The 57,671-nt window shown below is 40.9% G+C and carries 52 protein-coding genes (2 of these 52 cut by a window edge); 28 read left to right on the top strand and 24 right to left on the bottom strand.

Features of this window, described 5'->3' with window-relative positions; genetic code table 11:
- From WC743_RS16215 to WC743_RS16205, 3 genes are all read left to right on the top strand, one after another.
- A protein-coding gene (locus tag WC743_RS16215; RefSeq protein ID WP_373013492.1) for a sugar transferase crosses the window boundary here: on the top strand, nt 1-396 show its 3' portion. The gene continues 354 nt to the left of window position 1, outside the view; 396 of the gene's 750 nt are visible here — the last part of the coding sequence; its start codon lies beyond the left edge, outside the window; its stop codon occupies nt 394-396.
- 69 nt (nt 397-465) lie between these two features.
- Nucleotides 466-1,338 carry a glycoside hydrolase family 25 protein gene (locus WC743_RS16210; protein ID WP_373013490.1) on the top strand — a complete coding sequence of 291 codons (873 nt, stop codon included), beginning with the start codon at nt 466-468 and terminating at the stop codon, nt 1,336-1,338.
- Between the two features lie 240 nt (nt 1,339-1,578).
- Entirely contained in the window at nt 1,579-2,436 is an 858-nt protein-coding gene (locus tag WC743_RS16205) for an RNA polymerase sigma factor RpoD/SigA (RefSeq protein WP_373013488.1), read from the top strand.
- 84 nt (nt 2,437-2,520) lie between these two features.
- Here WC743_RS16205 and WC743_RS16200 read toward each other — a convergent pair whose 3' ends face one another.
- The 3 genes from WC743_RS16200 to WC743_RS16190 form a co-directional block, all read right to left on the bottom strand.
- On the bottom strand, nt 2,521-2,847 hold the full coding sequence (locus WC743_RS16200) for a phosphoribosylpyrophosphate synthetase (RefSeq protein WP_373013487.1): 327 nt from the start codon (nt 2,845-2,847) through the stop codon (nt 2,521-2,523).
- A 35-nt stretch (nt 2,848-2,882) separates the two neighbouring features.
- Nucleotides 2,883-3,140 carry a hypothetical protein gene (locus WC743_RS16195; RefSeq protein ID WP_373013485.1) on the bottom strand — a complete coding sequence of 86 codons (258 nt, stop codon included), beginning with the start codon at nt 3,138-3,140 and terminating at the stop codon, nt 2,883-2,885.
- Nucleotides 3,141-3,208: 68 nt separating this feature from the next.
- A complete protein-coding gene (locus WC743_RS16190) occupies nt 3,209-4,009 on the bottom strand; it encodes an NIPSNAP family protein (protein ID WP_373013483.1) in 801 nt (266 codons plus the stop codon).
- A gap of 91 nt (nt 4,010-4,100) precedes the next feature.
- Between WC743_RS16190 and WC743_RS16185 the strand changes: the two genes are divergently transcribed.
- From WC743_RS16185 to WC743_RS16165, 5 genes are all read left to right on the top strand, one after another.
- A complete protein-coding gene (locus WC743_RS16185; protein ID WP_373013481.1) occupies nt 4,101-4,682 on the top strand; it encodes a Crp/Fnr family transcriptional regulator in 582 nt (193 codons plus the stop codon).
- Nucleotides 4,683-4,787: 105 nt separating this feature from the next.
- The gene (locus tag WC743_RS16180; protein WP_373013479.1) at nt 4,788-5,642 is read left to right on the top strand and encodes a pirin family protein; all 855 of its coding nucleotides are present in this window, start codon (nt 4,788-4,790) and stop codon (nt 5,640-5,642) included.
- 32 nt (nt 5,643-5,674) lie between these two features.
- Nucleotides 5,675-6,610: a ring-cleaving dioxygenase gene (locus WC743_RS16175; protein WP_373013477.1), complete on the top strand. Its 936-nt coding sequence runs from the start codon at nt 5,675-5,677 to the stop codon at nt 6,608-6,610.
- 4 nt (nt 6,611-6,614) lie between these two features.
- Nucleotides 6,615-7,238, top strand: a complete 624-nt coding sequence (locus tag WC743_RS16170; protein ID WP_373013475.1) for an alpha/beta hydrolase — start codon at nt 6,615-6,617, stop codon at nt 7,236-7,238.
- A 61-nt stretch (nt 7,239-7,299) separates the two neighbouring features.
- Nucleotides 7,300-7,584 (top strand): GNAT family N-acetyltransferase, encoded by a 285-nt coding sequence (locus WC743_RS16165; protein ID WP_373013473.1) that lies wholly within the window; start codon nt 7,300-7,302, stop codon nt 7,582-7,584.
- A 133-nt stretch (nt 7,585-7,717) separates the two neighbouring features.
- On the opposite strand, the gene WC743_RS16160 is transcribed toward WC743_RS16165, so the two are convergent.
- From WC743_RS16160 to WC743_RS16150, 3 genes are all read right to left on the bottom strand, one after another.
- Entirely contained in the window at nt 7,718-10,099 is a 2,382-nt protein-coding gene (locus tag WC743_RS16160) for a GAF domain-containing protein (protein WP_373013471.1), read from the bottom strand.
- Between the two features lie 38 nt (nt 10,100-10,137).
- The gene (locus tag WC743_RS16155; RefSeq protein WP_373013470.1) at nt 10,138-11,280 is read right to left on the bottom strand and encodes a putative sensor domain DACNV-containing protein; all 1,143 of its coding nucleotides are present in this window, start codon (nt 11,278-11,280) and stop codon (nt 10,138-10,140) included.
- Nucleotides 11,281-11,393: 113 nt separating this feature from the next.
- Nucleotides 11,394-12,008, bottom strand: coding sequence for a phosphatase PAP2 family protein (locus WC743_RS16150; protein WP_373013468.1), 615 nt, complete (start codon nt 12,006-12,008; stop codon nt 11,394-11,396).
- A 127-nt stretch (nt 12,009-12,135) separates the two neighbouring features.
- On the opposite strand from WC743_RS16150, the gene WC743_RS16145 reads away from it, so the two are divergent.
- Genes WC743_RS16145 through WC743_RS16135 form a run of 3 tightly spaced genes read left to right on the top strand, consistent with a single transcriptional unit; the run spans nt 12,136 to nt 16,310 of the window.
- Nucleotides 12,136-13,380, top strand: coding sequence for a Pycsar system effector family protein (locus WC743_RS16145; RefSeq protein ID WP_373013466.1), 1,245 nt, complete (start codon nt 12,136-12,138; stop codon nt 13,378-13,380).
- Nucleotides 13,381-13,393: 13 nt separating this feature from the next.
- Nucleotides 13,394-15,424 carry a polyphosphate kinase 1 gene (gene ppk1 / locus WC743_RS16140; RefSeq protein ID WP_373013464.1) on the top strand — a complete coding sequence of 677 codons (2,031 nt, stop codon included), beginning with the start codon at nt 13,394-13,396 and terminating at the stop codon, nt 15,422-15,424.
- A gap of 22 nt (nt 15,425-15,446) precedes the next feature.
- Nucleotides 15,447-16,310 (top strand): SdiA-regulated domain-containing protein, encoded by an 864-nt coding sequence (locus WC743_RS16135; RefSeq protein WP_373013462.1) that lies wholly within the window; start codon nt 15,447-15,449, stop codon nt 16,308-16,310.
- Nucleotides 16,311-16,338: 28 nt separating this feature from the next.
- On the opposite strand, the gene WC743_RS16130 is transcribed toward WC743_RS16135, so the two are convergent.
- Together WC743_RS16130 and WC743_RS16125 are read right to left on the bottom strand one after the other, a co-directional pair.
- The gene (locus WC743_RS16130; RefSeq protein ID WP_373013461.1) at nt 16,339-16,932 is read right to left on the bottom strand and encodes a sugar transferase; all 594 of its coding nucleotides are present in this window, start codon (nt 16,930-16,932) and stop codon (nt 16,339-16,341) included.
- A gap of 293 nt (nt 16,933-17,225) precedes the next feature.
- Entirely contained in the window at nt 17,226-17,765 is a 540-nt protein-coding gene (locus tag WC743_RS16125) for a DUF6702 family protein (RefSeq protein ID WP_373013459.1), read from the bottom strand.
- Between the two features lie 47 nt (nt 17,766-17,812).
- On the opposite strand from WC743_RS16125, the gene WC743_RS16120 reads away from it, so the two are divergent.
- Entirely contained in the window at nt 17,813-18,391 is a 579-nt protein-coding gene (locus WC743_RS16120; RefSeq protein ID WP_373013457.1) for a HupE/UreJ family protein, read from the top strand.
- Nucleotides 18,392-18,423: 32 nt separating this feature from the next.
- A complete protein-coding gene (locus tag WC743_RS16115; RefSeq protein WP_373013455.1) occupies nt 18,424-20,832 on the top strand; it encodes a M1 family metallopeptidase in 2,409 nt (802 codons plus the stop codon).
- A gap of 66 nt (nt 20,833-20,898) precedes the next feature.
- On the opposite strand, the gene WC743_RS16110 is transcribed toward WC743_RS16115, so the two are convergent.
- Nucleotides 20,899-23,658, bottom strand: coding sequence for a gliding motility-associated C-terminal domain-containing protein (locus WC743_RS16110; protein ID WP_373013453.1), 2,760 nt, complete (start codon nt 23,656-23,658; stop codon nt 20,899-20,901).
- Between the two features lie 131 nt (nt 23,659-23,789).
- On the opposite strand from WC743_RS16110, the gene WC743_RS16105 reads away from it, so the two are divergent.
- From WC743_RS16105 to WC743_RS16090, 4 genes are all read left to right on the top strand, one after another.
- Nucleotides 23,790-24,623, top strand: coding sequence for an MBL fold metallo-hydrolase (locus tag WC743_RS16105; RefSeq protein WP_373013451.1), 834 nt, complete (start codon nt 23,790-23,792; stop codon nt 24,621-24,623).
- Nucleotides 24,623-25,300: a pseudouridine synthase gene (locus WC743_RS16100; RefSeq protein ID WP_373013449.1), complete on the top strand. Its 678-nt coding sequence runs from the start codon at nt 24,623-24,625 to the stop codon at nt 25,298-25,300. The genes WC743_RS16105 and WC743_RS16100 overlap by 1 nt, the downstream gene beginning before the upstream one ends.
- A gap of 77 nt (nt 25,301-25,377) precedes the next feature.
- A complete protein-coding gene (gene fabF / locus WC743_RS16095) occupies nt 25,378-26,616 on the top strand; it encodes a beta-ketoacyl-ACP synthase II (protein ID WP_373013447.1) in 1,239 nt (412 codons plus the stop codon).
- A 10-nt stretch (nt 26,617-26,626) separates the two neighbouring features.
- The gene (locus tag WC743_RS16090) at nt 26,627-26,875 is read left to right on the top strand and encodes a DUF1456 family protein (RefSeq protein WP_373013445.1); all 249 of its coding nucleotides are present in this window, start codon (nt 26,627-26,629) and stop codon (nt 26,873-26,875) included.
- Here WC743_RS16090 and WC743_RS16085 read toward each other — a convergent pair.
- From WC743_RS16085 to WC743_RS16035, 11 genes are all read right to left on the bottom strand, one after another.
- A complete protein-coding gene (locus WC743_RS16085) occupies nt 26,872-27,444 on the bottom strand; it encodes a CAP domain-containing protein (RefSeq protein WP_373013443.1) in 573 nt (190 codons plus the stop codon). The two genes, WC743_RS16090 and WC743_RS16085, sit on opposite strands and share 4 nt — an antisense overlap.
- Nucleotides 27,445-27,563: 119 nt before the next feature.
- Nucleotides 27,564-28,334 (bottom strand): hypothetical protein, encoded by a 771-nt coding sequence (locus WC743_RS16080; RefSeq protein ID WP_373013441.1) that lies wholly within the window; start codon nt 28,332-28,334, stop codon nt 27,564-27,566.
- A gap of 226 nt (nt 28,335-28,560) precedes the next feature.
- Nucleotides 28,561-29,499 carry a phosphatase PAP2 family protein gene (locus tag WC743_RS16075; protein ID WP_373013439.1) on the bottom strand — a complete coding sequence of 313 codons (939 nt, stop codon included), beginning with the start codon at nt 29,497-29,499 and terminating at the stop codon, nt 28,561-28,563.
- Entirely contained in the window at nt 29,492-30,118 is a 627-nt protein-coding gene (locus WC743_RS16070; RefSeq protein WP_373013438.1) for a sterol desaturase family protein, read from the bottom strand. Before WC743_RS16070 ends, WC743_RS16075 begins: the two co-directional genes overlap by 8 nt.
- A gap of 6 nt (nt 30,119-30,124) precedes the next feature.
- A complete protein-coding gene (locus tag WC743_RS16065) occupies nt 30,125-30,739 on the bottom strand; it encodes a DUF4833 domain-containing protein (protein ID WP_373013436.1) in 615 nt (204 codons plus the stop codon).
- Nucleotides 30,732-31,448: a CDP-alcohol phosphatidyltransferase family protein gene (locus tag WC743_RS16060; protein WP_373013434.1), complete on the bottom strand. Its 717-nt coding sequence runs from the start codon at nt 31,446-31,448 to the stop codon at nt 30,732-30,734. The genes WC743_RS16065 and WC743_RS16060 overlap by 8 nt, the downstream gene beginning before the upstream one ends.
- 31 nt (nt 31,449-31,479) lie before the next feature.
- Nucleotides 31,480-34,026 carry a DUF5686 family protein gene (locus tag WC743_RS16055; RefSeq protein ID WP_373013432.1) on the bottom strand — a complete coding sequence of 849 codons (2,547 nt, stop codon included), beginning with the start codon at nt 34,024-34,026 and terminating at the stop codon, nt 31,480-31,482.
- A gap of 15 nt (nt 34,027-34,041) precedes the next feature.
- The gene (locus WC743_RS16050; RefSeq protein WP_373013430.1) at nt 34,042-34,413 is read right to left on the bottom strand and encodes a GtrA family protein; all 372 of its coding nucleotides are present in this window, start codon (nt 34,411-34,413) and stop codon (nt 34,042-34,044) included.
- Between the two features lie 250 nt (nt 34,414-34,663).
- On the bottom strand, nt 34,664-35,986 hold the full coding sequence (locus WC743_RS16045) for an inositol-3-phosphate synthase (RefSeq protein WP_373013428.1): 1,323 nt from the start codon (nt 35,984-35,986) through the stop codon (nt 34,664-34,666).
- Between the two features lie 268 nt (nt 35,987-36,254).
- A complete protein-coding gene (locus tag WC743_RS16040) occupies nt 36,255-37,373 on the bottom strand; it encodes a hypothetical protein (RefSeq protein ID WP_373013426.1) in 1,119 nt (372 codons plus the stop codon).
- Nucleotides 37,374-37,445: 72 nt separating this feature from the next.
- A complete protein-coding gene (locus tag WC743_RS16035; RefSeq protein ID WP_373013424.1) occupies nt 37,446-38,654 on the bottom strand; it encodes an aminotransferase class I/II-fold pyridoxal phosphate-dependent enzyme in 1,209 nt (402 codons plus the stop codon).
- 348 nt (nt 38,655-39,002) lie between these two features.
- Between WC743_RS16035 and WC743_RS16030 the strand changes: the two genes are divergently transcribed.
- The 8 genes from WC743_RS16030 to WC743_RS15995 all read left to right on the top strand — a co-directional run bounded on the left by WC743_RS16030 (nt 39,003) and on the right by WC743_RS15995 (nt 49,695).
- Nucleotides 39,003-40,352, top strand: a complete 1,350-nt coding sequence (locus WC743_RS16030) for a TolC family protein (protein WP_373013422.1) — start codon at nt 39,003-39,005, stop codon at nt 40,350-40,352.
- 32 nt (nt 40,353-40,384) lie between these two features.
- Entirely contained in the window at nt 40,385-41,539 is a 1,155-nt protein-coding gene (locus WC743_RS16025) for an efflux RND transporter periplasmic adaptor subunit (protein WP_373013421.1), read from the top strand.
- Nucleotides 41,540-41,610: 71 nt separating this feature from the next.
- Nucleotides 41,611-44,790 (top strand): efflux RND transporter permease subunit, encoded by a 3,180-nt coding sequence (locus WC743_RS16020; protein WP_373013419.1) that lies wholly within the window; start codon nt 41,611-41,613, stop codon nt 44,788-44,790.
- Between the two features lie 212 nt (nt 44,791-45,002).
- Nucleotides 45,003-46,412: a glucuronate isomerase gene (gene uxaC, locus WC743_RS16015; RefSeq protein WP_373013417.1), complete on the top strand. Its 1,410-nt coding sequence runs from the start codon at nt 45,003-45,005 to the stop codon at nt 46,410-46,412.
- Nucleotides 46,412-47,452: a PfkB family carbohydrate kinase gene (locus tag WC743_RS16010; RefSeq protein ID WP_373013416.1), complete on the top strand. Its 1,041-nt coding sequence runs from the start codon at nt 46,412-46,414 to the stop codon at nt 47,450-47,452. Before uxaC ends, WC743_RS16010 begins: the two co-directional genes overlap by 1 nt.
- Nucleotides 47,449-48,108, top strand: a complete 660-nt coding sequence (locus WC743_RS16005; protein ID WP_373013414.1) for a bifunctional 4-hydroxy-2-oxoglutarate aldolase/2-dehydro-3-deoxy-phosphogluconate aldolase — start codon at nt 47,449-47,451, stop codon at nt 48,106-48,108. The genes WC743_RS16010 and WC743_RS16005 overlap by 4 nt, the downstream gene beginning before the upstream one ends.
- A gap of 18 nt (nt 48,109-48,126) precedes the next feature.
- Nucleotides 48,127-49,422 carry an MFS transporter gene (locus WC743_RS16000; RefSeq protein ID WP_373013412.1) on the top strand — a complete coding sequence of 432 codons (1,296 nt, stop codon included), beginning with the start codon at nt 48,127-48,129 and terminating at the stop codon, nt 49,420-49,422.
- A 33-nt stretch (nt 49,423-49,455) separates the two neighbouring features.
- Nucleotides 49,456-49,695: a VF530 family DNA-binding protein gene (locus WC743_RS15995; RefSeq protein WP_373013411.1), complete on the top strand. Its 240-nt coding sequence runs from the start codon at nt 49,456-49,458 to the stop codon at nt 49,693-49,695.
- Here the strand turns inward: WC743_RS15995 and WC743_RS15990 are convergent.
- A complete protein-coding gene (locus WC743_RS15990; protein ID WP_373013409.1) occupies nt 49,692-51,002 on the bottom strand; it encodes a DEAD/DEAH box helicase in 1,311 nt (436 codons plus the stop codon). The two genes, WC743_RS15995 and WC743_RS15990, sit on opposite strands and share 4 nt — an antisense overlap.
- Nucleotides 51,003-51,156: 154 nt before the next feature.
- Between WC743_RS15990 and fucP the strand changes: the two genes are divergently transcribed.
- Both fucP and WC743_RS15980 read left to right on the top strand, forming a co-directional pair.
- Nucleotides 51,157-52,437: an L-fucose:H+ symporter permease gene (fucP, locus tag WC743_RS15985; RefSeq protein ID WP_373013407.1), complete on the top strand. Its 1,281-nt coding sequence runs from the start codon at nt 51,157-51,159 to the stop codon at nt 52,435-52,437.
- A 12-nt stretch (nt 52,438-52,449) separates the two neighbouring features.
- Nucleotides 52,450-53,169 (top strand): SDR family oxidoreductase, encoded by a 720-nt coding sequence (locus WC743_RS15980; RefSeq protein ID WP_373013405.1) that lies wholly within the window; start codon nt 52,450-52,452, stop codon nt 53,167-53,169.
- 234 nt (nt 53,170-53,403) lie between these two features.
- On the opposite strand, the gene WC743_RS15975 is transcribed toward WC743_RS15980, so the two are convergent.
- From WC743_RS15975 to WC743_RS15965, 3 genes are read right to left on the bottom strand one after another with little or no spacing between them, the layout of a single operon-like run.
- Nucleotides 53,404-54,078 carry an arylesterase gene (locus WC743_RS15975; protein WP_373013404.1) on the bottom strand — a complete coding sequence of 225 codons (675 nt, stop codon included), beginning with the start codon at nt 54,076-54,078 and terminating at the stop codon, nt 53,404-53,406.
- A gap of 7 nt (nt 54,079-54,085) precedes the next feature.
- Nucleotides 54,086-56,653 carry an ABC transporter permease gene (locus WC743_RS15970; protein ID WP_373013402.1) on the bottom strand — a complete coding sequence of 856 codons (2,568 nt, stop codon included), beginning with the start codon at nt 56,651-56,653 and terminating at the stop codon, nt 54,086-54,088.
- Nucleotides 56,646-57,335, bottom strand: a complete 690-nt coding sequence (locus tag WC743_RS15965; protein WP_373013400.1) for an ABC transporter ATP-binding protein — start codon at nt 57,333-57,335, stop codon at nt 56,646-56,648. The genes WC743_RS15970 and WC743_RS15965 overlap by 8 nt, the downstream gene beginning before the upstream one ends.
- A gap of 154 nt (nt 57,336-57,489) precedes the next feature.
- On the opposite strand from WC743_RS15965, the gene WC743_RS15960 reads away from it, so the two are divergent.
- Nucleotides 57,490-57,671, top strand: partial view of an NUDIX domain-containing protein gene (locus WC743_RS15960; protein WP_373013398.1) — the beginning only. It continues 526 nt past the right edge of the window; the window shows 182 of its 708 coding nt (coding positions 1-182); the start codon lies at nt 57,490-57,492; the stop codon falls past the right edge of the window.

The following is a 57,671-nucleotide window of genomic DNA, read 5'->3' as shown; positions in this document are numbered from 1 at the left end:
AATGACGATTCTGATAATTTAGCGGCAATTGTAAATGATGTAAGGGTTACAAAACTTGGAAAATTTTTACGCCTGAGCCATATTGATGAATTACCCCAGTTTTTTAATGTATTGATAGGCGATATGTCAATAGTTGGGCCAAGGCCACACATGCTTGTTGAAAATGTTAGGTATAACGAAATGTTCAGCTATTATAATGACAGGCATCATGTAAAACCAGGTATAACCGGGCTGGCACAATCTTACGGTTACCACGGAGCTATCATGGATGTAGATATCATTGACAAAAAAACCGAGTTCGATATTTACTACATAAAAAACTGGTCGGTTTTAATGGATATACAAATATTGTTCAGAACCCTTTTGAACACCCTGAAAAAGATGGTAGGCAGATAGGTTTTTAAATTCGTTTTAATAAAAGAAACTTTAAGTATACCCAATGCACCTGTTTTTTAACTTTGCACCGTGACCGCATTAAAGAAACCCAGGGTAACTGCAAAGAAGACCACCAAACCCAGATCTGTATCCCGAAAGAAAAAGCCCCAAAAAAGCAGTTTGTGGTGGAAGATTGTTTTAGCAGGTGTATTTTTAATAATATTATCGCCCTTTTATTACGGATACGTACTTAAAACATTTTCATCTACCTGGAGGTGGATAGCCGATATAGGGGAGAACCCGCATTTTCGTACTTACAAAAGCTTTAATATCCGTATCCCATCGGGCTACAAAAAGTATGGCATTGATGTATCATATGCACAGGGCAAAATAGATTGGCAAAAGGTAAGATCTATGCAGGAAGATAGCGTACGAATAAGCTTCGCTTTTATAAAAGCGACTGAGGGCCTTTTAACAGTTGACCCATATTTTAAACGTAACTGGCGCGAAGCACCAAAAGTGGGGATTGTTTGTGGCGCATATCATTTTCTTCGCCCCACAAAAAGCGGGGCCTGGCAGGCAAGGTTTTTCCTGCAAAATGTAAAAATGGAAAGTGGCGACTTACCGGCCGTTGCTGATATTGAACGGTTGGATGGTACAACGCCCGAAACAATGCGTAAAGAACTAAAAGCCTTTGTAAAACAAGTAGAGTTAAAAACAGGGGTAAAGCCAATTATTTACACCAATATTAGCTTTTATAATGATTATTTAGCCGGGTATTTTGACGATTATCCGTTGTGGATTGCGCATTATTACCAACCGAAATTGAAGATTGACCGTAATAAACAGTGGCGTTTTTGGCAACATTCAGATATGGCAAAGGTAAATGGCATTGGCCATGTGGTTGATTTTAACGTATTTAAGGGTGACAGCCTCGCTTTTCAAAACATTTTAGCACCTTAATAATAAATAGTATTTATTTACAAACCAACTACATTTCTTTTCTTATTTTTGTGCATTAATAAAAGCAACATATTACGCACAGTCAGTTTAGCTAACCAGTTAAATAATAAATTGTACAATATTCTTTCGCATAAAGCATCCTTTATTAATACGCAGTTTTTACAAGGTTTTATTTAAACTTATACCTGTTGGTCAATTGATCGTTTACAATTGGCTGCAAGACTATTATTTTTCATATACATGAGACAACTAAAAATTTCCCAATCCATTACCAACCGCGAATCGCAATCGTTAGATAAATATTTAACCGAGATAGGGAAGGTAGACCTGATCACAGCGCAGGAAGAAGTTATTCTTGCACAAAAAATTCGTGAGGGTGACCAGGCAGCATTGGAGCGCTTAACAAAAACAAATCTTCGTTTTGTGGTTTCTGTTGCCAAACAATATCAAAATCAAGGGCTTACATTAGGTGACCTGATCAACGAGGGCAACCTTGGCCTGATCAAGGCTGCTAAACGTTTTGACGAAACAAAGGGATTTAAATTTATCTCTTACGCCGTATGGTGGATCCGTCAGTCAATATTATCTGCTGTTGCCGAGCAATCAAGGATAGTACGTTTACCATTGAACCAGATAGGTTCATTAAGTAAAATACACAAGGCCGCATCTAAACTGGAGCAAATGTATGAGCGCCAGCCTACGCCCGAAGAATTAGCTGATGACCTGGAAACTACTACCGAGAAAATAGCCGATTCTTTATCGAACGCGGGCCGCCAGGTATCTGTTGACGCGCCGTTTATTACAGGTGAAGAAAATACCCTGCTTGATGTTTTACAAAGCAGCGATGCAGGTACGGATAACGACCTGATGATAGATTCACTTACCCAGGAAATTAAACGTTCATTAGGTATTTTAGCCGAACGCGATAGGGAAGTGATTGTATTATTCTTTGGCTTGAATAACAATGCCGCTCATTCTTTAGAAGAAATTGGTGAGAAATACAGCCTTACCCGCGAACGTGTTCGCCAGATAAAAGATAAGGCACTGATGCGCTTAAGACAAAACTCGAGAGCTAATCTGCTGCAATCATACTTATAAAATAGATACGGACCGGTGTTGAAAAGATACCGGTTTAGATCAAAAAAAGCCGCCTTTTCGTAAGAAAAAGGCGGCTTTTGCATTTTAGGCCTGGTCGCTTTGTTTCAGGTATTTGTAATGCAGTTGCTTTAACGTTTCTTCAGATTCTTTATCGGTTGAGTAGCCGTAGCCTGTAACCAAAATACCCTTTTGGCCGGATGGCGAAGCCAGCGCATAAACGGTAGCTTCATCCGCCGGGTCTGACGGGCCTTCGTAGCGGTACTGGTCAACTATTTCAAACTCATCAGCCGGGTAAGAATGTTCGCCGGCTTTAAGCTGGTTTTCTGCTAAATTAAAATCCAACGTAAAGCCTTGCTCTTTTAATTTATCAATGGCTTCGGTTACTGTGTCGTAGTGAAATTTTTGTTTCATGATAGTAGATGTTTTGGTTGATGATTATAATTCAGCTATTCAAACTCTTCTTCGTCCTCGTCTTCTTCTTCCGGTACATAGTTGCCTATTGCCTGGCCTATCTGGTCAACTTCGGCGTCATTGTCAAACATAGGCATCTCGGTTTCCGGGTTTAATTTTAACCAAACGTTTTCGGTGTCCTTTTCTATCTTTCCAAATTCGGCCCCGGCTTTAAATATGGTGTAAACGTTATCTTCTTCGGGGAAAACAGAATAAACTATTCCATTCACTAATACGTCAAATGGGTCTTGCATAATTTTATAGGTATTGTAAAACAGTGCAATTTACCAATTTTACAATACCTGTTTAAACGGTGCAAAAATTAAATCTGCGAATAAGCTGTCGGCACCAATAGGGTTGATGTTATCTTGCTCACCAGCAGGGCATCAGCATACTCAGGTACGCTGCTTATTTTTTTCCATTGCGGGTCGCCGCCAAAGGCTTTCCAATGGGTATTTTTAGCTTCAAGGTCATCAAAGGTAACCATGTAAGTAAGGTTTGGCCTTAAGGGGCCAATAACCGTTTCGCCCCAAAAAACAGGTTTAAAGCCCAGTCGTTTAAAAATATCTATCTCCCCCTGACCTGTAAACATTTCAATTTTCTTTTTGCCGGTTGCTTCGCTGGCGCTTTGATACTGGCGCAATTCAAAGATCCGCGCTTTCTTTTCGGGCGCGGCTATTTTCAAAGCATGGGTAAATGATTTTAAAAGCGAGCTCTCTATCCGCTCATAAGCAGGCTCTTTAGCAGTAGCATTCAGGTAAGCCGCTCCTTTGGTCATAAACTCTTTGTCTTTGCCAATAGTTTCGGCTATGGTATTGAAATGAGTTAGGTTGTTGTATTGGGTAATCACATATATTTTGGTTTGCCCAGCCGGGTTCAGTTCTGTAAATACGCCATTATGCTTAACACCTGCCCGGTTCAGCGCCGGAATAGCCGCATTTTGCAAATAATCTTCAACCAGCTTTTGTTGTGTTTCGTTTTTTAAAGTATAAACCCTTAACTCATAATATTCGGCGCCTGTAGCGGCTTTTGTATCTGTTGGCATGGCATTACTAACTGCAGGTATAATAGTAGCGGCAGCACCGCTTATAAGTGATGATTTTACAAATGAACGTCTTTTCATGATGGTTTTTAATTGGAAAGCTAATATAGGAATTGACCTGCACTTATTTTTACAGCATCTTTTTTAATATACTTGCATTAACATTTTACACATGGATCATAGCCTTCTACTCGCCGGTATTGCCAAATACGTTAATCTTGACGCCCAGGAGCAAGAATACCTGATCTCTGTTCTGCATTATAAAAAGGTTAAGCGCAAGCAGTTTTTACTGGAGGAAGGCGACGTTAACAGTAAAGTGATTTTTGTTACCAGCGGCTGCCTGCGCAGCTACGCGGTTGATAAGAATGGCACAGAGCACGTGCTGCAATTTGCTCCTCCCGGCTGGTGGATAACCGATATGCGCAGTTTAACTACAGGCCAGCCAGCCCGGCTAAACATTGATGCCATTGAAGATAGTGAATACATCTATATCACTAAAGCTGATTTTGAAGAGCTGAATACCCGTATCCCAAAAATTGAGCATTACAACAGGGTAATAGGCCAAAACGCCATTGCCACCTATCAGCACAGGCAAATAGATAATGTAACGTTATCTGCTATGGAGCGATATGCCAATTTTTGCCAGCTATATCCATCGTTAATTAAAACCCTTCCGCAAAAACAGGTGGCATCATACATAGGTGTTACCCCCGAGTTTTTAAGCAAGATGCTGAATACCATGATCGTTAAATAAACTACCTGGTATTCCTCTTAATCTACATTAAGTTTTCCTGTTAATCTACATTATTCGTACGCGTTGGCATACGGGGTATCTTTGTTATGTCAAAAGGAAAGCATTATGAAAAAGAAGATCCAACACATACTCACCGGCCGCGAAAAACAGATCACTAAAGAAGAAACTGTGAGGCAGCCGCTGCCGCATATGGATTTCAGGTTTGCTAACCCCTTCATTGTGGTACATCATATGGGCCCTAAGGACATTATGCCCAACCAGGAGTTAAGGATCCATCCGCATCCGCACCGCGGCTTTGCACCGGTTACTTTTCAGTTGCAGGGCGAAGGTTACCATAAAGATAGCGCGGGGCATGATGAGATCATTAAAGCAGGTGATGTACAATGGATGTTTGCAGGTAAAGGCATTTTGCACAGCGAAGGCCCAACCAAAAATATGTTGGAAAAAGGCGGCGCACAGGAGTTGATCCAACTATGGATAAACGTACCAAAGGTGCATAAATGGGATGAACCAAGCTATCAATCGGCTACTAAAGAGCAGCAGCCACAGGTTTTGCAGCAAGATGGTGTTAACCTGAGATTGGCAAGCGGCAATTATGATGGCAAAACGGGCCCTATAAAAAGCTTAACGCCGGTTATTTCAATTGTAGGCGAGGTTGAGCAGGGCAAGCAGGTACAGTTTATGGCAACTCCCGGCTACTGGACGTTGCTTTACATAGCCAAAGGCCGTGTAAACATTAACCAGGAAACTGTAGAACAATACAACCTGGTGGTTTTTGAAAAGGATAATGAAGAGATAATATTAACCGCCGAAGAAGATGCACAGATCCTGTTCCTTTCTGCCGAGCCAATTGATGAGCCTGTAGCCGCGAAAGACAACTTTGTAATGAACACAGCCGAAGAAACCAACCAGGCCATAGCAGATTATAAGAATGGTTTGTTCGGCACATTAAGCTTTTAATAATTAAACAAAACAAACTAAATAAATATATCATGGAAAATACAGTAAACGGAATACACCACATAACAGCCATTGCAGGCAACGCTAAACGTAATTATGATTTTTATACAAACGTACTGGGCCTTCGCCTGGTTAAAAAGACCGTCAACTTTGACGATCCCGAAACTTATCACTTGTATTATGGCGATAAACAGGGCACACCCGGCACTATCTTAACTTTCTTTCCGTGGCAAAACATTACCGCAGGCAGGAGAGGTGCAAGGCAAGCTACCGAAATAGGCTATTCGGTACCTGAAAATAGTTTTGATTTTTGGATCAACCGTTTTGAGAAACACAACGTAACCTATAACAAGGTGGCCGAAAAGTTTGGCGAAAAGTATCTTACTTTTTTAGATCCTGATGGTTTAAAACTGGAATTGATTGCCGGTAAAACAATTGACACCCGCTTACCATGGGAAACTGATGAGGTTAAAGCTGAAAACGCTACCAAAGGATTTTATAATGTTACTATCACCACCAATAAAATGCAGCCTACCGCGGATATCCTTACTAATGTGTTTGGTTACCGTTTATTGGAACAGCATGTTAATCGTTTCCGCTTTATAACTGACGCGGTAGAGGGCGCCAATATTATTGACCTTGTGGAAGTGGCCGGTGAGGTTGCAGGCCATGTAGCCGGCGGATCAGTTCACCACGTTGCTTTTAGGGTGAAGAACGAAGAAGTGTTAATGCAGTACCATGATAAAATAGCAGCTTTAGGCTTAAACATTACAGGTAAGATAGACCGTAACTACTTCTTCTCCTTATACTTTCGCGAACCGGGAGGTGTATTGTTTGAACTGGCTACTGATAACCCTGGCTTTAGTGTTGATGAGCCGGTAGAAGAATTGGGTACACATTTAAAACTACCTGCACAGTATGAACAACACCGTAGCAGTTTAGAAGCTACTTTACCAAAATTGAGTTAATAAAATGTATAAACACAGCAAACAAATAAGCATTGGCGGTATACCAGCCGCCAATGCAAAAGCTGCATTAATAATGATACATGGCAGGGGTGCCTCTGCTGATGGTATTATGCAGCTGGCAAGCCGATTAAATGTAAAGGACATGGCTTTGTATGCACCGCAGGCAACCAATAATAGTTGGTACCCGTACAGCTTTATGGCGCCTGTGCAAGAGAACGAACCGGCGTTAAGTTCGGCTTTGGATGTGATTGACCATGTGGTTGATCAGATTATTGCTGATGGCATTAGCGAGGATAAAATATATTTCCTTGGGTTTTCACAGGGCGCATGTTTAACTTTGGAATACCTTGCCCGCAACGCCAAACGTTTTGGTGGCGCAGTAGCATTTACCGGCGGATTAATAGGCGAGGAACTGGAATTGAAAAATTACACTGGTAATTTTGAAGGTACACCTGTATTGATCACAACCGGCGACCCGGATATGCACGTGCCGCTGAGCAGGGTTAATGAAAGTGTTGACGTATTAAAAGGCTTAAATGCTAATGTTACTTTAAAAGTATATAAAGGCAAGCCACATACTATTAGCTTTGAGGAATTAAGTTTGGCTAACGAATATGTATTTTTATGAAAAAACTGATAGATTACCTACTGGCATTCTGGACATCTCTTCAATTTAAGAAAGTAAAATAATGAATTTTGCAGATATCGAGTTAATAAACAACGAGGCCATACACAACTTTGAACTGTTTGTGAACGGGCATCGCGCTTTTATAGATTACAAAAAAAAGGATAACAAAATATACCTGATACATACCGAGGTGCCTGCCGAATTAAAAGGAATGGGTGTGGCCGAAGCTTTGGTAGAAAAAGCTTTTAATTACATTGAGGAACACCAGTTAAAACTTGTGCCTTTGTGCAGCTATGTACAATTGTTTTTAAAACGCCACCCCGAATGGGGCCGTTTGGTAGCTTAAGAATTTTTGAAATTTATATAACTGTAGAGGCGCAATATTTTGCGCCTCTTATGCATGCGCAGAGACACAATATTTTGTGTCTCTAATTATACAAACGGGAGACGCAAAATATTGCGTCTCTACATTCATTAATTTAAGACACTGTATAAACACCATTTTTGATATGTTCCAGCATTTCGTTATAGGTGTATAATTTCCTTTCTTCTAAGATCTCGTATGAGATCCTCACCCGCAATGCTTTTAAACCCGATATCCCTTGCAGGTCCTCTATATCCAGCATATCTATACCTTCTTCCAGCATTTTTTTGGATTGTAAGAAGTGGATGTAATTTCTGTATTCCTTCTCTTCTGCTTTATTAGAATAAACTATAGTTAGTTTACCGGTAGCTGTAATTCGTTCGGTAGTGTTTTTTATAAAGGCCTTATCTATACGTTTTTTAACAATTTCAAAACGGGCGTTGTAGGTTCCATCTACATCAAAACGTTTTTCATCCATCCTAAACCTGATGGATATTGGCAAACTAAACGCAAGTATCAACGAGGTAACATTAAGCGGATAAGGCAGTGTATGTTTAATACGGTTATGCTCATACTCCATTTGGCATTGTACCTGTATTTGCCATAAACGAAGGTTGTAAAGGTCTCTTATATCAAATATACGGTTAGGTGTAATTGCCTGCCCGATGTATAAATTATGCTCAACGCCATCGGTTTTAAAACGCTCATAATAATGCGGATATGATACCTGCGCTTTGGTTTGCCAGCGATCAAGCAACGTAGACATTTTTTCATTAATCATAGCCACCGTTGTTTCATACATTTTACGGTGCTCATGAAACTCGCCGGTTTGGCCCGTTTCCATCAAATAGTTATTTACCGCGGATGCTTCGGGAAGCTGCTGGTCAACAGCTTTTTTTAGTAAGGGGTCAATGTGAATATCCAGATAGTTCTGAATCAGCTGTTCGGTGTCAGCACGTAATGGCAACTGCAGGTCTCCGGCCATTGATCTCAGGTTTTCAATCCATTCTACCGGCAAAGCATCATTAAAATAAGGCTGTAATTTTTCAAGCAGCGGAATAAGGGCGTTTAGCTGGTCTTTCAGGTCAAGCTGTACACTTAGGTTGCGTGTGTCTGATGATCCCTTAATATCTATCTGCCCGTACAAAGCATACACCTCTTTAAAAGTGATCTCTTTAAGCGTATAATCTTTATCCTGCCTGTGAAACTCGATATATTTAAGCGCTTCCCTTTGAAATTTCCAGTAAACACTCGGGTGGATGGTTGTATATTCTTTTTGTATTACCGCCCGTACCTGGTTTATCATGTAAGTATACTGCCTGTCGATAGTATCTGTCATGAAAGGCATTACAATTTCCAGCTGGTTTGCGTTAATGCTGTTTAAATCGTGTTTGTTGTCAGATGCCAGCTCAATTATCCCCAGTAAATGATCATTTTTAACAACCGGGCCAAGTATAAAGCTTTGTATGCCCTCCTCATCAAAACGTTGTGCTAAAACATTATCAGGCTCGTTCTCCAAATATCTTTTAACATCAGATATCGCGAAGTACTTTTTCTTATCTACCAGGTCGGCAAATGATTGTACACACATCATGTTTGCGCATAATTCATCTTCCTGGCCAGATAACAGGTAGCTCTTCAACTTTGCATTGAAGGTAGCCAGGCCAAACTTATTCTCGTCGGGATTAAAGGTGGTAAAGCCAATCTTCAGATCGGGCAGGCGAAATATTGACCTGAACACAGACAGTATGCTTTCATACACATCATTATTATAGGATACGCTAAGCAAAGTGCCTTTTAATGCAGATACCGCGTTTTCAACGGTAGCATCAAACAGGTTTATTAAAGCAAAGCCTTTAAGCGTCCAGCTGCCAACCGGGAACAATCGTTTCCACAGGTCAAGGTCGTCAAAGTTATCTCTTAACAGGTCAATATCTTCAGGTGTAAGCTTTACTGCTTTTTCTGTAGGGATAATTTCCATGAAATCCGCATTGTATAATATGCGGTAATGTTTCATTATACCATTGGCAGTAGGGATATCATAAAAGAAAGGTTTAGAAAAGTCAAAATGCTGACCATAAAAGTCCTCTAATATCAAACAGCAGCTTTGTACATATAACTGATGATCGTTAAAATCCCGTATGCCGATATCAAATTTAGGACCGGCACCTTTTAATATTTTTTGAAAGCGTTTTGTTGGGTTAAAGAGAAAGTCCTGAAAAGGGACAGTGATCGCCTTTATTTCGTTTTCGGTTAAAGCCTGCGGGAAAATGTCTGATAAAAGGTGGGTTAAAACTTCGGCATTTTCCTGTAAATGCGCAAAGTCATCAATGCCGTCCCTTAATTCGGGATGGGGCTCAATTTCTTTTAATATAACTTTAGCCTGCTCCGCAACATACCCTGTTTGCGTAGCAGCCACATCTTCATAATGCTCAATCAACTTATGGAATGAGATACAAAGCTTAAAGGGTGTATTCGAAAATTGATCCAAATTCATAACCTCAATTTTGAAGACATAAAATTAGGGTTAATTAATTATAAAAGTAACACATCTATACGATGGGCATGCACCATTTTTAACTGTTCAGACCATGCAAAAACTGTAAACTGGCCATCCTGCGATGCTACCAGTGCTACCGCGTCATGCTGGTCGCTCACAAATTGGGCCGCAGCTAAATGCCGGGTGCCCCCGCTTTGTGCCGGATGTACTTTTACAGCCTTTCCTTCGGCAACAGGTTCAGTAAATATTATTTGCCCTACGGGGATACTGTTCTCGGGCCTGCCAACTTTTACACCAAATGCTAAAAGATCATACTTTTTAGTAATAATAGTGGCACCGTCAACAGCGGTAAAACCGCCTATCAGGTCAATAGCTTCCAGCAGGTCTTCCTGCCATTGCAGTATATTCTTTTCGCTGTCACTCAGTTCTAACAATTCAGATATAGCGCCGTAAGCAGGTGTTACCGGGTATTTAATTGGCTGTACAATTGATTGTTCCCAATCGCAGGTATCAGGCGGAACAATTAATACCAGCCCGCCACGCTTATGTACCCGCATAGAAGCCGCGAGTTGTACCAGCACGTTAAATGATTCGCCAATAAATGATGGTAAAGGCATATTCTCCAGCGACTCAAGGAGCGAAGGACAATCGGCAATGCCCATAGTTACTTCGTCAAGTACTTTTATCTGGTCGCCCTGTAATACGGCAATGTTTACAAACTTACCAAAGCCACCCACCCGGCGGTGTTTAATAACCAATAAACCTGGTTCTATCACTTCCAATACAAAACAAATTGCGGGTATGCTGTGCGTAGTGCCCCAAATAAAAAGATCGTCGCCCTCTGGCCAAACCCCTAAATGTATGCCGGGCTGTTCAACCGCGGGTGCCAGTTTAATAAGGTTTTGCGGTGTTAACCTCAGCTTTTGCCCAAACATAAGCGGCCTGTCTGATTGATGCGGCTGCAGCAGCGCTAATGATATAGCTGGTGAGCGTCCTTCTTCCCTTCGCAGGCTTGCCCAAAAAGCAATATCAATAACTGCTTCAATAATATCACTGTTAGGGGCAGTCGCTAATTTTTCGCCATTAAGCGTGCTGGCGGCTGATAAATGCTTTGTGAAATGAGCCTCAATTGTTGAAGCCACCATACGGGCCGGGAGGTAGGTAGGTTCAGATAACATTGCTCTTTCAAATTTATTATACAATAATACTTAATTTGTAGGCATTTGGACTATACAAATTGTTCTTATGACTTTATTAAGATGCACTGCAGGTGCAATTCTTTTATACTTAATTATCTTTTTATGGGCTGTAATAACAAAGCTGTTCCGCTGCCTAATATTGCACCGGCGGCTACATCAGTAGGGTAATGCACACCCAAATACATTCTTGAGTAACTTACCGACCCTGCCCATAACATGGCAGGCGCAATAACATACCATTTAGGGTACGCGCTTGACAGTGCCGTTGCTGTAGCAAATGTAGACGAGGCATGCCCCGATGGGAAAGATGTGCTGCCCGCCCTGTAAACAGGAATTATTTTAACATTTTGTACAAATGGCCTCGGGCGTTTAACTATATGTTTTATCAGCAGTGTTAACCCGTATGAAATTGCGGTACTGCTGGCTACATATAATGCGTTTTGGCGCATCTGGCTATCGTTGCGTATAATGCCTCCAACAAGTAAAGCGGCCGGTATCCCAACGTCTCCATAACGATAGGTGTTAGACAAAAAAAGCATCACGCCTGTCTCTTCCGGGGTGCGATGCGCCGCCAAATCAAGCATAATATTGTCATCAAAGCGTTGTAATTGCGATTGCCCAAACACTTTGGCAGCAAAAGGAGCAGCCATAAACAACTGTAAAACAATCAGTATGGATAAAAATCGCCTTTTTTGATGTGTTTTCATAAATGTCAGGCTAAAGATTTTAATTTTTATATTTATACGCAAAGTAAGCAGTATTTGAGTTTGCATAATATCTAAATACAATTTAAATGTTTACTTACTGTTTTTTTATCATCCATGAACTAAAAGCATGAACTATCAACATTTACTGAAGCAGGTTAATGAGTATGCATTGGGGTATTACAAATTGCATAATAACCCTATACTTTTTTACCATAGCAAACAGCATACAGAATATATGGCCGGTAAGGCAACGCAAATAGCCAATCATTACCAGCTAAACGATCGTGATTTTTTTGTTGTAATGGCAGCTGCCTGGTTCCATGACCTGGGCTATATGGTAGATATAAATAACCATGAAGAAGAAAGCGCTAAACTTGCCGATGCTTTTTTAAGAAAGCACAATACAGAAGAAAGCATTGTTGCAGATGTGAACGCCTGCATAATGGCTACAAAAATGCCGCAATCGCCAAAAGTGTTAATGGAGCAAATTGTTTGTGATGCGGATCTGTTTCACCTGGGTACTGATGACTTTTTTGATAAGGATAAGCTATTGCTTAAAGAGTTGAATGCTTTACATGATACGGAGGTAAGCAAGCAGGACTGGCGCCGTAAAAGCATTAAATTTTTACAGGATCATCATTACCATACCGATTACTGCCAGGTTTTGCTTAATGACAGTAAGCAAAAAAATATCGAAAAATTACAAAGCAAGGTAGCCGACGCGGAAGAAAAAGCAAGCAAAAAGGAATTGAAAGAAGCGAAGAAGGAACCCGGCCTATTGATGGACTATACCATTGTTGATACAGCAGAAAACGGGAAAGGCAAACGGGATAAGCTTGAAAAGCCGGATAAGGGTATTGAAACCATGTTCAGGATAAGCTCAAGCAATCATCAGCGATTGAGCGATATGGCCGATAATAAGGCGCATATCATGATCACGGTGAACTCCATCATACTATCGGCTATTATCAGTTTGCTGTTACGCAGGCTAAATGATTATGAGTATCTGATAATTCCCACCTTTATCCTGTTATCGGTTAGTTTGCTGGCCATGACTTTTTCCATATTGGCTACACGCCCGTCTATCCCTGAAGGTACTTTTTCAAAAGCCGATGTTGATGACAAAAAGGTAAACCTGCTGTTTTTTGGTAACTTCTATAAAATGGGCCTTGATGATTATAGTTACGGTATGATCAAAATGATGGAGGACAGGGACTTTTTATATGGCAGCCTGATAAAAGATGTATACGCACAGGGGGTGGTTTTAGGTAAAAAGTATCGCCTGCTGCGCATTGCTTATAACATATTTATGTTTGGCCTTATTGGTGCTGTTTTAGCGTTCATTATTGCTTCGGCAATGTTTACAAAGTAATCTGCCATAAAATATGCCTACAAAGTATTTTAACAGGGACCTTAGCTGGTTAACCTTTAATGAACGTGTGCTTGACGAAGCCGCCAATACTCAGGTGCCATTGGTGGAACGGATAAAATTCTTATCTATTTATTCTTCCAATTTAGATGAGTTCTACCGCGTACGGATGCCTGTATTACGTGCCTTAAAAAAGGTAGGCGAAAAAAACAGCAATGATATTGATGCCGATGAACAGGCAAGTATTTTAGAGCAGGCGGGTAATATGATACTGGGCCAGCAGCAAAAATTCGGGCAGATATTAACTACCCAATTACTGCCGTTGTTAAAAGCAGAAAAGATCCATTTATTATATAACGAGGCATTGCCGGCAAATCTGGAGGATAAAGTAACCAGCTATTTCCTGTCAGAAGTGTTGGCTTTTATGCAGCCTGTAGTGCTGGGAACGGATACCAGCTTTTTTCCTGAAAACAATAAGCTGTATTTTATAGTGCAATTGCATGAGGGCGATAAAGAGAAACTGATATTGCTTAATATCCCATCAGACGAATTGCCCAGATTTTTTACTGTTAAGGCAGATGGCGGGCAGTTCATTTGTTTTTTAGACGATATTATCAGGTTTAACTTAAATAAATTATTTAAGGATGCTGTTGTTGAGAATTGCTACAGCATAAAAATTACCCGGGATGCTGAGCTTGACCTTAAAGACGAATATGCAGGCGAACTATCAGACCAGCTGGAAACCCAGCTTAAAAAGCGCGATCTTGGCCTTGCCACGCGCTTTTTGTACCAGGCCGATATTCCGTTGCGCATACTGCAGTTAATTATTCAGCACCTGGATCTGCAAAACGCAACCACTGTTGAAGGCGGCCGTTACCATAATCTGAAGGATTTTTTCTCTTTCCCGGTAAATGACCCTGCTTTGCAGTATAAGCCCTGGCCGCCAATAAATTTAGGCGTGCCCACCACAGAGCCATTAACAGCTGTATTGGCTCAAAAAGATATGCTGGTAAATACGCCTTATCAATCATATGAAACTATACTGCGGTTTTTTAACGAGGCTGCTAATAACCCCGATGTAGAGGAGATAAACGTTTCTCTCTATCGTGTGGCCAGCAATTCAAGAATAGTGAATGCCTTGATCAGCGCGGCTAAAAACGGCAAGCAGGTGAGGGTAGTGGTGGAGCTAAAGGCCCGTTTTGATGAAGCTAACAATCTTAAATGGGCTAAAAAAATGAAAAGCGCGGGTGTGCATATTATTTACAGCGTTACCGCGCTTAAGGTACACGCCAAGATCGCCCTGGTTAAAACCCGTAAAAACGATCGTGTACATTATTCGGGCTTACTGGCTACGGGTAATTTTAATGAGGGCACTGCCAGGTTCTATACAGATCATATATTGCTAACCACCAACCCAGAATTACTGCGCGAGGTAGAGTTGCTGTTCATTTTTTTGGCAAAGCGCGAAAAACCATCTGCAGCTAATCAAATTATATTCAGGCATATATTAGTAGCCCAGTTTAATCTCCAAACCCGTTTCCTTGAATTAATAGACCGGGAGATAAGTAATGTTAAGCAAGGCTTGCCCGCAGGTATCACCATAAAAATGAACAATCTGGAGGAGCGCGTCCTTATTGATAAGTTGTATGAGGCATCGCAGGCAGGAGTGAAGATCTCCCTGATAGTTCGCAGTATTTGCTGCCTTGTGCCCGGAGTTGCCGGATTGAGCGAAAACATTACCATAAAACGGATAGTTGACCGCTACCTGGAACATGGCCGTGTATTTATATTTAACAATAATGGCGATCCGGATGTGTTTATGGGTTCGGCAGATTGGATGAACCGGAACGTTTATCATCGGATAGAAGTATGTTTCCCGGTTTATGACACGGCTATAAAAAAGCAATTGATGGACATGGTTGATCTGCAGTTAAATGATAATGTACAAGCTGTTTTAATAGACGGGCATTTAAACCAGATACGCCCCGGTATTACAGGGGAACAGATCCAATCGCAAAAAGAAATTTACCATTTGCTAAACAATTAGGCCCGGTAATAATTATATCATTATGAAAACAGCTACTCTACTTTCCTTATTGTTGATAGGTGTAATAGGTTCATCATGCAGTCAAACCAAAAATTCAAGTGTAAAAGGCCCTGCAGGTTATGATTTGAGCAAGCCTGTAAAATATTCTATGCCTGCGGAGTTACTGGAGATCTCAGGGATAGCATTCAATAACGGCGATAATAGCCGCATATATGCCGAACAGGATGAAGATGGAGAAATATTTTATTTCCGCCCTGGCGATAAAAAGGTAAGCTATACCAAATTTGGTAAACATGGCGATTACGAAGATGTTGCCATTATTGGTAGCAGGGCTGTAATGCTGCGTAGCGATGGTAAGCTTTACAGCCTGGCCTTAAACCAGGTTAACAGCGGTAAATTAACAGATATAAAAGAGTTTAATGGTTTGCTGCCAAAGGGCGAATATGAGGGCTTACATGCAGATCAGCCGGCCAATAAACTATATGCTTTATGCAAGCAATGCCCCGGCGATAAACACGATAAAGAATGCAGTGGTTTTATATTCAATGTATCTGCCGACGGTTCAATTTCAAAGGCAGGTAATTTTAAAGTTGATGTAAGGAGGATAAGTGAGCTGTCCGGTAAAAAGAAGCTCAAGTTCCATCCATCGGCACTGGCAAAAAATCCGCTAACCAAACAGTGGTATATATTATCGTCAGTAAACAAACTTTTGGTTGTGGCAGATGAGAGCTGGAACGTTCAGCAAGCCTATCCATTAGACCCCGGCCGGTTTTTACAGCCGGAGGGTATAGCATTTGATAAACAGGGAAACTTATATATATCAAACGAAGGCGATCCGCTAAGTAATGGGGATATACTGCTGTTTAAATACACCAAAGGCAAGTAAAAGAAGGGATTGTAAGTTGATGGCCTGATTAATAAGCGTTCTCGTCGCCTTTAATAACATTTACAAATGTGTTGATAATGATTTTAATATCACCTGTAATGGTCCAGTTTTCAATATACCATATATCGTGTTCAACCCGGCGCAATATCTGGTCATGATCTTTAATTTCGCCGCGATAACCATTGATCTGTGCCCAACCGGTAATGCCCGGCCTTAAAAAATGGCGGTCCATGTACTGGTCAATAACAAGGCTATACTCTTCGGTATGTTTAAGCATATGCGGCCTTGGGCCTACAATACTCATTTCTCCAAATAATACATTAAAAAACTGAGGTAGTTCATCCATGCTTGTCCTGCGCATAAACGCGCCGATCCTGGTTGTTCTTAAATCACCTTTAGTGGCTTGTGATTGAATATTATTTACCCGCATGCTACGGAACTTGTAACACCAAAATGGTTTATTATACCTGCCAGAACGTTCTTGTTTAAAAATACCGGGCCCCGGCGATTCTAATTTTATCAGAATAACAAGTATTGGTAAAAGCCATGATAAAATAAAAATGATAACTGCTAAACTGAGTAATATATCAAATAGTCGTTTTAAAGTACGGTTTTGGTTCATAAATGTAATTAAACATCTAGCATCAAATGTATAATGAATTACAAATATCGGCAAAGATTAATTTGATAATTTACACATACACGGAAAGCTAAAGCAACTCTTTCGGAACTAATAAGTTTTAATGCATTAAGGGGGTTTGCAAATATTGAAAATTTATAGCTAATAACGAAATTTATATATGCAAACGCTTGCATATATTACAATAGTTGTAAAATTGATATTTAATAATATTAAATAATGCAATTTTATAACTATTGGTTGTAAAATGTTTGCTTGTTAATTTTCTTAAATTATTAAAAAGTCTGGGATACTTTCTTTGCCGGGTAGTCTAATTTAGCGCTTTTACGGTTGCCGGCTACAGTCATATGTACAATGTTTAATTGATCGTCATAAACATTTTGCAGCAAGCTTACTTCGGCATCAATTTTTTTAGGTACAGCTATTTTGGCCGATTCCAGATAAACGTTTACAGCTTCGCGGTTAATTTCGTATCCAACGTAGTTGAGTACTAAAGGAGCAGCCCCTGTTTTTAGCTGCAGATGGCTGTTCACGTAGTTCTTTACAAACGCATCCATAGCGGCATGCATATCGGGCTTGGTTAAGTCGGCTTTCGCGTGGAACTGCTTTTCAAGCGCTACCTCAAAGTCGTCTGTAAAAATTGTACAGATCACCTCCAGCTGGTTATCCTGCGCGTTAAAACTAACATCGGTTGTGCTTACATGTAAAGGGTGGAAATTATCAGTTGTTCTGCTGATAAAAAAAGCACCGGATAAAATGTAACAATATAATAGTGATTTACCTAAAAAAGCGATCATAATGCAAGCAAGTTTCATTAATATTAAAAACGTGCTAAATTTACGCTTTCAAGGCCCATATTATTATGTCTGATTTTGTTTTTTATTTTGGGTTGGGATGGAAACACATTATCAGTACCGAAGCATTAGATCACCAGCTGTTTATTCTGGCATTAGCATCGGTATATACCTTTAAAAATATAAAACAGGTATTGATATTAGTTACCGCCTTTACCATAGGGCACTCGTTAACATTAGCTTTGAGCGTTCTTGATGTAATAAGGTTCCCCGGCAAGTGGGTTGAGTTTTTAATACCCTGTACCATTTTTATAACTGCCCTTAATAATATTTTGAGGATTGATAAAAAGGGCGGCAGCGCTAAAGTGAACTATTACCTTGCCCTTGGTTTTGGGCTTATACACGGAATGGGGTTTGCGAATGCCATCCGTATTATGCTTGCAAAAGATCAATCAATAGGAATGGGGCTGTTTGGTTTTAATATAGGGCTTGAGGCAGGGCAGATATGTGTAGTTGCTATTGTGTTGATGTTCGCGCTCTTATTTATTAATTTTTTAAAAGTATCCCGCCGCGATTGGGTGTTTTTCTTATCGGCAGGGGTATTTGCATTATCAGTACAAATGGCTCTTGAAAGATTGCCTTTTTAAATTAAATTTGATTTTTAAACTCAATAACAAATATGAAGCGGATTTTTACAAGCGTTTTATTTACGGTAAGTATTATCAGTGCTGCTTTTGCACAAGATATACAAAACAACCCCGGTAGTAACCATGGTAATAAGTTTGAGCAGTTGGGCACTATTTTAAATACCCCTAACGAGCAAAGAACGGCAAGCGGTGCACCCGGAGTGAAATACTGGCAGCAGCGTGCAGATTACAACATTAAATGCGAGCTGGACGAAAAAAACCTGAAGCTTACAGGCAGCGAAACGGTAACTTATTTTAATAACTCGCCAGACCCGCTTACTTACATCTGGCTGCAGTTAGATGAGAACCAGCATAACACGCTTAATAATGCCAATTACCAAAGCAGCTCTACTATGCCAAAGTTTTCAACCACACAAAATGTTGACCGCTCTGCAGGCCGTAACAGCGATGTTGATAATGGGCTTGGTGATATGATCACTAAACTGACAGATGCAACCGGTAAAAAATTGAGTTATACCATTAACAAAACCATGATGCGTATAGACCTGCCTACACCGTTAAAACCGGGTGCACAGTTTATATTTAATTTGGATTGGAACTATAAAATTACCGACCGTATGACAATAGGCGGCAGGGGAGGCTATGAGTTTTTCCCTGAGGATGGTAACTACCTGTTCACTATGACACAGTGGTACCCGCGCCTTTGCGTTTACAGCGATTTCCAGGGATGGCAGAACCACCAGTTTACCGGCCGCGGCGAATTCGCTTTAACGTTTGGTAACTTTAAAGTTCAAATAACCGTTCCGTCTGACCATGTGGTTGGCGGTACCGGTGAATGTCTCAACTACAGCGCTGTATTAAGCCCTGAAAGATTAGCCCGTTACAATCGTGCTAAAACGGCAACTGCTCCGGTAGAGATTGTTACCCTTGCCGAAGCTAAAAAAGCGGAGAAAGCACCTGCAGCAGGAAAAAAAACCTGGGTTTTCCAGGCAAATAACGTTCGCGACTTTGCATTCGGATCATCACGTAAATTTATTTGGGATGGTATGGGCCAAAAAGTAAGCGGCAAAAACGTAATGTGCATGAGCTTTTACGGTAAAGAAGCTTACAACCTGTACAACAAATATTCAACACGGTTAGTTGCGCATACTGTTAAAACATATTCTGATTTTACTTTCCCTTACCCATACCCGGTTGCACAAAGTGTTGAGGCATCAAACGGTATGGAGTACCCAATGATATGCTTTAACTATGGCCGTACCGAAAAAGACGGTACTTACAGTGAAAGCACCAAGAACGGTATGATAGGCGTAATTATCCACGAAGTTGGCCACAACTTTTTCCCAATGATAGTGAACAGCGATGAGCGCCAGTGGACATGGATGGACGAAGGCTTAAACTCATTTGTTGAGTACCTTACCGAAGAGCTTTGGGATAACAAGTTCCCAAGCAAAAAAGGAGCTGCTTATACCATTGTTGATTACATGAAACTACCTAAGAATGAACTGGAGCCGGTAATGACCAACTCCGAGAACATTGTGAGGTTTGGCCCTAATGCATACTCAAAACCGGCAACTGCCTTAAACATACTGCGCGAATCTATTATGGGCCGCAAATTGTTTGATTATGCCTTTAAAGAATACTCACGCCGCTGGGCATTTAAACACCCTACACCTGCCGATCTTTTCCGTACGATGGAAGATGCAAGCGGTGAGGATCTGGATTGGTTTTGGAGAGGCTGGTTCTACGGAACCGACCCGGTAGATATTTCATTAGATTCTGTTAAATATGCCAAGGCTGATCTGGATGGTAAATTACCAAACATGCGCAGGCCGGGTGGTGGTGCACCAAAAGTTGCCCCGCCTGCTGTAAACAGCTTTGAAGATATTTCTAAGATCAGGAACAAAAACGATAAGAATATCAGATTCCAAACAGACAAGGATACTGCTACGCAGGATTTCTATTGGAAATACGATAGGGGAATGATAGGTGTTGATAGCAATAAATTTGCATCAATTATGAAAGGCCAGCCGGCAGGGCAGCCAATGAGCACTGAAGCCGCTACTGACCAAGACAAGGCTAAATATGCCAACAAGTACTTCTATGAGTTAACCTTTAGCAATAAAGGCGGTTTGGTTATGCCTATCATTGTTGAATTTACCTATAAAGATGGTACTAAACAGGTTGACCGGATCCCGGCACAGGTTTGGCGTTTAAACGAGCGTTCGGTAAGTAAATTCTACATACAGGATAAAGAAGTTGCTTCAATTAAACTTGACCCAATGCGTGAAACCGCAGATATTGATGAAAGCAATAACTACTGGGGTAAACTACCGGAGCCTTCAAAGTTCCAGCTGTTTAAACAACGTATAGCAGGTGCAGGCCCGGCGCGCGGCCAGTCTGTTGGAGTTAGCCCGATGCAGGTTTCTTCATCAAAATAAGAGTTTAAAAATACTTCATATTAAAAAGGACCGGCTTTACTAGCCGGTCCTTTTTTGTTTAATGTATTACCTTATTATTGTAACACTGCCTGATAATTTAGCCTTTCCATCCCGTGTATCAATAACATAATAATAAACACCCGGGGGAAGTTGTTTTCCATTATAGGTGCCATCCCATGGCTTGTTATATCCGGTTGATTGCATGAGCAAGGTACCGTTACGGTTAAATATATTTACCTGGCAATCGGGATAAAACACAAGCGACGGAATTTTCCACGTATCATTAATGCCATCATCATTTGGTGTAAAGGTATTGGCAGGTATAACAACAGCTTCGGGTAAAATGGTTATTGTTAACTCGTTGCTTGTAACGGGCGCTACACAGGTATTATCATTAAATGTTACGATACAGGTAACTTTGTCGCCATTTGCTAATGTTGAACTTGAAAAGCTTTCACTGTTTGTTCCGGTGCTTTGACCGTTTACCTGCCATTGGTATGATTTAACATCTGCTTGATTTGCAGTTGTAGCAGTAAAAGTAACGTTAGTACCGGTACTAATATTAACAGCCGTTGCTGATATAGTAACTACAGGTAAATTACCAGGTGATGAGTTTGTGATTGTTAACACCCGTGATACAGGGGTAGCAGTATTATAAAGTGCCGACCCGGCTTGTGAGGCAGTGATAGTTGTTGTGCCCGGCCCAATAATATGGACAACAGCATCTTCTGCAGATACTATGGCCACAGTGGGGTTACTGCTTACATAAGTTATTGGAATATTAATATTTGTGCTTGTTGCCCCTGCAAAAAAATCAACATCACAGCTTGTTTTGGCTGTAAAGGGAGGGAATGTGATAACCTGATCATCTTTACCTATAACTAAGCTTTGTGATACGGGAGTTGCATCGCTGTAATTTGCATTGCCAATTTGTGTGGCGGTAATTGTAGTTTGGCCTATGCCAACTATGTGTAAAGTGCCGTCTGGGTTAACGGTTACCACAGCCGTGTTGCTGCTGGTAATTATAATGGGCGTTTCGGTGTTGTTGCTGGTTATTTTAGGGTCAACGTTGTAATTGTTGTCCCATGTTTCACCATAAGGCAGTGTAGGGAATGTTATAACAGATGGCAGGAGCGTACCAGGTACCTTAACCTGTATATTAACCACTGTTGTGCTGGTACCGCCGGTATTATTAGCTGTTATGGTATAATTGGTAGGGGGCGATAAGGCTGTGGGGGTACCGCTGATAATACCAGTGTAAATGTCAAAGCTCATGCCTGGGGGCAGCGGTTTATCAATGGTATACTTGTCAAATGACACGGTTTGTATATAATTGTTATTACCTGTTATGTATAGCAGACCGTTTTTGTCAAAAATGAGCCCTGCCGGTTGAGATAAGAATGTTTGGGCGCCGCCGGGTTGCACTATATCTACCGTTGATACTACGCCGTTTGTATTAAGTAATCTTAAAATATCACTTCCCTCGTTAAGAACATCATTCCCTATATCTAATATATAGATATCACCCAAAGGACTAATGGCGATACCCGCAGCATTGCCAAAGCTGGCTGATAATGCAGGCCCGTCGGCCACTTGCTGTTCGCCGCTCCCTGCAATAGTGGTTACTAAACCGGCAGGGGTTATTTTCCTGATAGTAAGATAATCGGCTACATATAAATTTCCGGATGCATCAATGGTTATACTGGCCGGCCCATCAAAAGTGGCCGAATTGCCCTGGCCATCCACATGCCCGCGAGACCTGTTTCCTGCAAGTGTGGTAACAACGCCTGCCGGGGTTATCTTTCTTATCAAAAGATTATTCTGATCGGCAACATATAAATTATCTGATTGATCTATCGCCAAACTTATGGCACCATCAAAACCAGCTTGTGACCCGGTACCATCTGCAAAGCCACTAACAGGGCTTCCTGCAAATGTAGATACGACACCCTCCGGGGTTATTTTCCTGATGGCATATAAATCGGCCACGAATATATTACCATGGCTATCTACAGCAATGCCACGTGGCGCCCTGAATTGTGATACGTTTGCCTGCCCGTTGGCATTTCCTGTTCCGTTTGCACCAGCATAAGTGCTTACTATGCCTGCGGCGGTCATTTTTCTGATGGCGAAATTATTGAGATCGGCAATGTAAAAATTACCCGCGCCATCTAAAACCATTTGAAATGGAGAATTAAACTTAGCGGAGTTTTTTGGGCCATCTATCCGTCCGGGCTCCCCTGTACCGGCATAATTTGTAATTAATCCGGATGAATACCTTTTTACTTCACCACCGGTATTTGTTGGTGCAAGTGGTGCTATAGCCACATTTGGGGCGTAGGTTTTAGGAGTTTCATAAGTAATAACCGGGGCTGTTACAACAGGCGGGGCAATAGGTTTTACCTTGATATTGATGGTGGCATTACTTGGCCCGGCCGCATTTGTAGCTGTTACTGTATAAATAGTTGCTGCGAATGGAGCCGTAGGCGTACCGCTTATAGTGCCGGTATTAGCATCAAGTGTTAGGCCGGGCGGTAATGCCGCGCTTATGGTATAACCATTAGCAGGCACATCCCCACCATTGTTGGTAACGAGTAAGTTTACAGCCGTGCCAACTGTAAAAATTTGTGGTGTTACGTAGCTAATAACCGGCGGGTCAATAGCAAAAGTATTATTAGTATTCGTGGCAGGGATGTCTGCTTCGGTATTAAGTATTGTAAAAGTATCAACGCTGTTAATGATCTTTGTAGCAAGGGCAAAAGTACCTGTGCAAATGATCAGCGTTGCAGCAAATAATAAAGCCTTAAACGTAAATTGTTTAGTCATTAACTGGCGGCTTAATACTGTATTTATATTTGGCAGTACCAAAATAGGCAATTTTAAGGGCTTCGTTTCAATTAAAATTAATACCCGTTTATGCTTCTTCTATTAGCGTAAAATGTTTTACTTTGTAAGCTATGCCGGTGTTTATTGCATCATTAAATTCTGGAAGTAACGGCAATTGCTATTACATTGGTAATGAGCGGGAAGCGGTGCTGGTTGATGCCGGCATATCCTGCCGTGAAACCGAAAAAAGGATGACCCGCCTGGGTTTATCCATGCAAAGGGTAAAAGCCATTTTTATATCACACGAACATTCTGATCATATTCGCGGCTTAGCCGTGTTAGCTAAAAAATACCGCCTGCCGGTTTACGTTACCGATGGTACTGTACATCATTGCGGCGCCGTACCAAAAGAACTTTGTTTAACACTTAAATCGTACCTGCCGGTTCAGATAGGTAACCTGGAAATTATTGCTTTCCCTAAACATCATGATGCTGTTGAGCCGCATAGCTTTATGATCACCAATGGTGATACACGTATAGGTGTATTTACTGATATTGGCGCACCATGCGAACATTTGATCCGCCATTTCTCGCAATGCCACGCAGCGTTCCTTGAAGCTAATTATGATGAGGATATGCTGGAGCAGGGCAGGTACCCGTTCTATTTAAAACGTCGTATCCGTGGTGGAAAAGGCCACTTATCAAATAAGCAGGCGCTTGAAATGTTCATTAACCATAAACCCGATTATATGAGCCATGTGCTGCTGGCGCATTTATCAAAAGATAATAATGACCCCGAAAAGGCACAGCAGCTATTTGCAGAGCATGCAGGTAATATTCATATTAGCGTTGCATCACGGTACGTGGAAAGCCCCGTTTATTGCATTAACCCGGCACAGGTTGTAGTGGCCGAGTTTAATTCGCTTGATCAAATTACCGGGCAGTTTCAGTTTGTTTTAAGTTGATGCTGGAAATTCTTTATCAGGACGATCATTTAATAGCTATTAATAAACCGCACGGTTTGTTGGTGCACCGTTCATCCATAGCTGCGGATGCGGAAGAGTTTGCCCTGCAGATGCTTAGGGATCAGATAGAAAAAAAGGTTAATCCCGCGCATCGTATTGACCGTAAAACAGGTGGCGTATTGCTTTTTGCTTTTGATAAACCTACAGAAATTGCCATGCAGCAACAGTTTATGGAAAACCAGGTAAAGAAAAAGTATTTGGCCATTTTGCGTGGTTACACCCCTGATAGTGAAGAAATAGATTACCCGCTGCGTAAAGAGAACGGCACTTTACAGGAAGCTTTTACCCGTTACATTACTTTAAAGCGTGCTGAGCTGGATGTAGCTTTAGGGAAGCATACCACATCGAGGTATTCACTGGTTGAGGCCGCGCCCGAAACCGGGCGGATGCACCAGCTGCGCAAACATTTCGCCCATATATTCCACCCCATTATAGGCGACCGTACACACGGCTGCAATAAGCAAAACAAACTGTTTAAAGAAACCTGGGAGCTGGATACCATGATGCTTCATGCATCACAATTAATGTTTACACACCCCGTTACAGGTGTGGAGATAACCATAAACGCCCCCTTACAACCCGAATTTGTACGCACAATGGGTATAATGGGCTGGTGAAATATTTTTAAATAATAAAGTTTCCTGTAGTACTTTTGCAGCACGCAGGAAAATTAAATAGCTTGTATAATTAATTGATGAAAAGAGTTGTAGTTACCGGCATGGGAGTTGTTTCCGCTTCAGGAAATGATGTTGCCAGTTTTTGGAATAATATTGTTGAAGGAAATAGCCCGGCTAAAGCCATTACCCGTTTTAATGCCGAACATTTTAAAACCCGCTTTGCCACACAAATAAATGATTTTAGCCCCGCGCAATACCTTGATAGGAATGAAATTAAGCGTAGCGACCTATATACCCAATATGCACTGGTAGCTGCTAAGCAAGCTATTGAAGATTCAGGATTTGACATGCATACCATGTCGCCTTTTGATATTGGGGTAATTTTTGGTACCGCCCAGGGTGGCATGGAAACGTTTGAGCATCAGTATAAAGAATTTGCCGCATCCGGCTTTGAGCCTCACTTTAATCCGTTTTTTATACCTAAAACCCTGGTTAACATGGCATCAGGTATGATCTCTATTAAATTTGGGTTTATGGGGGTTAATTTCTCCACTGCTTCTGCTTGCGCAAGCGCTAATACCGCTATAATGGATGCGTTTAACTACATTAGATTTGGTAAGGCAAAAATTATTATAACCGGTGGTTCTGATGCGCCTATCAGTGAGGCCTCTATCGGCGGATATAATTCGTTAAAAGCGTTATCAACCCGTAATGATGACCCAACAAAAGCTTCGCGCCCGTTTGATGTGGAGCGGGACGGTTTTGTAATGGGTGAAGGTGCCGGTGTATTGGTGTTAGAAGAGTACGAGCACGCCAAAGCAAGGGGTGCCCATATCTACGCCGAAGTAGGAGGTGCTGCCATGACATCAGATGCTTATCATATCACTGCAACCCACCCAGAAGGTAAGGGTGCTATACATGGTATGAAATTAGCGCTGGAAGATGCAGGGTTAAATGCAACCGATATTGATTATGTAAATGCACATGCCACATCAACACCAGTTGGCGATATCAGCGAATCAAAAGCGATAAAGGCGGTATTTGACGGCCATGATGGATTACATATTAGCGCTACCAAATCTGTAACCGGGCATTTGCTGGGTGCTGCAGGAGCAATAGAAGCCATTATATCTATAAAAGCGATAATTAACGGAATTATACCGGCAACCATCAATACTACAACCATTGACCCTGAAATTCCGCAGGGGTTAAACATTGTTATAAAAGAAGCTATTAACAAAAAAGTGGATGCTGCTTTAAGCAATACCTTTGGTTTTGGCGGGCACAACGGAATAGTAATATTTAAAAAGATATAACCAGTAAGCTATGAGTAATAATGATGTTATGAAAAAGCTTCGTGTGGCATTACAGCTGCGCGATGATGATATTATAGAGATATTAAAGCTGGTTAACTTCCGTACAACAAAAACGGAATTGAGCGCTATATTCCGCAAGGAAGACCACCCCAATTTTCAGCCTTGTAAAGACCAGTTATTACGCAATTTTTTAAACGGATTGGTAATTTACAAACGTGGCCCAATGCCTAAAAAAGAACAGGAAGATTCGCAGGATTAATGCCTTACCGGGTCATGTTGTATCAGCTTGTATTTACCGCTTTTTATGAGCCGTTGCTGCTCGGCTGTGAATGACTCGCGGCCGCCAAAATCCTGTACCCAGTAACGGTTATACTCGGCAACGCCAACTTCTTTAAAGCCGGGGTTCATTAGGTTTTTACAATGGCCGTCGCTTTTAAACCAACCGGTCATCACCTCATCAATACTGGTTTGCCCAAAGGCAATGTTTTCGCCTGCCATAAAACTTTTAAATCCCTTAAATATGTATCCCGCGTTAATAATGCGGGTTTCCATACCGCGGCCATCTTTGCTGGTGTGGCTAAAGTATTTCTGTTTGGCCATGTCTTTAGCATGGCCCTCCGCAGATCTCTCCAGGTCGTTGTTCCAAACCATAGGAGCGGCGGGAGGCATATAAGTATTGCCGCAGTTACATCCCTTTGTACGGGTTTTGTTTATCAGGTCTAAAAACTGTTGTTTAAAGCTTGCATACTCATCGGGTTTATTATAAGTAAAACTTCCGGCGAATAGTACAATAAATACAAGTGAAATACTAAAAGGGATTGTTTTCATGTTGATGTGTTTGACATCATAATTTACCTGTGGTTTAACGCAAAAAAGATCATCTTATTGGGATGATCTTTTTGTTAATATTTTAAATAATTAACCTGTATGGTAGTTACTGCACTATCTTATAATGATGCCAGCCTTTTGGTAGAACTTACTTTAGCGCTCTTTTTAGCGGCTACCATTGGTTTCTTTTTGATAGTAGATACTGTCTTTTTAGGTTTTGTGGGGGTGGGCTTAGTTTGCATTGCAATGGCTTTCAGCTCATCATCCGGCTTAATAGTTTCAATAATTTCTGTCGCCCTTTTTAAAGCAAGGTCACCTTTTTCGTAATCTTTCATCCGGTTGTATAAAAACGCGAAATTTTGCTGTACTGATGCCTCGAGCCTTGGGATTTTGTTTTTTGTGGATAAAGCCAGGGCTTCGTTCAAATCGCGCATAGCCAGCTTATAATCCTTATTATCCATTTTAACACCTGATAATTTTACAAGTGATGTAATAATACTGATGGTATCTTTTTGACTGCGGGAAATTTTATTGGATTGTAACAGGAACCATTTAGCCTGACTGTATTTTTTTTGAGATTGGTAAACTTTGGCCAGGTAATCAAAACAAGTTCTCATACCCAAAGTATCTTCGTAAAAGCTAAAGTTGTGGAGGGCCAGCATGGTATAGTTAAGGGCCTCTTCCTGGTAATAGCGTTTTACCCCACTATGTTTTATGGTATCGTATTGCATTAAATACTGAGCGGCTATTTGTTTATAAATATCGCCCTTTAAAGAATCAATTGTGGTGAGTTGAAGCCTTGTTTTTAAACTGTCAAGATCATGCGTATCAGCAAATAGTTTGGGTGCGGCTAATAAAAAGAATATGGCAAGTGTAAATATTTTCTTCATCTGAACACAGATTATGTTGTGTGATAACATCTATTCAAATTAGATGCCTGTTTTAATGGCTAAACATCATAGTTGAGTCATTAAGTGGTGGTAAGTAATTTTTATACGGAGATAGCTGATTATTACGTATAAAATATACTAAAGATTAAATATGCACATAATTTAACTTATTAACACGCCCATAATTAGTACAGAAAAGTATACATAATGTTAGTGTTGTGCTACTTTATTGAATAATTTGCTCGTATCGTAAAAGGAATTTCTTTAACAGCACAGATAATGAAATGGTAATATTAAATAAAGCAATACCCAAAACGGCACAAATAATACCCGCAAGTACATCTAATATATAGTGATGACTAGCGTATACCGCGGTAAACCATATCCCTGCCATTACAATGGCAAAAAACACATTGATAACACCCAGCCTGTTTTTTATGCCGTAATACAACACAATTATTGGGTAAGATGAATGTAATGACGGCATAGCAGCAAAAACATTAGAGCCTTTTGCATATATAGATTTGAACAGGTTGATATTAAAAAACTTATCAAAACGGGCAAGCCCGGCCATATTACCTTGTGTTAACGGCTGGAATTTAAAGCCATGCACCTGTATGTACCATGGTGGTGCAGCCGGGTAGGCGTAATAAACAATAAAGCCCAATAGGTTAACCAGTACAAAAGTAAATGCAAAGCGTAAAAATTGCTCTTTGTTACGATAAAAAAGGTAAGCGGCAAAGGCCAGCGGTACAGGTATCCAGCATAAGTAGAACAGGCCCGAAAAAACATCAACAAAGTTAGTCCTTTTCAAATACAGGTACTCATTAGGGGTAAGTACGCTATTGTTGAAATGGATGCCAAATAGTTTTTTTTCGGTATTATAAAGTTCGCCTATTGCTACATCATTGTAATTATAATTAGGGAATGCCTTCATATAATCAAAAATGATCCAATAGACAATAAAGATGGAAAACCCAAGTATAAACCTGCGTGTGGTATTTGTTGCGTAAAAGCAGAGGTTGAAAATACCAAGCAGTACCAATTGATCTGACTTATAGCCTACCAAGAAATATGATACAAGTAAATAGGCGACAGATATAGCAGAAACAATACTTATATTTTTTGCATTGATCTGTATATCATCATTAGCATCATTAGCCATTCTGCTTTTTAGTGAAATCTGAATTAAAAATCTTATCCCACAAAGGAGAACTTACGCCATAACCTTTTGTTGGATCCTGATAATGATGCAGCATATGGTGCTGTTTAATGGCTTTCCAAAAGCTGCCTTTAAAGTTAAAGTGATGTATGGCATAATGTGATATATCATACACCAGGTAGCCTAAAATAAATCCGGGGAAAAAACCGAAGATATAGTTGGCCGGTAATAATGCATCAAACAAAAAATAAAAGCCGGTAGCCAGTGGTATGCTTGCCGATGGCGGCATAACTAAACGCATTGCATCGCTCGGGTAATCGTGATGTACGCCATGGAATATAAAATGCAGGCGTAAAGCCCATTTTTGTTTAGGCACAAAATGGAATACAAAACGGTGCATAATGTATTCGGTAAGTGTCCATACAAGAAGCCCGAATAAGAAAAGGCCGATATAGTTAAGCACACCAATTTGCTTATCATAAGCAAAATAGCTGCAAACCAAAATAACCGGCACAAAAATTATAATAGGTACAAAGTAATGCACCTTTGATAAACTCTCTAAAAAGCTATTTTTAAACATTCTCACAGATTCCTGTGAATTGGAAACAAAATTCTTTGCCATAATTACTCAGGGTTTAAAACGTTCTGTAATTTCTTTTCCTGTTGCAGGGTCTATCCCTTTCAATTCCACATAAATTACATTTGGCAACCAAAACGAACCGCCCTCTATTTTAATGAACACATAGTTAAGCATAATTTGCTTTTGCGCTACAGATGCGAAGATATGATATTTTCCGTCTGCTGCCTTCATTAAAGTGAGCGGAAATTTTTTGTATGACACAAATCTGATATCATATTTATCGTCACCCAAATGTTTCGCTGTTAAACCATATGCAAATTTACGCTGAATATAATTTAATTCCTCCTTTTGTCCTTGTTCGTTATATCTTATCCAATACGCATGTACAGGTGTTTCAGTATGTGGTTTGCCGGTTTTTTTATCAATATTCAGGTCATATATCAATGTATTGGTATTTGGGGTACGCTGAATATAAAAAAGCCTGTTAGCATCTGCGGGCGGGGTAGGGAACACAAGTGGTTTTTCGTGTTTCTTACGTGCCGCACTATCTTTACCGGTAATATTATCAAAACTATTAAAGCTTACCGAAGCGCTTAACGGTAACGTGAAAGTAGTAAACAGGAATAATATTAATACTGTTAACTTAATAGGGGTATTATTCATCTTCGTTCTCTGACAGTGCTTTTTTCGCATCCATCAGCCTTTTAAAGGCAGTTAGGTTAGTTAATACGGCAAGTATGGCAATAGGGAAAGTAAATATCGACATAGTTTCAAACACATGATACTTAATACCGGGTATATATAATTTATAATCGCCACCAATATAGGTAGAGGCAACACCGCATGCTATGGCACAAACACCAATAGTAACAACACGCTCGGGGCGCTGCATTAATCCGCCTTTGCTTTCGGCACCCAAACCTTCGGCACGGGCACGTACGTAGCTTACCATCATAGAGCCTATTAAAGCTATAAATGCAAATATCGAACTTAAAAAATAATGATGTGAAACCAGGTAATAACAAATACCCAGAAACATAATCAGCTCGCTGTAACGGTCAAGTACAGAGTCATACAGGGCGCCAAAAACCGATTTCATATTACCCAAACGGGCTACCTGCCCGTCAAGCATATCAAATAAGCCGGCAAATAATATTAAGCCGCCGGCCCAGCCTATATAGGTAAGGTCTGCACGGTCACCATCTTCACCACCAATTATAAATATGGCGGCTACGCCCACGTTTAAAACAAAGCCGATAGACGTTACAGCGTTTGGTGTTAATCCCAGCTTTATAAGCAGTTTAACAAATGGATCAATAATTTTATATATCCTAAGCTGTAAGCTTGTACGTATTGAAGTTTGCTGTTCCATTTAACAATAAAAATAATTAAAATTACACATATTAAAAATCAAATTTTACCTTGGTACGCACGCCCCATTCTGCAATACCGGGATGATCCAGATAGGTAAACCTCCTTACCACATCAACCCTTATAAACTTAAAAATGTTTTCTATACCAACACTTCCTTCAACATACGCCTTACTACCCAGGGCATAGGTAATTGGCGCACCGTTTTCATCAATAGGGAATTGGTATAAATTTGGATGTATGGAAGGATTGTTTTTATCACTCAACCCACCATATAACACCTTAATTGAGGCGGTTTCGCGCCACTTCAATTTCTTAAATAAAGGCACCTTATTAAAAAGGAAACCACCAAAATGCTGGTCTATATTAAAGCTTATTGATTTATCACTTACAAATTCTAAAAAGTTCATCAAGTTGTACGTGTCAACAACGTAGGCATAGGTTTGGTTGGCCCTATGAATATTAAGCAGGGGGTAAGGTACCTGCCCAAATATTTTGCCAGCTTCGGCTGTAAAATCACCAAAGCCAAATGGCGCTATATAATAGCGTTTATCTACCCTTGCCGTTAAGTTTTGATAATTATATTCGCCCCCTAAAACGTTCTTTAAACCGGTTGTAAAGTCTAATGAAATTATAGGGTATTTATTTTTGATGGGTGTGCGGAATAACTTACCCTGATAATATTGCTCATTAGGTGCATAACGCAAGCCAATAGAAGCCTCGGTGGTAGTTAAATGATTAAATATGTTGTTTTGGGTATTTATAAAAGGATATAAGCTGCCTGTAGGTGTTTGCGTTGTTTTTTTTAAGCCCAGCTTGTATGAGAAATGATTTTCATACTCGCTTACATAATCTAAACGGTAAATGTCATTATACAGGTATTTATCATTCCGGCCTCGTTTAAAAGATAAAAAAAAGTTGTCTTCCTGTATAAATTGCAGTTCCTGCCCCGGTATTTTAGTTTCCCGCTGAAAGCTTGCCCTAATGTAATGCTGCGGAAACCTGTAAATACTTTTGTTATTTAAAGAATAGGTACCGGCTATAAAATATTTCCAACGCTCATCTTTAAAACCGTATGCGCCATAACCTTCCAGGAAATAACGTTTGCTGAAGTTAGCCGTTGTACGCCCGCCTACACGCAGCCTGAACCCTTCTACCGGGTTAAAACTGTAAAATGTACTGGCAGGGCCAACCTCAAATTTCCCAAAGCCTTTAAAACCGGCAAACAGCAGGTTAACAATATCGGCAGTACGCCTGAATGATGGCATATGAACAAGGCTGTCAATATTTTTATAGGTTTTTGACTCGGCCCGGGTAAGAGTATCTAAACGATTTTCGGCCCAAAAGCTTTCCGGGCGATTTTTAACTTCTTCGTCTTCCAGCTCCGGCGGGGCTATATAGGTGGTTTCGGGCCGTGGTTGGTTTAGCGTATAATTTTTAAAAGTTAACGTACGGGAACCAAATAAACCGCCTTTGCGCTTCGCGGATATACCAAAATCTGCGAAGGTGTTGCTTTTACTGAGGTGATAACGGCCATCAGCATTTTGCTCAAAGCTCTGGTCAACATGCATGCTGCGCACAAAGTTAACGTTGATGTTTTTATTAATAGTGAGGCCATCTTTTTGTACAGCATAATTACCATCAAGGGTGATGTAAATTTCGCCCTCAAAAAGTATATCATTAGTGTTGCGCGGTGTAAAACTAAGCTTAACAAGCTTTTGGCCATTATCAAGAGTTACGGTATCTGCAATAAAAAACTTGTAATAGGTAGGGGCGCTGTTAGCGATAGGGCTTAAAAACTGCCTGCCTAAAAGCATTATGCTATTATCGTAAATATCAATTTTAGCATAAAGATGCTTAAAGTACTGGCCTATTCCTTCGGTATCGAAACCCGGCCCAAAATCAACCGATTTTTCTCCAAGCAAAATGCTCCTGGTAGCCTCGGGGTCTTTACGATAATAAACCTGTGATAGCCTTTCTTTCAGAAAAATAGGCAGCAGGGTTTTACCCGGATAAGTTACACTGTCTTTATTTTCAAATACAAATTTGTATTTTCTGAATAGTTTTTTCTCGGCTACCTTATCAGATAAGTTGCTCAGCGAAAACTGCATCTTATCATACTCTTTATACTCAACGTACTGATAGCTTTCGGGGCGGTTCTTATCCTTATTGGCAATAACCTTCCGTATTAACTCAACAGCGGGGTTGTCATTAACATATTTAGGCTTTTTTTTTGTTTTGACTATAACTTCGTTTAACTGCTTGGATGCCGGTACCATCTTTACATTTATAACCTGCTCTTTACCTGGCGTTATGTTTAAAATAACATCTTTAAAACCCAGGTATGACACTTTAATTTGGCTGTAAGGTTTTGTAGAGCGGATAGAATAAAAGCCCTGATTATTAGTAGTAACCCCAATTGTACTGCCCACAAAAGCTACTGATACAAATGGTAACGCCTGTTTGTTGGTACCATCGGTTATACTGCCGGTTACAATAGTATTTTGTGCAAATAAGGAGCTGCTTACAAATAATAATATTATAAATAATAAGTGCTTATAAGATGCTTCCAAATTCATTTAAACTTAACGTAATTATGCAAATACAAACTTTTTTTGCAGGAAGTAATTATAACTTACCCCTACAGATATTGAAACTAATACTTTTGAAATTATATAGCTTAAACCTGCATAATGTGTCACAAAAAACACACCAGAAGTATTAAGTATTGAATTTCCACCCCATACTACCAGGTATTTTAACACCTGTTGGGGTATGCCTTTTTCTTTACCGTTAAACACCCAAACCCTGCCTAAAGCAAAGCCTAATACACCGCCAACTATAGTTCCAAGTAGTGTTGCAGTTACGTACCAAAGGTAAAAAAATTCCTTGCAGACTACTGTGGTCAAAAAGTCAAATATCGATGCTATACAAGATGAAGCCTGAGCTTTAACAAAAGTTGCCATTAGCAATTTAAAAAAATTATACTACTTATTAGTAGTGAATACTGCCGTTACAGCAGTCCATGTTTAATACAATATTAGCCAAATAGACTATGTGGCTTAATAAATGTTACTATATGTATAGAAAATACTTCTGTGGGGCAGCAAAACCAATAATATCCCGTAAGGAGAGATTGGTGGGATTGAAAAGTGTATTCCTAAAAAAACCGGTTACTGCAACAGTGTACAGCAACCGGTTTTTTAATATTAAGTATTATGCATTAGCAAACATATCGTCATAATAGTCAAGGCCCAGATGAGTGATCAGGTCTTCGCCCATTAAGTAACGTAATGTATTTTCAAGCTTAATTAATTGTTTAAAAATATCATTTTCTGCATGTAAGCCCGGTGCAGTTTGTGGCGATTTTAAGTAGAATGATAACCACTCTTGTATACCGCTCATGTTAGCACGTTTAGCCATATCGCAAAACAAAGCTAAATCTAAAGCGATAGGTGCAGCTAAGATTGAGTCGCGGCAAAGGAAGTTGATCTTAATTTGCATTTTGTAACCTAACCAGCCAAAAATGTCAATGTTATCCCAGCTTTCTTTGTTATCGCCATGCGGAGGATAGTAGTTGATACGGATCTTGTGGAAGATCTCGCCATAAAGCTCAGGATTATCTTCCGGCCTTAAAATATCTTCTAACACACCCAGTTTTGAAACTTCTTTAGTTTTAAAGTTATCCGGATCATCCAGTACCAAACCATCGCGGTTACCCAAAATGTTGGTTGAGAACCAGCCGTGTACACCAAGTGAACGAGCTGCCAGGCCTGGTGCCAGGATTGTTTTCATTAAAGTTTGGCCTGTTTTGAAATCTTTACCGGCAATAGGGGTTTGCGTTTCTTTAGCAAGCTCCATTAACGCAGGGATATCTACAGTTAAGTTAGGGGCGCCGTTTGCAAAAGGTACACCTAATTTTAAAGCCGCGTAAGCGTATATCATACTTGGCGCTATACGTTTATCATCATCTAATAAAGCTTGCTCAAAAGCAGCTAAAGTTTGGTGAATTTCTGATGCTTCGTAATAGATCTCGGTTGAACCGCACCATACTAAAACTACACGGTCAAGGTTGTTATTTGCCTGGAAGTTTTTGATATCTTCCATTACCTGCTGGGCAAGCTCATGGCGGGTACCGGTTTTAACGTGGGTACCATCAAGGTTTTTAGCGTAGTTCTTATCAAAAGCAGCTTTCATCGGAACGATAGCTTCTAAACCTTCTTTTACTTCATTTAGTAAAGATGCTTCCAAAACCTTAGCGTTCATAGCAGCTTCGTAAACGTTATCTTCATAAACATCCCATCCACCAAATACAATGTCTTCTAATTTTGCCAATGGAACAAAATCTTTAATTTTTGGATGACGGTTCTCTGTTCTTTTGCCCAAACGGATACTTCCCATTTGAGTTAATGAACCTACAGGTTGTGATATACCTTTTTTTACGGCCTCAACGCCGGCAATTAATGTGGTAGCTACTGCTCCTAAACCCGGTATTAAAATACCAAGCTTACCGTTAGCAGGTTTAATGTTGATTTTCATTTAGTGAATTGTTTTTAATCGTTTTGAGCGTTAGCTCATCATGATTTTCATTTTAGTGTTTATTAATGCATAATGGCCTAAACCATTAATTTTTTTTCGTGCAATTAATATCCGGTTTAATTATAGCGGCATAGCCAATGCTAATAGGTTTACCTTATTTTATTGCCACGCAAATAACTCGTTTTTCAGATCATGGCTGCAAGTATTTTTACAAAGATTACGAGCAGATGAAAATTAAGGATAATGCTGGTTAATTATACCGGAGGAGTTATATGCCTTTTTGATATATTCTATATGTTTTGTACTGATCGCCACCTATGGCTTCAATGGCACGGTTCACCATGTCGTTCTTTTCAAGTGTCCATGATGCTTCGGCGTATTTTAAACCTTTGCGCCTGTACTCTTTAATAATGCTGCCATAAAGGCAAGCTTCGATACCCATTTTGCGGTAACCATCAATAACACCCAACAGCATAATACGTATACCGGTTATCTTCTTTTTGTTTAGCAACAATTTAAAGATACCCGTTGGCAATAAGCGGCCTTTTTTAATTGTACGCAGTATTTGGTTAATATCAGGGATGGCAACACCAAAACCAATAATTTTACCATCCTGCTCGGCAACCAGTGCAAAATCAGGGTCAAGTATCATTTTAAGGTCTTTTGCGGTATAGTCAAACTCCTCGTTGGTCATCGGGAAAAAGCCAAGGTTCTTATCCCACGCTTTATTATATACATCGCGCAAGGCATCGGCCTCCTGCTTAAAATTCTTCAGGTTTATTTTGCGGATAGTAATGCCGCTGTTACGTGTTAAACGGTCCTGCAGCTTATCCAGTAACTGTAAAGATTTATCGTTGTAATTAGCGCCTTCCCAGTACCATGCCAGTAAGTCGGCTTGTTTTTTAAAGCCGTAGTTTTCTAACAGGGTAATATAATACTCGGGGTTATAGGTCATCATTACCACAGGGGGCTTATCAAAACCTTTAATTAATAAACCACAGGTTTCATTGGTTGATGGGTTAACCGGGCCGGTAATGGTTTCGGCACCTTTTTCTTTTAACCAGCTAATAGCGGTATCAAAAAGCAGGTTAGCGGTTTCCTGGTCATTAATACAATCAAAAAAACCAAAGAAACCATCATTAACATTGTTAAACTTGTTATGGCTGGTATTGTAAACCGCGGCTATACGGCCAACAACTTTATCGCCATCATAAGCTAAAAATGTTTGCAGTGATGAGTGCTTGTGGAAAGGATGGGTGGTTAACAGGTCCTTTTGAGCAATAAATAATTCCGGTACGTAATTGGGATCGTTTTTATACAGATCATGTGGAAAATCAATAAAAGCTCCAAGTTCTTTTTTTGACTTAACCGAAATTATGTTTTTCATTATTAATAAGGGGGGCTAAAATGATGATGCCACTTTCGTGGCATCGGGTAAGGTTATAAATATGTAGCGATCTTATATTTTCTCTTTTATGGTATTTTCTACTCCAACAGCTTTAAAGGCTGCTATCAGTTTTTCAACTGCTTCATCAATTTGCTCAAATGTATGAGTGGCCATCAATGAAAAACGCAGTAAAGATGAATCTGACGGAACGGCCGGTGATACAACCGGGTTAACAAACACACCTGCTTTTTGCAGATAATTAGTTACTTGAAAAGTTTTAGCGTTATCACGTATATATATAGGTAGTATAGGGCTTTCTGTTGCACCAATATCAAAACCTTCGTCTGTTAATAATTTAACAGCGTAATTAGTGTTATCCCAAAGTTTTTGAATGCGCTCTGGTTCAGATTCAATAATATCTAAAGCGGCTAATACACTGGCTACAGAGCCCGGTGTCATACTGGCGCTAAACATTAATGAACGTGCACGGTGCTTAATGTAATCAATGGTCTCATAATCGCTGGCTATAAAACCACCAAGCGATGCAAGTGATTTACTAAAGGTGCTCATGATAAGGTCAACCTTATCAGTTAAACCAAAGTGCGATGCTGTACCAGAACCATTATGGCCAATTACACCTAAACTGTGTGCATCGTCAACCATAATATTAACACCATATTTATCAGCAAGCTCAACAATCTCCGGTAATTTAACAATATCACCTTCCATGCTAAAGATACCGTCAACAACAATTACTTTAACAGCCTCTTCGGGCAGTATGCTAAGCTTGCGCTCCAGGTCCTGCATATCGTTATGAGCGTATTTAATAACCTTTGAAAACGATAAACGGCTGCCGTCAATAATAGAGGCGTGGTCATATTCGTCAAGTATCAAATAATCATTACGGCCGGTAATGCATGATAATACACCCAGGTTAACCTGGAAACCGGTGCTGAATAAAACAGCAGCTTCTTTACCAACAAAAGCTGCTAAACGGTTCTCTAATTCAATATGAATGTCAAGTGTGCCGTTTAAAAATCTTGATCCGGCGCAGCCAGATCCATATTTGTCAATTGCTTTTTTTGTAGCCTCTTTTATTTTTGGATGACTTGTAAGCCCCAGATAGGAGTTAGAACCAAACATTAAAACACGCTGATTATCAATAATAACTTCAGTATCCTGGCCAGATTCTATAGGCCTGAAAAAAGGATACAGTCCCTGTGCCCGGATCATATTTGCATCCTGGAACTGGGCAATCTTCTCGTGTAATTTTTTAATCATTTATTAACACTGCTTAAAATTTTTGTAAAAATACCATGAATAAGCTTATCTCTTGCATGAGAAATGTAAATTTTTTCACACTAAATTAATAGTGTACACTTTACTCTCATCAGGCAAATTAATTAAATTTTTATGAAAGGGACATTACAATTTTTCATTTTCATAAAAAAAAGTTAAAAAATCGTGCCAATTATCATTTAATTCTCCTAATAAGGTAAAAATTTTGTTGTTGATTTTTAATTGATTTAGATTAGTGTCATATTCGTGAACAATCCTCTATTAAATAAAATTATGAAATTAAAAAGAACTATTCTTTATTGATTTCGTTTTGATAGTATCCCTGCCCTTATGAAAAAACTACGTTACATATTTATTTCTAATATACTGTTTTTTTTACCGCTTGCAGTATTTGCCCAAAACATTTCTGATACATCTGTTGCCGTAGTTACTTTAAAACAAAGTATTGATTTTGCCCTTAAAAATCAGCCGCTATTAAAGCAGGCTTATATTGATGAGCAAATAAATGAAAGAGATATCCGGATAGGTTTATCAGACTGGTTGCCGCAAATTGGTACAACAGGCCAGTATCAGCATTATTTTCAAAGGCCTGCGGTTGTTGCAGGTGGTGCCGGCACAGGAGGAGGGGGTACTCAGCCAAATTTAGCAGTAGCCCATAATGTTTCAAACCTGGGGTTACAAGCCAGCCAGGTTCTATATAATAATGATGTATTGCTGGCATCGCGTGCATCTAAATACTCACGAAAATATTTTAAGGAAAGCACCGAAAGCAGTAAAATAGATCTTGCCTCAGATGTAAGCAAGGCATTTTATGATGTTTTACTATCGCAACGCCAGCTTGAAATTATTAATGAGGATATAGTAAGGCTCCGCCGCAGTTTAAAAGATGCTTATTCGCGCTACCAGGCCGGTGTGGTTGATAAAACCGATTACAAACAAGCAACCATCGCTTTAAATAATTCACTTGCCACACGTAAAACAACCGAAGAGGCTATAAAAAGCAAAAACGCGTACCTGAAGCAAGTAATGGGTTTAAACCCCGATAAAAAGCTGGTACTTTCTTATGATACCGCTAAATTACAGGTAGAAGCGTTAATTGATACCAACCAGGCTATTAATTATAATAACCGTATAGAGTACCGCCAGCTGCAAACACAAAAGAACATCCTTAATTTAAATGTATCTTATTATAAGTGGAGCTTTTTGCCTTCGCTATCGGCAATAGGCGGTTATAGTTTGGCCTACTTTAATGACAGCTTCTCTAAATTATATAGTAATGGTTATCCAACATCATTTGCCGGGTTATCATTAACATTTCCAATTTTTCAGGGAGGCAGGCGTTTGCAAAACTTGAGCAAGGCACGTTTACAGGTTGAGCGTAATGACCAGGATCTGGTAAATAGCCGCAACGCCATAAATTCAGAATACGTAGCCTCTTTATCGGCCTACAAAAGCAATTATAATAACTGGCAGGTGTTAAAGGAAAATGTTAACCTTGCTACTGATGTATACAAAGTGGTTGAGCTGCAATACCGGGAAGGGATTAAAACCTATCTGGATGTAATTGTATCACAGGCCGATCTGCGTACCGCTCAGTTAAATTACTATAACGCATTATATCAACTACTATCAAGTAAAATTGACCTGCAGCGCTCACTGGGTATTTTGCAGGCCGAATAACAGCTATTAAACGAACGAACAACATATTGAGAATGAAAAATAAATATACTTACTGCATAGCCGCAATAACATTGTTATTATGGACAGCCTGCAAAAGCAAGTCTGACCAGCAAAATGCAGCTCCTCCGCCAACGCCTGTAAATGTTGCCGAAGTTAAAAATGCCGATGCCCTTTATTATGACAGATATCAGGGACAAGTGGTATCATTAAATTCAGTTGAACTGCGCAGCCAGGTTGCCGGCTTTATTACCGGGATATTTTTCAAAGAAGGTAGTGTAGTAGCTAAAGGCGCCCCGCTATATGAAATAGACCGCCGTAAATATGTGGCAGCCTATGAGCAGGCAAGGGCTAACCTTAGCAGTGCTAACGCAAACTTAATTAAAGCCCAAAAAGATGTTGACCGTTATAATATGTTACTGAAGAACGATGCGGTAGCACGCCAAACGGTTGACCAGGCAACTGCCGCTTATGAAACAAGCAAGGGCCAGGTAGCGGTATCGCAGGCAGCCCTGGCATCAGCGGCAACAGATCTTTCTTATGCAACTATAAAAGCGCCTTTTACCGGGCGTATAGGTATATCACAAGTTAAACTAGGTGCACAGGTTTCACCAGGTACTACCTTGTTAAATACAATATCTACAGGTAACCCAATTGGTGTTGATGTGGTAATAAACGAGCAGGATATTGACCGTTTTTACAAACTGCAAAAAAGCAGCACCGATACCACATTCCGTTTGCAGCTTTCTGATGGCAGTTCTTATCAGAAAACCGGGAAGGTATTTGCCATTGACCGTGGTGTAAGTAACCAGACAGGTACTATTAAAGTGAGGATCCAGTTCTCAAATGAGAAAGATGAGTTGAAAGATGGTATGAGCTGCGTATTACAGGTGTTGAATGATAACTCGGGCAACCGCGTACAAATACCTTATAAAGCCATTACCGAGCAAATGGGCGAATTTTTTGTGTTTGTATCTAAAGATACTATAGCCGAACAACGTAAGGTAACCTTAGGCCCGCGCATACAGAGTAATGTAGTAATTACGAGTGGATTAAAAGCCGGCGAAAAAATTGTTACCGATGGTTTCCAGCGCTTACGTGATGGAGGTAAGATCACTTTAGGGCCGCCGCCATCAGCAGCTGGTGCAGCAGGTGGTAAGGATAATAAAAGTACCGCTCCGGCAAAGTAAGGGATTAAGATCCTGCAGAAAGCTAACAGGGAATTCTTTTCCCGGAAAATATTTAAGATAAAGACAAAATAATGATCGCAGATACTTTCATAAAACGCCCGGTAACCGCCATAGTAATATCTCTGGTTATTGTGATAGTTGGTATTTTGGCAATAATGAGTTTGCCCATTGGGCAGTACCCTGAAATTACGCCGCCAACTGTACAGGTAACAGGTAACTATACGGGTGCGGATGCCTTAACGGTTGAGCAAACCGTTGCAACACCGGTTGAGGTGCAGGTAAACGGTACCCCGGGCATGACCTATTTACAAAGTAACAGTACCAGCAACGGCCAAATGAGCATGACCGTTAACTTTGAGGTAGGTACTGATATTAATAATGCCGCGCTTGATGTACAAAACAGGGTGGGTATAGCACAGCCTACATTACCGCAGGAAGTGCAGCGCCTTGGTTTAGTGGTACGTAAACGTAACCCAAGTATATTAATGCTGGTAGCTATGTTTTCGCCAAAGGGAAGCCATGATGTAACTTTTGTTGACAACTACACTAACGTATTTATAAAGGATGCATTGCTGCGTACCAAAGGTGTGGGTGACGTGTTTACCCGTGCTGATGATTTTAGTATGCGTATATGGCTTAAGCCGGATAAACTGGCCGCGTTAAATATGACATCGGCGGATGTTACTGCCGCGCTGCAGGAACAAAACGCGCAGGTTGCAGCGGGTACAGTTGGTGCCACACCGCAAATGAAAGGGCAAACCTTTGAATACACAGTTTTAGTAAAAGGCCGTTTAACCAGCAAGGCCGAATTTGAGAATATTGTTGTTAAAACACAACCCAGTAATGGAGCGATAGTACATTTAAAAGATGTGGCGCGGGTAGAGTTGGGTAAGTTTAACTATGCAGGTAATTCATTTGTTGATGGTAAAAGAGCATCGTACCTGTTAATTTATCAGGCACCCGGTAGTAACGCCATTGAAACGGCCGATAATGTTACTGCCACCATGAAGGAGCTTAAAAAATCATTCCCGGCTGATGTGGATTTTGTGGTTCCGTTTGAGTCTGTTACTGTGGTAAAGGTTTCATTGGATGAGGTAATTGAAACATTGGTTATTGCATTGGCACTGGTTATTGTGGTGGTATTTTTATTCCTGCAAAACTGGCGTACAACGCTTATCCCGGTATTGGCTATCCCGGTATCTATTATAGGTACGTTCATATTTTTTATACCGCTTGGCTTTACTATTAATACACTAACACTGTTTGGTTTTGTACTAGCTATAGGTATTGTGGTGGATGATGCCATTGTGGTGGTTGAGGCCGTGCAGCATTATATGGATGAGAAGGGTATGAGCCCCAAGGAAGCTACCAGTCATGCCATGAAAGATATCTCGGCACCGGTTATTGCCATTGCCCTGATCCTTGCAGCGGTGTTTGTACCGGTAGGTTTTGTACCGGGCATTGTGGGGCGGCTTTATCAGCAGTTTGCCATTACTATTGCTATTTCGGTTTTGATATCGGCATTTGTGGCCTTATCACTCACACCTGCTTTGTGTACCGTGTTATTACGCCCCCATAAAATAGATGAGAAATCTACTGGTTTAAACAAATTGTTCTTTAAATTCAATAGATGGTTTGAGAAGGTTACCGGCCGCTACAGAAAATCTGTAGATAGGGGTATTAAAAATTCAAAATTTGTGATCATTGTATTGGTTTGCATTGTTGTTGGTACAATATTATTGTTCAGAGGCAAGCCATCAGGATTTATTCCGCTGGAGGATGAAGGCCGTGTATATGTAACATATGACCTGCCCGAAGGCTCATCTACAGAAAGAACCGTAACTGTTTTACATCAAATGATGGCTGTACTTGATAGCGTACCGGCAATTAACCACTATGCTGCCCTCGGCGGATTAAACGCGGTTAACTTTGCTACAAAATCAAACAGTGCAACCATATTTGTACAGCTAAAACCATGGGACGAGCGTGAAGAAAAGCAAGACCAGTTAAATGGGGTTATAGCAACTTTACAACAAAAATTAGCAAGGTTTAAAGAAGCCAGCGTAGTTGTTATATCACCACCGGCTATTCCCGGTTTAGGTAATACAGGTGGTTTCTCGTTCATATTACAAGAAAAAGAAGCGGGGGGCGATATTAAGAACTTTGAGAAAGTGCTTAATGATTTTACCGCAGCCGTAAATAAAAGACCCGAAATTGCAAGAGCGTTCACCTTTTTTGGGGCACATACGCCTGCTTACCAGTTAACCATTGACCGTGAAAAGGCCAAAAAATTAGGTGTACAGGTATCTGATGTGAACAATGCCCTGCAAACTTATATGGGTAGCGCTTATATAAATGATTTTACTATTTACGGGCGTAATTTCAGGGTAGTGGCACAAGCCGATACTAATTACCGTACAAATATTGAAAACATAGGGCAATACTTTGTTCGTAACTCAGCGGGGGGAATGGTGCCGTTAAGCACCTTAACTACCTATAAAGTTATTGAGAATGCTCCGTTAATATCACATTACAATTTGTTCCGATCTGCAGAAATTAACGGTAGCACCAAGCCGGGTTACAGTAGCGGCGATGCTATTGCCGCGCTAAAAGAGGTTGCGGCACAAACCCTGCCTCAAGGTTACGGTTATGAGTTTTCGGGCTTAAGCCGCGAAGAGTTGTTATCCGGCTCAAAAACTGTTTACATTTTTGCATTATCTATTGGCTTTGTATTCCTGTTCCTGGCAGCGCTGTATGAAAGCTGGTCGGTACCATTTTCGGTACTGTTAGCCGTACCGCTTGGTGCATTTGGTGCCATATTGTTCCTGAACTTTAACTCGGATCTTACCAACAACGTTTACGCGCAAATAGGCTTAATAACGTTAATAGGTTTGGCCGCCAAAAACGCCATTTTGATAGTAGAGTTTGCCAAAGAACGTGTGGATAGGGGTGTGGAGCTGGAGAAAGCGACCTTAGAGGCAGTAAGGCTCCGTTTGCGGCCTATCATCATGACATCTATGGCATTTATATTAGGTGTTGTACCATTATTGTTTGCATCTGGTGCAGGTTCTGTAGCAAGGAAAACCATAGGTTATACCGTATTTGGTGGTATGCTTGCAGCAACATCGCTGGCTATATTTATTGTACCGGTGCTGTTCTACATCATTACCAAATTTGCCTACGGTAAAGAAAAACTGGCCGAATTAGAAAAGAATTACAAACCCGATCCTGACGAAGATCCGGTAGAGTAAATTAAGATAAAATAAAAGAAGCTGTTTCATAAGGGACAGCTTCTTTTGTTACAGGGCATGCCATTAAGGAACGGGGGCCTATCCTCAGATGTACCTGGCTCGTTTGTTTCCGGTTCCAACAAATAGTTACTACAACGATTTCGACAAAAATATTGGGCTTTTTGGCAGAATAACGCTATAATTACAGTTTCCCTGCAAATTGTAAACCTTTTATGAAAAACTTCCTTGACCAGGATTTTTTGCTGCAAACAGATACTGCCAAACGCCTCTATCATGATTATGCGGCTGATATGCCTATTATTGATTACCACTGCCATTTACCACCAGACCAAATAGCTAATGATATTAATTTTGACAACCTTACCGCGGTATGGCTCAACGGCGATCATTACAAATGGCGGGCAATGCGTGCCAATGGGGTAGACGAAAGCTATATTACCGGTAACAAACCCGATAAAGAAAAATTTGAGCAATGGGCAGCCACAGTGCCTTACACGCTGCGCAACCCCTTATATCATTGGACACACCTGGAGCTGCAAAGGTATTTTGGTATCGACTCAAGGTTAATGCCCGGCACCGCCAATGATATTTATAACGATTGTACAGCAAAGCTGCAAAGCCCGGACTATACGGTGCGCAAACTTATTACCGGCCGCAATGTAGAAGTAATTTGCACTACTGATGATCCATTGGATAGCCTGGAGTATCATCAAAAAATAAAACAGGACAACTTTGGTGTAAAGGTGTTGCCGGCCTTCAGGCCGGATAAGGCCATGAATTGCGATGACACTAAAGTGCTTAATGCTTATATCAACCAACTGGAGATAGTAGCTGATACGGTGGTTAATAGCTTTGAGAGCTATTTACATGCGCTGAAGAAACGCCATCATTATTTTGCGGCTAATGGCTGCTGCGTATCGGATCATGGTTTAGAACGGTTACATGCTGATGAGTATACCGATAGTGAGATAGTGGCTATTTTTAACAAAATAAGGCAGGAGCAAGTATTAACCCCGGTAGAAAGAGGTAAATTCAAATCGGCCATGTTGTATCATTTTGCCCTTTGGGATCATGAAAAAGGTTGGGTTCAGCAATACCATCTGGGCGCAATACGCAACAACAGCTCACGTGGTTTAAGGCAAGTGGGGCCGGATACGGGCCGCGATTCTATAGGTGATTTTTCACAGGCGCGGAACTTATCCAAATTTTTAGATAGATTGGATGCCGACGACAGGCTCACCAAAACTATTATTTATAACCTTAACCCGGCGGATAACGAACTGATGGCCACAATGGCCGGCAATTTTAATGACGGCTCTATAGCCGGTAAGATCCAGTTTGGGTCGGCATGGTGGTTTTTAGATCAAAAGGATGGTATGATAAAGCAACTGAACGCGATATCAAACATGGGCCTGCTAAGCCGCCTGGTTGGTATGCTTACAGATTCACGCAGCTTTTTATCGTTCCCGAGACATGAGTATTTCAGGCGGATATTGTGCAACCTGTTAGGTGATGATATTGAAAATGGCGAACTGCCAAACGATATACAATGGACGGGTAAAATAGTACAGGATATCTGCTACTTTAACGCGAAAAATTACTTTGATTTTGATAAGAAATAATGGACTATCTATCTGATAAAAATTTTAAAGAAGGGGCCGTATTATCATTTGGTGAGATATTACTGCGGATAGTGCCCGATGCAGATGGCGAATGGTTAAATGATAATGTGCTACCCTTTTTTATTGGCGGTGCCGAACTGAATGTAGCCAACGCGCTTGCCTTATGGGATGTGCCTTCAAAATATTTTACCGCGATGCCTGAGAATGGCATGTCGGCACAGATCGTTAATTATCTGGAGAAGAAAAACGTTGATACCTCGCCGGTTTACTATCATGGTAACAGGATCGGTATTTATTATCTTACAAAGGGTAAAGATCTGAAGCATGATGCCCTGATCTATGACCGGGCAAATTCCGCCTTTGCAGACCTTAAACCGGGTATGATCAATTGGGATAAGGTATTGGATGGGGTTAGCTGGTTTCATTTCAGCGCTATCTGCCCGGCCATTAGTCAGCAGGTTGCAGATGTATGTTTAGAGGCTTTACAGGCAGCATCGGCAAAGGGTATTACTATCTCGGTCGACTTAAACTATCGCTCTAAATTATGGCAGTATGGTAAACATCCACAGGATGTTATGCCGGAGTTGGCAAAGTATTGTGATATCATAATGGGCAATATTTGGGCAGCGGAACAAATGTTGGGAATTGAAGTTTTAGGCGATATCCATGAATCGGGACAAAAGAGTATTTACCTGAAAGAAGCCTTATCGTCATCACAAAGAATAGTAGCGCAATACCCAAAATGCAAAGCCGTAGCCAACACATTCAGGTTTGATGCAACCGGCGATATTGATTACTACACAGCCTTATATTATAAAGGCGAATTTCATAGTTCACACGAATATCACACTAATGAAATAGTTGCTAAAGTAGGCACAGGCGACTGCTTTATGGCGGGGCTCATCTACGGGTTTTATAACCACTTTGGGGCACAGGAAATTTTAGAATTTGCTACCGCGGCTGCTTTCCAAAAACTATTCATAGCAAGCGATGCCACTACACAAACCGTTCAGGAAATTAATAATACTATACAAGGATGAAGAGTAAAGAAGCCGTTTTAGATAGCATTTTGGTGCAGGGTATGCTGCCCTTATTTTTTTATGAAGATGCCGGTGTAAGTGTAGAAGTGATCCGTACGCTTTATAAAGCAGGGGTGCGGGTACTGGAATATACTAACAGAGGTAAAGAAGCGCTTGATAATTTCAGGATCATCAGCAAGGTGGTTAAAGCCGAAATGCCCGATATGAACTTAGGTATAGGTACTATTAAAACCGAAGCGCAGGCCGAAGCTTTTGTAGCCGCAGGTGCCGATTTTATTGTATCGCCAATTATTGATGCAGCTGTAGCTAAGGTTGCAGATAAGTATAAAATGCTGTATATCCCCGGTTGTATGACGCCTACAGAGATCCACCAGGCGCAGCAGCACAAGGCCATGCTGATCAAGATCTTCCCGGCTAATATATTAGGCCCCGCCTTTGTATCATCAATCAGGGACCTGTTTCAGGGGCAGCTATTCATACCAACAGGTGGGGTAGAAATTGAGGCGGGCAACATTGCCGGATGGTTCCGTGCGGGTGTTTGCGCGGTAGGCATGGGTAGTAAACTCATCAGCAAGAACGTGCTGGATAATAAACTGTACGACCAATTATATAACGATACGGTTAAGGCTTTACAATTAGTACAATTAAGTAAATAATATTAACCGTAAAGTAGCATGGCAGAAACCAAAACAAAAAATTACAGGTGGATAGTAGTAATATTATTGTTCTTCGCAACAACTATAAACTATCTGGACAGGCAGGTTATTGGTTTACTAAAACCCACGCTCGAAGTTCAGTTTAACTGGACGGAGACAGACTACAGCCATATAGTTATGGCGTTTTCTGCTGCATATGCCCTTGGTTTACTTGCTTTTGGTGGCTTTATTGATAAGATTGGTACAAAGCTGGGCTATACTATTTCTTTAATAGTATGGAGTTTGGCAGCAATGCTGCACGCCATTGTAAAAACAACTTTTGGCTTTGGTGTGGTAAGGGCTGCTTTAGGTTTAGGTGAATCGGGGAATTTTCCGGCGGCTATAAAAGTGGTGGCAGAATGGTTCCCAAAAAAGGAACGGGCCCTTGCTACAGGTATATTTAATTCGGGTGCTAATATTGGCGCGGTTGTGGCCCCGGTAATGGTACCCTGGATCTTAGGGATCTACGGCTGGCAAATGGCTTTTATTATTACCGGTGCTATTGGTTTTGTATGGTTAATATTCTGGTGGTTTATTTATGAAGTACCTGCACGCCACAAAAAGATCTCAAAAGAAGAATTTGAATTTATCCATAGTGATAATGTAGAAACGGTTGGCGAAAGTGAAGTGCCGCCTGTTAAAATAAAATGGCTGCAACTGTTTGGCGTAAGGCAAACATGGGCATTTGTTGTGGGTAAGCTATTGACTGATCCTATCTGGTATTTTTTCCTGTTTTGGCTCCCGTCGTATTTCTCCACTACTTTTAACCTCGATCTTAAAAAGCCGAGCTTGCCTTTAGTGCTGGTTTACACGGCTACCACGGTAGGCAGTATTGGCGGCGGGTATTTATCCTCCTGGTTTATAAAACGCGGCATGCCGGTGTTTAAAGCCCGTAAAACGGCCATGTTTTTGTTTGCTCTCTGTGTACTGCCCATCTTTGGCGCAAGGTACGCTACTAATGTTTGGCAGGCTGTGGGGTTAATTAGCCTTGCTGCGGCGGCGCATCAGGCCTGGAGCGCTAATATATTCACTACCGCATCAGATATGTTCCCTAAGCAGGCAATAAGCTCTGTGGTGGGCATTGGTGGCATGGCAGGTTCTGTAGGTGGAATATTTTTCCCGTTACTGATAGGCTTTATTTTAGAAACCTATAAAGAGGCAGGTAATTTAACCGCGGGATATAACATTATTTTTTCCATGTGTGCCTGTGCGTATTTGCTGGCCTGGTTAATTATGCATCTTATCACCCCAAAAATGAAACCGGTTAAGCTGTAATATCCGCCATCAGAAAATTGTACTTTTGCAGGCATGGAGCAGCAAAAATCAAAAGATCCGCTACACGGTAAAACATTAGAAGCTATACTAAATGCTTTAGTGGCTCATTTGGGCTGGGCAGAAATGGGCTACCGCATCCGTATCAATTGCTTTTTGGATAACCCGAGTATCAACTCCAGTTTAAAATTCCTGCGCAAAACACCCTGGGCACGTACCAAGGTTGAGGAGTTATATATTGAATTTTATAAAGATATGCCTTCTGAAAAAGCTTAGTGCTTCTTCTTGTTATTCAGTTTTGCCTTATAACCCGAACTAAAGTTATAAGTTTTTGAGTTTTCAGGTTTCTTTTCGTGGAAAGCCTCGCCCGGTACATATTTGTTAGGATCAACCTTTGCAGGTTGTTTTTCTTTTTCGGTATCCTTTGCCTTGCGGTCCTTTTCTATGATCAGTTCTTCCGGCAGATCTGCCTTTTGCATTTTCTGGCCGGTTGTATTTTCTATTTTACGTACCTGGTCCAGTTCAAGGTCGGTAGCAAAGGTTAACGCAAGGGTTTCATCATCTGCATCGGCGGTATGGTTCACTACGTGGTTAATGTATATATCCTTATCCAGCGGTAAATCAATATGTATAATAAAGGGGATGTTCTGCAGGTCAACTTCTTCCGTACCTTCATTAGCAATAACTAATACACGCAATTCGGCATTAGCCTTAAACTCACTGATGTCCTTAACGCCGTTATACTCAAAAAAGGTAGGGTTAAGCACAGCAACCGCGTTACGCATGCGGTTCTCCAGGCTTTTATAGATCTTCTCGGCAGTTTGGCGGGTATTGGCAAAAACCACTGTTTTGGTAAATAGTTCATCATCGTACAAAAATAGGTTCAGCAGGTTTAGCTTTGTGCCAAAATTTGGTACATGATACAGCATCTGCTGGTGCGTAGGCAATTGCTGCTCAGGAAGTTCCTCTACCTCAATTATAGCAGGTAATTGCATAAATGGCTCTATCATTTTATTCAGCTTATCATGCAAAACTTCGCTAAATACGAGGTGCTGCGCCTTACCAATGCTATTGGCCAGTTCAACAACGGGTAACTGCAAACCTTTTTTAACTATCTGCTGTGCATCATCAACTACAAGCAGCTCAACTTTGTTTAGGTTAAGGCCGAGTTTCAGGTAAATAGCACGGGCCCTGTCCGGGGTGGCCACTACAATATCGGCACCATCGGCCAGTTCATCCATTTGCTGTTCGGTAGTGGTACCGGCATGCAGGCTAACAATTGTTAATGATTTATTACGGTTCAACTGCTCAAACTGGGCAACAATACCAAATATCTTTTCCTGATCTGGTGCTAATATTAAAACTCTGGGCACACCTTCGGCATCATGGTTAAAGCGGTTTATTGTGCTCAAAACATAAGTTGTTGTTTTACCGCAACCCTCAGGGCCTACAGCTATCACATCCTGACCGCCAATTATGCGGTTCAGCGTTTTTAGCTGTATTTCTTTAGGGGTATTAAACCCTGCTTCAGTTACCGATTTTATTAGTTGCTTTTTAAGCTTGAATTTTTCTGCCCACACCATTTAAAAAATATAAAGAGCGCAAAGATACCAAAACCATATCGCTTTTAAATAAAGATGCTTAAAAGCGGAAGGGGTAACACAAAGTCGCCATCAAAAAATGAGGGGGAAATAAATTAAATATCTATATTCAGCGCACCAATTTATTTTTACATCGATGCCAAAAAATAGCACATTTACAGCCGTAGCGCTAATAACTTCTCTTTTCTTTTTATGGGGTTTCGCACTTAACCTTAACCCAATATTGATTCCGCACCTTAAAAAAGCCTGTCAATTATCAGATTTTCAATCGTCTTTAATAGATTCGGCATCATACATAGCGTACTTTTTGCTGCCTATCCCGGCGGCACAATTCATGAAAAAGTATGGGTACAAGGGTGGTATAATTTTAGGATTACTGTTATTCTCTGCGGGTGCATTGCTGTTTTACCCTGCTGCCGCGGTGCGTAATTACGCATTTTTCCTATCGGCATTGTTTGTGGTTTTTTCGGGCATGGCGTTTTTAGAGACGGCAGCAAATCCGTTAATAACACTAATAGGCGACCCCAAAGGCGCTACACAGCGTATCAATTTTTCGCAATCATTTAACGGGCTGGCAGCAACTGTTGCCCCGCTTATGGGCGGTATGTTTATTTTATCGGGCAAAACCTTAAGCGAAACGGAAGAAAAAGGCATGTCTGCAGCGCAATTGAATGAATATTTAAACAAGGAAGCATCATCGGTACAAATACCTTTTATAGTTATCAGCATAATTGTGTTTTTAGTGGCCATAATGGTTTGGCGTACCACTTTTCCGGTTATTAAAGAAGAAAGCAGCGAAGAAGTGAAAGATGAAAAGCGGCCTTTAGGCGTGCGCATTGTAGAACTGTTAAAGAACAAGCATTTAATGTCTGGTGTGTTGGCTATATTCTTTTATGTTGGCGGCCAGGCCTGTGTAAGCAGTTTCTTTATCCGCTTTAGCGAAAAAGTGGGTGATATACCTGAAAAAGCTGCATCAACCGTTTATTTGCCACTTGCATTTGCAGGTTTTATGGCAGGCAGGTTTATAGGCACGTTCTTAATGCGCTTTTTTAGTCCGGTGAAATTATTGGTAGCCTATAGCGTTATCAATGTTATACTGATCATATCGGCCGTTAACCTTGATGGCAGGGCTGCGGTATATACTTTAATGGCAGTATGGTTCTTTATGTCTATTATGTTCCCAACTATATTTTCTTTGAGCATACGCAACCTGGGGGCCAAAACCAAACTGGGTTCTTCGTTAGTTATTATGGGCATAGTAGGCGGGGCGATAATGCCGCCGATAATGGGCCGGATATCTGATATGACAAACATACAGGTGGCTTACCTGGTACCGGGAATATCCTTTATAGCTATATTATGGTTTGGGCTGAACAATTTAAGGGTTAAGAAAGTGCAGATGGTAGGTGCGCATTAAGTATAAATTAATATGAACCTGAATTTAACAGACAAAATAATCATAGTAACAGAGGGTGCTAAAGGCATTGGCGAAGGTATAGTGCACGCCTTAGCTGCCGAAGGTGCTATACCGGTAATAATTGGCAGGAGCGGGGCCGATAACTTAAAAGTTGTTGATGCGATAAAAGCTAAGGGTTTAAAGGTTGATCATATAATTGCCGAATTATCCCGTCCCGAAGAATGTGAGAAGGCCGTAAAGGAAGTAACTGAACGCTATGGCCGCATTGATGGCCTGATTAACAATGCAGATATAAATGACGGCGTACGATTGGAGAGTGGAGATCATGAAAGCTTTATGGCATCGCTGCATAAAAATGTGGTTCATTATTATTTGATGGCACAGCATACGCTACCCGCTTTAAAAATATCAAAGGGTGTTATCCTTAATATCATTCAAAAAACAAGCGGTACCGGCCAGGGGAATGTATCCGGGGATACAGCTTCTAACGGTGCACCTAATGCCCTTACACGTGAGTGGGCGGTTGAATTGCTGAAATACGATATCCGTGTGAATGCTGTGGTAATTACAGAACCGGGGATTAGCCCTGCAGAAAATGAGCCTGCGATCTCTCCTGATAACCGCATAATCACTATCGAAGAGATAGCTAATGCTGTTGTTTTCCTGTTATCTGAGCGGTCAAGTCATACCACCGGGCAATTAATTCATGTTGGTGGTGGGAGTGTGGGTTAAAATAGGGCGGGGCTGGATTAGTGGAATGTATTTGCAATGACGAAATGTCATTGCGAGGCGCACAGCGACGTGGCAATCCCGTAGCCAGTGCATGAACGCTTTGCATTCGACGCGATTGCCACGCTATCGCTCGCAATGACATGGTTTTTAGAATAATTATAGGAATGCCACGCTATCGCTCAATGACATTGTATTAAAAAATCCCGTTAATCGAATAAATCCATTTAATCCCGGTTACAGTACTCCCTTCATAACATCCCAAACATTGTTTGCCAATATTTTAGCGCCTTGTGCGGTTGGGTGGATGCCATCGGCCTGGTTCAATGAGCGTACACCACCTACACCTTGCAGCAGAAAGGGCACCAAAGCCATTTTGTTTTTAGTGGCCAGTTCCGGGAAAATGTTTTTAAACCCGTTAACATAATCGGCACCCATGTTGGGTGGCACCTGCATGCCCAGCATTACCAGTTTGGCGTTGGGGTACTTTGCTTTTATCCTGTCAATAATAGCTTGCAGGTTTTGGGTAGTTTCTTTGATGGGGATGCCACGCAGGCCGTCATTAGCACCCAGCTCTAATACAAAAACATCAATAGGCTGCTTTAAGAGCCAGTCTATCCGTCCTTTGCCGCCGGCAGATGTTTCACCGCTTAAGCCGCCGTTAATAATGGTGTAGGGCAGTTTAGCCGAATCTATTTTATGCTGAACCTGATTGGGGAAAGCATCGGCAGGGTCATCAAGGCCGTAACCGGCGGTTAAGCTATCACCAAAAAACAAGATGGTTTTTGTGGTTGATGCAGCAACCGGCGTTTCGGGTTTTGAAGTATCACTTACCGGTGCCTTACTGCCGCCATTACAACTTGCAATAACGATGACGGGGATCAGTAAAAGAGCTTTTAATTTACGTAGCATAATTATATTATGTGTTCGACCGCAAAATTTCAAGCGGTGGTTTGTTTAAAATACCGCGACTGTTTAGCAAGCCTATTATAACCGTTAACAACGTTATAACAATAAAGATTATGCCAACCGGTAATAAATTAACATTGTAAGGCATATCAAAATTGTATTTAGCCAATAACCAGCTGGAACCAATAGCGATTACAATACCCGTTAATGCGGATAACGCCCCTAAAAACAAGTATTCCAGGGCGGTAATGGCAAAGATCTGTTTGCGGCTGGCACCCAGGGTGCGTAATAGAACGCTTTCCTGTATCCGTTGGTATTTGCTGATACGAACAGATGAGATGAGTACTATTATCCCCGTTATGATACTAAAGCCACTCATGAATTTAATTACATAACCAATCTTATTAAACAATTCGTCCAGTACGTTTAGTATCAGCCCCAGATCAATTATAGATACATTTGGGAACTGCTGCACCACTACCTGCTGGAATTTTGCCGAAACAGTGTTTGATGGTACATGCGTTAACAGCACATTAAACTGTGGTGCATCTTCTAATACACCGGTAGGGAAAACGATCTGGAAATTGGTAGAGATCTTATTCCAGTTTACTTTGCGGATACTGCTTACATAGGCAGGCATCATTATCCCCTGTACGTTAAGCAGCAGTTTATCGCCAACTTTTACGTTTGCCCGTTCTGCAAAACGTTCCTCTGCCGAAACAGGGATCTCCTTACCCGGTTCGGCTTTACCTATCCAGGAGCCGCTGATGATCTTTTCGGACGAAGTAAGCGAATCACGGTAAGTAACCCTGTATTCATAAGTAAATACACGGGGAGATATGCGCAGCGTAGTATCTTTTTTAACATCCGCGGCGGTTTTGCCGTTCACTTTATCTATCCGCATGGTAATGATAGGCACTTGCGAAAGTACACGCAGGCCCTGTTTACGGGTAAGATCGGCCACTGCTTTTTTCTGGCTGGTTTGTATATCAAACAAAATCATGTTTGATTGATTCTCGCCTGTTGATAAGGTTACCTGGCCAATAAGCAGTTGCTGTATCAAAAACAACGTGCAAATAAAGGCGGTGCTTAACCCTATGGAAACAGTAAGGATAATGGTTTGATTATTTGGCCTGTATAAATTTGCAAACCCTTGCCGCCATATGTAACTCCACGAACTCATGATAAGCAACCGGGTAAACCTGATAAGCAGCCATGCGGTAGCGGTAAGTATTAAAAACGCTATGGCAATACCTACGGTAAATACCGCGGCGCCCATCCAGCTTCCCAGCTGCAGGTAACTAAATGAGGTGATAAACAACAGCACCAGCGAATAAACCAACCATCTTAAAGGGTCTTTAATAGTTGTAATATCATCAACAGAAAGCCTTAGTGTGTTTAATGGCGAAATATTGCGGATAGAGACTAACGGTGACAGCGCGAATAGCACAGATATGATGAGCCCCAACAAAATTCCCTGCCAAACAGCCAGCCATGAAATGCCTGCAGAAATTGTTATTGGCAAAAAGTCTTTCAACACTAATGGCAGCAGTTGTTGTATGACTGTACCTAACAGTGCGCCGGCAACAGAACCTATCAGGCCAATGCCAGTTATCTGGATCAGATAAATTAAAAATGCTTCTGATGCCTTAACGCCCATACAGCGCATGATGGCGATTGACTGGATCTTCTCGCGGATATAAATATTGATGGCGCTTGCAACACCAACACAGCCCAGCAACAAGGCTATAAAACCAACCAGTGACAGAAACCTCGACAGATCGGCAAAGGAACGGCCTGTGTTTTCCTTACGGGTTTCAATGGTATCGTAATTAAAGCCGGCCTTATCAAGCTGAGGGTCGATTTTTTTTATCAGTTTAGCTATGTTTTGCTTACGGTTATACTTATAAAAATAGCTATAGGTAATGCGGCTGCCTATTTTTGCCAGCCCGGTTTGCTCCAGATATTTTAAGGGAATATAAACCACCGGCGCAATGCCCGATGAGATACCCGTTTGGCCCGGCGCTTTGTTAAGCAAGCCTGCTATAATAAAAGTTGTGTTACCAACTTTTATAGAATCGTTCACTTTGGCGTTAAACTGCATCATCAGGGTTTTATCAACCAGGGCATATTTGCCTTTTTTGAATGCGCTGCCTGCTTGCAGCGGAACGGTCTCTAACGTGCCATAATAAGGGAAACCGCCTTCTAAAGCCCTCACCTGTACCAGTCTGGTCCCTTTGTTTTTTACGAAAAGGATCATAGAGGCAAAACTGCGTTCCTGCGAACGTTGATCCCCCAATGAATTAGTAAGTGCTTTTAGCTTGGCATCGGGCGTTTTATTACCGGAGATGGTTAAGTCGGCGCCAATTAATTCGGCTGCCTGGTCGTTTATATCATTCTGGATATTGTACCTGAAAGAATAGATAGCTACCAGCGCGCCAATGCCAAAAACAATAGATGAAATAAACAGCAATAACCTGCTGCGGTTACGGCGGCTATCGCGTATGGCCATCCTAAACAGCCAGCCAAAGTTTATTTTTCGGTTGTAATTTACGGTCTCCATGTGCTGATTATTCATTACCGGTTTTATCATCAGCAACCAGTTTGCCGCCTTTTATCCTTATAATGCGATGTGTTTTGGCAGCCAGCTCAAGGTCATGCGTTACCAAAACCAGTGTAGTTCCTGCTTCGCGGTTCAGGTCAAATATCAGTTTTACCACTTTTTCGCTGGTTTCGGCATCCAGGTTGCCGGTAGGTTCATCAGCAAATAATATTTTAGGCGAATTGGAGAAAGCCCTTGCCAGCGATACCCGCTGCTGCTCGCCGCCTGATAATTGAGCAGGGTAGTGGTGCCCCCGATCTGCCAGGCCTACTTTATCTAACAGATCTTGCGAACGTGCCTTAATATTTTTTTCTCCGCGAAGCTCTAAGGGAACCATCACGTTTTCTAGAGCGGTTAAAGTAGGCAGTAACTGAAAATTCTGGAATATAAAGCCAACATACTGGTTACGCACCTGTGCGCGTTTGTCTTCGCTTAAGTTACCCAAACTAATACCATTAAGCTCTACAATGCCCGCGTTGGCACTGTCCAGCCCTGCGCATAACCCCAACAGCGTTGTTTTACCACTGCCGGATGGGCCTACAATTGCGTTTGTAGAGCCAGTACTTATGCTGAAATTTATATCATCCAAAACGGTTAAAACACGACCGGCGCTTTTATACGTTTTGTTAAGGTTTTGTATGTTTAAGATGGTTTCCAAGTGTTTTATTTAAGTATGTTGTTAATTAAGTAAGTAAATATCAAAGTATTATTAATAATGCCGGTGTATAAAATGTTTCGTTACAAAAGCATTACATTCCATAATAGTAAAATGCCGAATATTTTTTACACTTGTAAATAAACCTAATACCCATATGCAGCAAGAATATCCCGGGCAAAAAAGAATTTTAGTAGCCGTAGATAGTATCATATTTGGATTTGATGGCGTTAACATCAAATTGTTACTGGTAAAGCGCAGTTTAAAACCAGAAAGTGGCAAATGGAGTTTAATGGGTGGTTTTGTTGACCCATTTGAAACCCCTGAAGATGCAGCCAT

It is taken from the genome of Mucilaginibacter sp., assembly GCF_041660805.1.
Classification (GTDB): domain Bacteria; phylum Bacteroidota; class Bacteroidia; order Sphingobacteriales; family Sphingobacteriaceae; genus Mucilaginibacter.
This window is presented reverse-complemented; position numbering and strand designations above follow the sequence as displayed.

What these genes read in the sequence shown, in the direction of transcription:
- WC743_RS16160 (WP_373013471.1), bottom strand. Translation starts at nt 10,099, where the DNA reads ATGAATTTGGATCAATTTTCGAATACACCCTTTAAGCTTTGTATCTCA.
- WC743_RS16040 (WP_373013426.1), bottom strand. Translation starts at nt 37,373, where the DNA reads ATGAAAAACATAATTTCGGTTAAGTCAAAAAAAGAACTTGGAGCTTTT.
- WC743_RS16065 (WP_373013436.1), bottom strand. Translation starts at nt 30,739, where the DNA reads ATGAATAATACCCCTATTAAGTTAACAGTATTAATATTATTCCTGTTT.
- WC743_RS16050 (WP_373013430.1), bottom strand. Translation starts at nt 34,413, where the DNA reads ATGGCAACTTTTGTTAAAGCTCAGGCTTCATCTTGTATAGCATCGATA.
- WC743_RS15975 (WP_373013404.1), bottom strand. Translation starts at nt 54,078, where the DNA reads ATGCTACGTAAATTAAAAGCTCTTTTACTGATCCCCGTCATCGTTATT.
- WC743_RS15990 (WP_373013409.1), bottom strand. Translation starts at nt 51,002, where the DNA reads ATGGTGTGGGCAGAAAAATTCAAGCTTAAAAAGCAACTAATAAAATCG.
- WC743_RS16080 (WP_373013441.1), bottom strand. Translation starts at nt 28,334, where the DNA reads ATGAAGAAAATATTTACACTTGCCATATTCTTTTTATTAGCCGCACCC.
- WC743_RS16010 (WP_373013416.1), top strand. Translation starts at nt 46,412, where the DNA reads ATGGACTATCTATCTGATAAAAATTTTAAAGAAGGGGCCGTATTATCA.
- WC743_RS16005 (WP_373013414.1), top strand. Translation starts at nt 47,449, where the DNA reads ATGAAGAGTAAAGAAGCCGTTTTAGATAGCATTTTGGTGCAGGGTATG.
- WC743_RS16125 (WP_373013459.1), bottom strand. Translation starts at nt 17,765, where the DNA reads ATGAAACTTGCTTGCATTATGATCGCTTTTTTAGGTAAATCACTATTA.
- WC743_RS16085 (WP_373013443.1), bottom strand. Translation starts at nt 27,444, where the DNA reads ATGAAAACAATCCCTTTTAGTATTTCACTTGTATTTATTGTACTATTC.
- fabF (WP_373013447.1), top strand. Translation starts at nt 25,378, where the DNA reads ATGAAAAGAGTTGTAGTTACCGGCATGGGAGTTGTTTCCGCTTCAGGA.
- WC743_RS16175 (WP_373013477.1), top strand. Translation starts at nt 5,675, where the DNA reads ATGGAAAATACAGTAAACGGAATACACCACATAACAGCCATTGCAGGC.
- WC743_RS16000 (WP_373013412.1), top strand. Translation starts at nt 48,127, where the DNA reads ATGGCAGAAACCAAAACAAAAAATTACAGGTGGATAGTAGTAATATTA.
- uxaC (WP_373013417.1), top strand. Translation starts at nt 45,003, where the DNA reads ATGAAAAACTTCCTTGACCAGGATTTTTTGCTGCAAACAGATACTGCC.
- WC743_RS16055 (WP_373013432.1), bottom strand. Translation starts at nt 34,026, where the DNA reads ATGAATTTGGAAGCATCTTATAAGCACTTATTATTTATAATATTATTA.
- WC743_RS16130 (WP_373013461.1), bottom strand. Translation starts at nt 16,932, where the DNA reads ATGAACCAAAACCGTACTTTAAAACGACTATTTGATATATTACTCAGT.
- WC743_RS16155 (WP_373013470.1), bottom strand. Translation starts at nt 11,280, where the DNA reads ATGTTATCTGAACCTACCTACCTCCCGGCCCGTATGGTGGCTTCAACA.
- WC743_RS16200 (WP_373013487.1), bottom strand. Translation starts at nt 2,847, where the DNA reads ATGAAACAAAAATTTCACTACGACACAGTAACCGAAGCCATTGATAAA.
- WC743_RS16180 (WP_373013479.1), top strand. Translation starts at nt 4,788, where the DNA reads ATGAAAAAGAAGATCCAACACATACTCACCGGCCGCGAAAAACAGATC.
- WC743_RS16110 (WP_373013453.1), bottom strand. Translation starts at nt 23,658, where the DNA reads ATGACTAAACAATTTACGTTTAAGGCTTTATTATTTGCTGCAACGCTG.
- WC743_RS15980 (WP_373013405.1), top strand. Translation starts at nt 52,450, where the DNA reads ATGAACCTGAATTTAACAGACAAAATAATCATAGTAACAGAGGGTGCT.
- fucP (WP_373013407.1), top strand. Translation starts at nt 51,157, where the DNA reads ATGCCAAAAAATAGCACATTTACAGCCGTAGCGCTAATAACTTCTCTT.
- WC743_RS16165 (WP_373013473.1), top strand. Translation starts at nt 7,300, where the DNA reads ATGAATTTTGCAGATATCGAGTTAATAAACAACGAGGCCATACACAAC.
- WC743_RS16045 (WP_373013428.1), bottom strand. Translation starts at nt 35,986, where the DNA reads ATGAAAATCAACATTAAACCTGCTAACGGTAAGCTTGGTATTTTAATA.
- WC743_RS16105 (WP_373013451.1), top strand. Translation starts at nt 23,790, where the DNA reads ATGCCGGTGTTTATTGCATCATTAAATTCTGGAAGTAACGGCAATTGC.
- WC743_RS16100 (WP_373013449.1), top strand. Translation starts at nt 24,623, where the DNA reads ATGCTGGAAATTCTTTATCAGGACGATCATTTAATAGCTATTAATAAA.
- WC743_RS16185 (WP_373013481.1), top strand. Translation starts at nt 4,101, where the DNA reads ATGGATCATAGCCTTCTACTCGCCGGTATTGCCAAATACGTTAATCTT.
- WC743_RS16090 (WP_373013445.1), top strand. Translation starts at nt 26,627, where the DNA reads ATGAGTAATAATGATGTTATGAAAAAGCTTCGTGTGGCATTACAGCTG.
- WC743_RS16150 (WP_373013468.1), bottom strand. Translation starts at nt 12,008, where the DNA reads ATGAAAACACATCAAAAAAGGCGATTTTTATCCATACTGATTGTTTTA.
- WC743_RS16030 (WP_373013422.1), top strand. Translation starts at nt 39,003, where the DNA reads ATGAAAAAACTACGTTACATATTTATTTCTAATATACTGTTTTTTTTA.
- WC743_RS15970 (WP_373013402.1), bottom strand. Translation starts at nt 56,653, where the DNA reads ATGAATAATCAGCACATGGAGACCGTAAATTACAACCGAAAAATAAAC.
- WC743_RS16060 (WP_373013434.1), bottom strand. Translation starts at nt 31,448, where the DNA reads ATGGAACAGCAAACTTCAATACGTACAAGCTTACAGCTTAGGATATAT.
- WC743_RS16115 (WP_373013455.1), top strand. Translation starts at nt 18,424, where the DNA reads ATGAAGCGGATTTTTACAAGCGTTTTATTTACGGTAAGTATTATCAGT.
- WC743_RS16120 (WP_373013457.1), top strand. Translation starts at nt 17,813, where the DNA reads ATGTCTGATTTTGTTTTTTATTTTGGGTTGGGATGGAAACACATTATC.
- WC743_RS16170 (WP_373013475.1), top strand. Translation starts at nt 6,615, where the DNA reads ATGTATAAACACAGCAAACAAATAAGCATTGGCGGTATACCAGCCGCC.
- WC743_RS15995 (WP_373013411.1), top strand. Translation starts at nt 49,456, where the DNA reads ATGGAGCAGCAAAAATCAAAAGATCCGCTACACGGTAAAACATTAGAA.
- WC743_RS16195 (WP_373013485.1), bottom strand. Translation starts at nt 3,140, where the DNA reads ATGCAAGACCCATTTGACGTATTAGTGAATGGAATAGTTTATTCTGTT.
- WC743_RS16020 (WP_373013419.1), top strand. Translation starts at nt 41,611, where the DNA reads ATGATCGCAGATACTTTCATAAAACGCCCGGTAACCGCCATAGTAATA.
- WC743_RS16075 (WP_373013439.1), bottom strand. Translation starts at nt 29,499, where the DNA reads ATGGCTAATGATGCTAATGATGATATACAGATCAATGCAAAAAATATA.
- WC743_RS16205 (WP_373013488.1), top strand. Translation starts at nt 1,579, where the DNA reads ATGAGACAACTAAAAATTTCCCAATCCATTACCAACCGCGAATCGCAA.
- WC743_RS16135 (WP_373013462.1), top strand. Translation starts at nt 15,447, where the DNA reads ATGAAAACAGCTACTCTACTTTCCTTATTGTTGATAGGTGTAATAGGT.
- WC743_RS16035 (WP_373013424.1), bottom strand. Translation starts at nt 38,654, where the DNA reads ATGATTAAAAAATTACACGAGAAGATTGCCCAGTTCCAGGATGCAAAT.
- WC743_RS16190 (WP_373013483.1), bottom strand. Translation starts at nt 4,009, where the DNA reads ATGAAAAGACGTTCATTTGTAAAATCATCACTTATAAGCGGTGCTGCC.
- WC743_RS16025 (WP_373013421.1), top strand. Translation starts at nt 40,385, where the DNA reads ATGAAAAATAAATATACTTACTGCATAGCCGCAATAACATTGTTATTA.
- WC743_RS16070 (WP_373013438.1), bottom strand. Translation starts at nt 30,118, where the DNA reads ATGGCAAAGAATTTTGTTTCCAATTCACAGGAATCTGTGAGAATGTTT.
- WC743_RS16145 (WP_373013466.1), top strand. Translation starts at nt 12,136, where the DNA reads ATGAACTATCAACATTTACTGAAGCAGGTTAATGAGTATGCATTGGGG.
- ppk1 (WP_373013464.1), top strand. Translation starts at nt 13,394, where the DNA reads ATGCCTACAAAGTATTTTAACAGGGACCTTAGCTGGTTAACCTTTAAT.